The 55,241-nt window shown below is 68.4% G+C and carries 55 protein-coding genes and 4 pseudogenes (1 of these 59 running past the window's edge); 37 read left to right on the top strand and 22 right to left on the bottom strand.

What is annotated here, in order from left to right; genetic code table 11:
• Together A3ES_RS0127575 and A3ES_RS0127570 are read right to left on the bottom strand one after the other, a co-directional pair.
• Positions 1-262, bottom strand: partial view of a cation:proton antiporter gene (locus A3ES_RS0127575; protein WP_237745068.1) — the 5' portion only. 950 nt of this gene lie to the left of the window's left edge; only the first 262 of its 1,212 coding nucleotides appear in the window; it begins with the start codon at positions 260-262; the stop codon falls past the left edge of the window.
• 10 nt (positions 263-272) lie between these two features.
• Positions 273-749, bottom strand: coding sequence for a cation:proton antiporter regulatory subunit (locus tag A3ES_RS0127570; protein WP_020390072.1), 477 nt, complete (start codon positions 747-749; stop codon positions 273-275).
• A gap of 119 nt (positions 750-868) precedes the next feature.
• Between A3ES_RS0127570 and A3ES_RS0127565 the strand changes: the two genes are divergently transcribed.
• Entirely contained in the window at positions 869-1,429 is a 561-nt protein-coding gene (locus A3ES_RS0127565) for a PadR family transcriptional regulator (protein WP_026163252.1), read from the top strand.
• Positions 1,426-3,438, top strand: a complete 2,013-nt coding sequence (locus A3ES_RS0127560; protein ID WP_020390070.1) for an NADPH-dependent 2,4-dienoyl-CoA reductase — start codon at positions 1,426-1,428, stop codon at positions 3,436-3,438. Before A3ES_RS0127565 ends, A3ES_RS0127560 begins: the two co-directional genes overlap by 4 nt.
• A gap of 170 nt (positions 3,439-3,608) precedes the next feature.
• On the opposite strand, the gene A3ES_RS56805 is transcribed toward A3ES_RS0127560, so the two are convergent.
• Entirely contained in the window at positions 3,609-3,743 is a 135-nt protein-coding gene (locus tag A3ES_RS56805) for a hypothetical protein (protein ID WP_020390069.1), read from the bottom strand.
• 228 nt (positions 3,744-3,971) lie between these two features.
• The gene (locus A3ES_RS0127550) at positions 3,972-5,348 is read right to left on the bottom strand and encodes an HNH endonuclease signature motif containing protein (RefSeq protein ID WP_237745067.1); all 1,377 of its coding nucleotides are present in this window, start codon (positions 5,346-5,348) and stop codon (positions 3,972-3,974) included.
• Between the two features lie 231 nt (positions 5,349-5,579).
• Between A3ES_RS0127550 and A3ES_RS0127545 the strand changes: the two genes are divergently transcribed.
• The 6 genes from A3ES_RS0127545 to A3ES_RS0127520 all read left to right on the top strand — a co-directional run bounded on the left by A3ES_RS0127545 (position 5,580) and on the right by A3ES_RS0127520 (position 13,095).
• Positions 5,580-6,401 carry an ABC transporter ATP-binding protein gene (locus tag A3ES_RS0127545; RefSeq protein ID WP_026163251.1) on the top strand — a complete coding sequence of 274 codons (822 nt, stop codon included), beginning with the start codon at positions 5,580-5,582 and terminating at the stop codon, positions 6,399-6,401.
• A 7-nt stretch (positions 6,402-6,408) separates the two neighbouring features.
• Positions 6,409-7,383 carry an ABC transporter substrate-binding protein gene (locus tag A3ES_RS0127540; protein ID WP_020390066.1) on the top strand — a complete coding sequence of 325 codons (975 nt, stop codon included), beginning with the start codon at positions 6,409-6,411 and terminating at the stop codon, positions 7,381-7,383.
• Entirely contained in the window at positions 7,380-9,476 is a 2,097-nt protein-coding gene (locus A3ES_RS0127535) for an iron ABC transporter permease (protein ID WP_020390065.1), read from the top strand. Before A3ES_RS0127540 ends, A3ES_RS0127535 begins: the two co-directional genes overlap by 4 nt.
• 153 nt (positions 9,477-9,629) lie before the next feature.
• The gene (locus tag A3ES_RS51605) at positions 9,630-10,913 is read left to right on the top strand and encodes a metallophosphoesterase family protein (protein ID WP_020390064.1); all 1,284 of its coding nucleotides are present in this window, start codon (positions 9,630-9,632) and stop codon (positions 10,911-10,913) included.
• The gene (locus A3ES_RS0127525) at positions 10,913-12,157 is read left to right on the top strand and encodes an MFS transporter (protein ID WP_020390063.1); all 1,245 of its coding nucleotides are present in this window, start codon (positions 10,913-10,915) and stop codon (positions 12,155-12,157) included. Before A3ES_RS51605 ends, A3ES_RS0127525 begins: the two co-directional genes overlap by 1 nt.
• A complete protein-coding gene (locus A3ES_RS0127520) occupies positions 12,154-13,095 on the top strand; it encodes a PD40 domain-containing protein (protein WP_040455737.1) in 942 nt (313 codons plus the stop codon). Before A3ES_RS0127525 ends, A3ES_RS0127520 begins: the two co-directional genes overlap by 4 nt.
• Positions 13,096-13,110: 15 nt before the next feature.
• Here A3ES_RS0127520 and A3ES_RS56290 read toward each other — a convergent pair whose 3' ends face one another.
• On the bottom strand, positions 13,111-13,440 hold the full coding sequence (locus A3ES_RS56290) for a hypothetical protein (protein ID WP_237745074.1): 330 nt from the start codon (positions 13,438-13,440) through the stop codon (positions 13,111-13,113).
• On the opposite strand from A3ES_RS56290, the pseudogene A3ES_RS56285 reads away from it, so the two are divergent.
• A pseudogene (locus tag A3ES_RS56285) lies at positions 13,433-13,513 on the top strand (hypothetical protein); the annotation flags it as partial. The gene A3ES_RS56290 and the pseudogene A3ES_RS56285 overlap by 8 nt on opposite strands.
• A gap of 72 nt (positions 13,514-13,585) precedes the next feature.
• On the opposite strand, the gene A3ES_RS56280 reads toward A3ES_RS56285, so the two are convergent.
• Together A3ES_RS56280 and A3ES_RS0127505 are read right to left on the bottom strand one after the other, a co-directional pair.
• Positions 13,586-14,503: a hypothetical protein gene (locus tag A3ES_RS56280; protein WP_237745065.1), complete on the bottom strand. Its 918-nt coding sequence runs from the start codon at positions 14,501-14,503 to the stop codon at positions 13,586-13,588.
• A 39-nt stretch (positions 14,504-14,542) separates the two neighbouring features.
• The gene (locus A3ES_RS0127505; RefSeq protein WP_020390059.1) at positions 14,543-15,118 is read right to left on the bottom strand and encodes an HhH-GPD-type base excision DNA repair protein; all 576 of its coding nucleotides are present in this window, start codon (positions 15,116-15,118) and stop codon (positions 14,543-14,545) included.
• Positions 15,119-15,191: 73 nt separating this feature from the next.
• Between A3ES_RS0127505 and A3ES_RS0127500 the strand changes: the two genes are divergently transcribed.
• From A3ES_RS0127500 to A3ES_RS0127490, 3 genes are all read left to right on the top strand, one after another.
• Positions 15,192-15,782 (top strand): TIGR03086 family metal-binding protein, encoded by a 591-nt coding sequence (locus A3ES_RS0127500; protein WP_020390058.1) that lies wholly within the window; start codon positions 15,192-15,194, stop codon positions 15,780-15,782.
• 68 nt (positions 15,783-15,850) lie between these two features.
• Entirely contained in the window at positions 15,851-17,455 is a 1,605-nt protein-coding gene (locus A3ES_RS0127495) for an FAD-binding oxidoreductase (protein ID WP_020390057.1), read from the top strand.
• The gene (locus tag A3ES_RS0127490; protein WP_020390056.1) at positions 17,452-18,042 is read left to right on the top strand and encodes a TetR/AcrR family transcriptional regulator; all 591 of its coding nucleotides are present in this window, start codon (positions 17,452-17,454) and stop codon (positions 18,040-18,042) included. The genes A3ES_RS0127495 and A3ES_RS0127490 overlap by 4 nt, the downstream gene beginning before the upstream one ends.
• Here A3ES_RS0127490 and A3ES_RS0127485 read toward each other — a convergent pair.
• Positions 18,017-19,207 carry an FAD-dependent monooxygenase gene (locus A3ES_RS0127485; protein WP_020390055.1) on the bottom strand — a complete coding sequence of 397 codons (1,191 nt, stop codon included), beginning with the start codon at positions 19,205-19,207 and terminating at the stop codon, positions 18,017-18,019. The genes A3ES_RS0127490 and A3ES_RS0127485 overlap by 26 nt on opposite strands.
• Before the next feature lie 99 nt (positions 19,208-19,306).
• Between A3ES_RS0127485 and A3ES_RS0127480 the strand changes: the two genes are divergently transcribed.
• From A3ES_RS0127480 to A3ES_RS0127440, 9 genes are all read left to right on the top strand, one after another.
• Positions 19,307-20,227, top strand: a complete 921-nt coding sequence (locus A3ES_RS0127480; RefSeq protein ID WP_020390054.1) for a GntR family transcriptional regulator — start codon at positions 19,307-19,309, stop codon at positions 20,225-20,227.
• Positions 20,228-20,258: 31 nt separating this feature from the next.
• Positions 20,259-21,140 carry a hypothetical protein gene (locus A3ES_RS0127475; protein ID WP_020390053.1) on the top strand — a complete coding sequence of 294 codons (882 nt, stop codon included), beginning with the start codon at positions 20,259-20,261 and terminating at the stop codon, positions 21,138-21,140.
• A 9-nt stretch (positions 21,141-21,149) separates the two neighbouring features.
• Positions 21,150-21,824 (top strand): SDR family NAD(P)-dependent oxidoreductase, encoded by a 675-nt coding sequence (locus A3ES_RS0127470; protein WP_026163248.1) that lies wholly within the window; start codon positions 21,150-21,152, stop codon positions 21,822-21,824.
• 38 nt (positions 21,825-21,862) lie between these two features.
• Positions 21,863-22,129 (top strand): hypothetical protein, encoded by a 267-nt coding sequence (locus A3ES_RS0127465; RefSeq protein ID WP_020390051.1) that lies wholly within the window; start codon positions 21,863-21,865, stop codon positions 22,127-22,129.
• An 83-nt stretch (positions 22,130-22,212) separates the two neighbouring features.
• Complete coding sequence (locus tag A3ES_RS0127460) at positions 22,213-23,748, top strand: LCP family protein (protein ID WP_157630775.1); 1,536 nt, start codon at positions 22,213-22,215, stop codon at positions 23,746-23,748.
• Positions 23,749-23,835: 87 nt separating this feature from the next.
• Positions 23,836-24,213: a YciI family protein gene (locus A3ES_RS0127455; protein WP_020390049.1), complete on the top strand. Its 378-nt coding sequence runs from the start codon at positions 23,836-23,838 to the stop codon at positions 24,211-24,213.
• Between the two features lie 43 nt (positions 24,214-24,256).
• A complete protein-coding gene (locus A3ES_RS0127450; RefSeq protein WP_020390048.1) occupies positions 24,257-25,528 on the top strand; it encodes an RNA polymerase sigma factor in 1,272 nt (423 codons plus the stop codon).
• Between the two features lie 108 nt (positions 25,529-25,636).
• Positions 25,637-26,425 carry an alpha/beta fold hydrolase gene (locus A3ES_RS0127445; RefSeq protein ID WP_020390047.1) on the top strand — a complete coding sequence of 263 codons (789 nt, stop codon included), beginning with the start codon at positions 25,637-25,639 and terminating at the stop codon, positions 26,423-26,425.
• Positions 26,422-26,868: a YdeI/OmpD-associated family protein gene (locus A3ES_RS0127440; protein ID WP_020390046.1), complete on the top strand. Its 447-nt coding sequence runs from the start codon at positions 26,422-26,424 to the stop codon at positions 26,866-26,868. The genes A3ES_RS0127445 and A3ES_RS0127440 overlap by 4 nt, the downstream gene beginning before the upstream one ends.
• A 66-nt stretch (positions 26,869-26,934) precedes the next feature.
• Here A3ES_RS0127440 and A3ES_RS0127435 read toward each other — a convergent pair whose 3' ends face one another.
• From A3ES_RS0127435 to A3ES_RS48675, 3 genes are all read right to left on the bottom strand, one after another.
• Complete coding sequence (locus A3ES_RS0127435) at positions 26,935-27,564, bottom strand: superoxide dismutase (RefSeq protein ID WP_020390045.1); 630 nt, start codon at positions 27,562-27,564, stop codon at positions 26,935-26,937.
• Positions 27,565-28,045: 481 nt separating this feature from the next.
• Positions 28,046-28,900 carry an alpha/beta fold hydrolase gene (locus tag A3ES_RS0127430; protein ID WP_020390044.1) on the bottom strand — a complete coding sequence of 285 codons (855 nt, stop codon included), beginning with the start codon at positions 28,898-28,900 and terminating at the stop codon, positions 28,046-28,048.
• On the bottom strand, positions 28,900-30,078 hold the full coding sequence (locus tag A3ES_RS48675; RefSeq protein WP_020390043.1) for an MFS transporter: 1,179 nt from the start codon (positions 30,076-30,078) through the stop codon (positions 28,900-28,902). The genes A3ES_RS0127430 and A3ES_RS48675 overlap by 1 nt, the downstream gene beginning before the upstream one ends.
• Before the next feature lie 84 nt (positions 30,079-30,162).
• On the opposite strand from A3ES_RS48675, the gene A3ES_RS0127405 reads away from it, so the two are divergent.
• Positions 30,163-31,104, top strand: coding sequence for a LysR family transcriptional regulator (locus A3ES_RS0127405; RefSeq protein ID WP_020390042.1), 942 nt, complete (start codon positions 30,163-30,165; stop codon positions 31,102-31,104).
• Between the two features lie 56 nt (positions 31,105-31,160).
• Here A3ES_RS0127405 and A3ES_RS57200 read toward each other — a convergent pair.
• A pseudogene (locus A3ES_RS57200) lies at positions 31,161-31,460 on the bottom strand (methyltransferase); the annotation flags it as partial.
• An 83-nt stretch (positions 31,461-31,543) separates the two neighbouring features.
• Positions 31,544-32,443, bottom strand: coding sequence for a TIGR03564 family F420-dependent LLM class oxidoreductase (locus A3ES_RS0127400; RefSeq protein WP_020390041.1), 900 nt, complete (start codon positions 32,441-32,443; stop codon positions 31,544-31,546).
• A gap of 94 nt (positions 32,444-32,537) precedes the next feature.
• Between A3ES_RS0127400 and A3ES_RS0127395 the strand changes: the two genes are divergently transcribed.
• Both A3ES_RS0127395 and A3ES_RS0127390 read left to right on the top strand, forming a co-directional pair.
• Positions 32,538-33,074 carry a TetR/AcrR family transcriptional regulator gene (locus tag A3ES_RS0127395; RefSeq protein WP_020390040.1) on the top strand — a complete coding sequence of 179 codons (537 nt, stop codon included), beginning with the start codon at positions 32,538-32,540 and terminating at the stop codon, positions 33,072-33,074.
• Positions 33,075-33,131: 57 nt separating this feature from the next.
• Entirely contained in the window at positions 33,132-36,119 is a 2,988-nt protein-coding gene (locus tag A3ES_RS0127390) for a glycine--tRNA ligase (protein ID WP_040455745.1), read from the top strand.
• Between the two features lie 118 nt (positions 36,120-36,237).
• Here A3ES_RS0127390 and A3ES_RS0127385 read toward each other — a convergent pair whose 3' ends face one another.
• From A3ES_RS0127385 to A3ES_RS55580, 4 genes are all read right to left on the bottom strand, one after another.
• A complete protein-coding gene (locus tag A3ES_RS0127385; RefSeq protein ID WP_020390038.1) occupies positions 36,238-36,651 on the bottom strand; it encodes a nuclear transport factor 2 family protein in 414 nt (137 codons plus the stop codon).
• 304 nt (positions 36,652-36,955) lie between these two features.
• Entirely contained in the window at positions 36,956-37,957 is a 1,002-nt protein-coding gene (locus tag A3ES_RS0127380; protein WP_237745064.1) for a GDSL-type esterase/lipase family protein, read from the bottom strand.
• Positions 37,958-37,999: 42 nt separating this feature from the next.
• Entirely contained in the window at positions 38,000-38,179 is a 180-nt protein-coding gene (locus A3ES_RS55585; RefSeq protein WP_026163245.1) for a hypothetical protein, read from the bottom strand.
• Positions 38,180-38,238: 59 nt separating this feature from the next.
• On the bottom strand, positions 38,239-38,520 hold the full coding sequence (locus tag A3ES_RS55580; RefSeq protein ID WP_026163244.1) for an LLM class flavin-dependent oxidoreductase: 282 nt from the start codon (positions 38,518-38,520) through the stop codon (positions 38,239-38,241).
• 368 nt (positions 38,521-38,888) lie between these two features.
• On the opposite strand from A3ES_RS55580, the gene A3ES_RS0127365 reads away from it, so the two are divergent.
• Entirely contained in the window at positions 38,889-39,869 is a 981-nt protein-coding gene (locus A3ES_RS0127365) for a threonine/serine dehydratase (protein ID WP_020390036.1), read from the top strand.
• A gap of 4 nt (positions 39,870-39,873) precedes the next feature.
• Positions 39,874-40,140: pseudogene (locus A3ES_RS56940) on the top strand (MBL fold metallo-hydrolase); the annotation flags it as partial.
• Here A3ES_RS56940 and A3ES_RS56270 read toward each other — a convergent pair.
• Complete coding sequence (locus tag A3ES_RS56270) at positions 40,105-40,386, bottom strand: hypothetical protein (RefSeq protein ID WP_020390035.1); 282 nt, start codon at positions 40,384-40,386, stop codon at positions 40,105-40,107. The pseudogene A3ES_RS56940 and the gene A3ES_RS56270 sit on opposite strands and share 36 nt — an antisense overlap.
• A gap of 61 nt (positions 40,387-40,447) precedes the next feature.
• Between A3ES_RS56270 and A3ES_RS56265 the strand changes: the two genes are divergently transcribed.
• Entirely contained in the window at positions 40,448-40,783 is a 336-nt protein-coding gene (locus A3ES_RS56265) for an MBL fold metallo-hydrolase (protein WP_020390034.1), read from the top strand.
• Between the two features lie 201 nt (positions 40,784-40,984).
• On the opposite strand, the gene A3ES_RS0127355 is transcribed toward A3ES_RS56265, so the two are convergent.
• Positions 40,985-42,121: an epoxide hydrolase family protein gene (locus A3ES_RS0127355; RefSeq protein WP_020390033.1), complete on the bottom strand. Its 1,137-nt coding sequence runs from the start codon at positions 42,119-42,121 to the stop codon at positions 40,985-40,987.
• 63 nt (positions 42,122-42,184) lie between these two features.
• Between A3ES_RS0127355 and A3ES_RS0127350 the strand changes: the two genes are divergently transcribed.
• Positions 42,185-43,132: a helix-turn-helix transcriptional regulator gene (locus A3ES_RS0127350; protein WP_020390032.1), complete on the top strand. Its 948-nt coding sequence runs from the start codon at positions 42,185-42,187 to the stop codon at positions 43,130-43,132.
• Here the strand turns inward: A3ES_RS0127350 and A3ES_RS0127345 are convergent.
• Positions 43,092-44,402, bottom strand: coding sequence for an FAD-binding oxidoreductase (locus A3ES_RS0127345; protein ID WP_020390031.1), 1,311 nt, complete (start codon positions 44,400-44,402; stop codon positions 43,092-43,094). The genes A3ES_RS0127350 and A3ES_RS0127345 overlap by 41 nt on opposite strands.
• A gap of 77 nt (positions 44,403-44,479) precedes the next feature.
• Here A3ES_RS0127345 and pdxR point away from each other — a divergent pair, with 77 nt between their 5' ends.
• From pdxR to A3ES_RS0127315, 5 genes are all read left to right on the top strand, one after another.
• On the top strand, positions 44,480-45,892 hold the full coding sequence (gene pdxR, locus A3ES_RS0127335) for a MocR-like pyridoxine biosynthesis transcription factor PdxR (protein ID WP_020390029.1): 1,413 nt from the start codon (positions 44,480-44,482) through the stop codon (positions 45,890-45,892).
• 268 nt (positions 45,893-46,160) lie between these two features.
• Complete coding sequence (locus A3ES_RS56260) at positions 46,161-46,565, top strand: trypsin-like peptidase domain-containing protein (protein ID WP_020390028.1); 405 nt, start codon at positions 46,161-46,163, stop codon at positions 46,563-46,565.
• 250 nt (positions 46,566-46,815) lie between these two features.
• Complete coding sequence (locus tag A3ES_RS0127325; RefSeq protein WP_020390027.1) at positions 46,816-47,271, top strand: RpiB/LacA/LacB family sugar-phosphate isomerase; 456 nt, start codon at positions 46,816-46,818, stop codon at positions 47,269-47,271.
• A 140-nt stretch (positions 47,272-47,411) separates the two neighbouring features.
• Positions 47,412-51,023 carry a methionine synthase gene (gene metH / locus A3ES_RS0127320; protein ID WP_020390026.1) on the top strand — a complete coding sequence of 1,204 codons (3,612 nt, stop codon included), beginning with the start codon at positions 47,412-47,414 and terminating at the stop codon, positions 51,021-51,023.
• Positions 51,024-51,036: 13 nt separating this feature from the next.
• Entirely contained in the window at positions 51,037-51,513 is a 477-nt protein-coding gene (locus A3ES_RS0127315) for a GNAT family N-acetyltransferase (protein ID WP_020390025.1), read from the top strand.
• Between the two features lie 5 nt (positions 51,514-51,518).
• Here A3ES_RS0127315 and A3ES_RS0127310 read toward each other — a convergent pair whose 3' ends face one another.
• Positions 51,519-52,181 (bottom strand): TetR/AcrR family transcriptional regulator, encoded by a 663-nt coding sequence (locus A3ES_RS0127310; RefSeq protein ID WP_020390024.1) that lies wholly within the window; start codon positions 52,179-52,181, stop codon positions 51,519-51,521.
• Positions 52,182-52,276: 95 nt separating this feature from the next.
• Here A3ES_RS0127310 and A3ES_RS0127305 point away from each other — a divergent pair, with 95 nt between their 5' ends.
• Positions 52,277-53,206, top strand: coding sequence for an SDR family oxidoreductase (locus A3ES_RS0127305; protein WP_020390023.1), 930 nt, complete (start codon positions 52,277-52,279; stop codon positions 53,204-53,206).
• Between the two features lie 20 nt (positions 53,207-53,226).
• On the top strand, positions 53,227-53,994 hold the full coding sequence (locus tag A3ES_RS0127300) for a class I SAM-dependent methyltransferase (RefSeq protein ID WP_020390022.1): 768 nt from the start codon (positions 53,227-53,229) through the stop codon (positions 53,992-53,994).
• On the opposite strand, the gene A3ES_RS0127295 is transcribed toward A3ES_RS0127300, so the two are convergent.
• Complete coding sequence (locus A3ES_RS0127295) at positions 53,974-54,513, bottom strand: GNAT family N-acetyltransferase (protein ID WP_020390021.1); 540 nt, start codon at positions 54,511-54,513, stop codon at positions 53,974-53,976. The genes A3ES_RS0127300 and A3ES_RS0127295 overlap by 21 nt on opposite strands.
• Before the next feature lie 87 nt (positions 54,514-54,600).
• On the opposite strand from A3ES_RS0127295, the gene A3ES_RS0127290 reads away from it, so the two are divergent.
• Positions 54,601-54,957: a YciI family protein gene (locus A3ES_RS0127290; protein WP_020390020.1), complete on the top strand. Its 357-nt coding sequence runs from the start codon at positions 54,601-54,603 to the stop codon at positions 54,955-54,957.
• A 64-nt stretch (positions 54,958-55,021) separates the two neighbouring features.
• Positions 55,022-55,241: pseudogene (locus A3ES_RS48665) on the top strand (IS5/IS1182 family transposase); the annotation flags it as partial.

Genomic DNA, 55,241 nt, shown 5'->3' with positions numbered 1-55,241 from the left:
GGTACTGCGTTTTCAGCGTGCCGACCAGATCGGCTGCCGTGTACTCGAGCCCGAGCAGCAACAGCAGCAGGATCACACCGATTTCGGCGCCGGTGGCAACGAACTCCTCGGACGCGTCCAGCGGCAGCAACCCGCCGTGCCCGAAGGCCAGACCGGCCAGCAGATAAAGGGGAATCGGCGAGAACCCGACCCGGCCGGCGATCCGGCCGAGGATGCCGAGGGCAAGCAGTACCGCGCCCAGCTCGATCAGCAGGGCGGTCATATCGTGCATCTCAGCCACCGGTGATCAGTTCGGCGACGGCGTCGACGCCCTCGCGGGTGCCGACCACGACGATCGTGTCCCCGGTCGCGAACCGGAAGTCGGGGGCCGGCGACGGGATCGCGCCGGTGCGGCGCAGGATGGCCACGATCGACGCGCCGGTCCGGCTACGCGCCTGGGTGTCGCCGAGCGTGCGGCCGGAGTACGGGGAGCGGCTGGTGATCGGGATCTGTTCGGTGACCAGGTCGATCTCGATGTCGCCGCGCAGCGGTTCGATCGGCGCGGGGATCAGCAACTGGCCGAGCGCGCTCGCCTCGGCCGGGTCGAGCGGCACGCTGCCGAGGCAACTGTCGTCGTCCTCCGGATCATGGAACCCCAGGAACCGCCGGCCGTCCGTGTGCACTACCACCGAGACGTGCTTGCCGCCGTCGGTGATGAGGTCGTACCGGGTGCCGATCCCGGGCAACGTCGTCCTGGTCGGGTGGTCCATGTCCGCTCCCCGCAATAGCTGGCGTCTGCAACCATTCTCCCGCATCGGCCAACTGGCTGGATGTGAGTTGGCTTGCAATCAGGTGCAGTGCAACTCGTTGCATAGATATGGTCGGCTCCATGGCCCTCGAACACGCGATTCTCGTCTCGCTGACCGAGCGCGCCGGGTCCGGTTACGAGCTGGCCCGGCGGTTCGACCGGTCGATCGGGTACTTCTGGCCGGCGACCCACCAGCAGATCTACCGGGTGCTGCGCCGGATGGACGACGCCGGCTGGGTCACTCACACCGATGTCGCCCAGGACGGCCGCCCGGACAAGAAGGTCTACGAGGTGTCGCCGGCCGGCCGCGACGAGCTGACCCGCTGGCTCGCCGAGCCCGTCGACCCGGCCATCCTGCGCGACGGTCTGGGCGTGAAGTTGCGCGGAGCCTCGCTGGGCGACACGGCCGCAGTACTGCGGGAAGTCGAGCGGCACCGGGCCGAGCACTCGACCCGGCTGGAGATCTATCGCGGCATCCAGCGCCGCGACTTCCCACAGAGCGATTCGTCGGGGGCGGACAAGCTCAACGGCCGCGAACTGCATCAGTACCTCGTACTGCGTGGCGGCGTCCGCGCGGAGGAGTCCTTCGTGGCCTGGTGCGACGAAGTCATTCAGGCGATGCGATCGGAAGGCACCCGATGAGCGAGTACCCGAACCTGCTGGCCCCGCTGGACCTCGGCCACGTCACATGTAAGAACCGCGTGATCATGGGCTCGATGCACACCGGCCTCGAGGACCGGGCCAAAGACCTGCCGAAGCTCGCCGCGTACTTCGCCGAGCGGGCCCGCGGCGGGGTCGGCCTGATCGTCACCGGTGGCTACGCGCCGAACCGGACCGGCTGGCTGACTCCCTTCGGCTCGAAGCTCAGCACTCGCCGGGAGGCTCGCGGGCATCGGATCGTCACCGATGCCGTGCATGCCGAGGGCGGGCTGATCGCCTTGCAGATCCTGCATGCTGGGCGCTACTCCTATCACCCGTTCAGCGTCTCGGCTTCGGCTCTGAAGGCGCCGATCAACCCGTTCAAGCCGCGGGCTCTGTCGGATCGCGGGGTGCGGCGGCAGATCGCGGCGTACGTCGACTGTGCGGCGCTGGCTCGTGAGGGCGGCTACGACGGCGTCGAGATCATGGGGTCCGAGGGCTACTTCATCAACCAGTTCCTGGCCGAGCGGACCAACAAGCGCAAGGACCGCTGGGGCGGCAGCGCGGAGAACCGGCGCCGGCTCGCGATCGAGATCGTCCGGGGCATCAGGCAACGAGTCGGGCCGGACATCCTGATCATCTACCGGCTCTCGATGGCCGACCTGGTCGAAGGCGGTCAGGACTGGGAAGAGGTCGTTGCGCTGGGCAAGGAGATCGAGGCGGCCGGCGCGTCGATCATCAACACCGGCATCGGCTGGCACGAGGCGCGGGTGCCGACCATCGTCACGTCGGTGCCGCGCGCGGCGTTCACCTCCATCACTGCGTCGTTCCGGCCGCACGTGAAGATCCCGGTGGTCACCTCGAACCGGATCAACCTGCCCCAGGTCGGCGAGGAGGTCCTGGCCCGCGGCGACGCCGACCTGATCAGCATGGCCCGCCCGTTCCTGGCCGACCCGGAATGGGTGCTCAAGGCAACTACCGATCGAGCCGACGAGATCAACGTCTGCATCGCCTGCAACCAGGCCTGCCTGGATCATGTCTTCGCCAAACGCAAGGCGAGCTGCATGGTGAATCCTCGTGCCGGTCGCGAGACCGAACTGGTGCTGCTGCCAACACGTCGTACCCGCCGGATCGCTGTGGTCGGTGCCGGGCCCGCGGGGTTGTCGGCGGCGGTGACGGCGGCTGAGCGCGGGCATGACGTCGAGCTGTTCGAGGCGGATGACGAGATCGGCGGGCAGTTCGGGATCGCGCGACGGATCCCCGGCAAGGAGGAGTTCGCCGAGACCATCCGGTACTACGAACGCCGCCTCGAGTTGACCGGTGTCAAGGTCCACCTCGGCCACCGGGCCATCGCGGCGGATCTCGAGGGCTTCGACGAGGTCATCCTCGCCACCGGCGTCGTCCCGCGGATCCCGTCCATCCCCGGCATCGACCACGAAAAGGTCCTCTCGTACGTCGACGTCGTCCGCCACGGCCGCCCGGTCGGGAAGTCCGTCGCGGTGATCGGCGCCGGCGGGATCGGCGTGGACGTCAGCGAGTTCCTCACCACCATCGACTCGCCGACCCTGGACCTCGCCGCCTGGAAGGCCGAATGGGGTGTCACCGATCCGCTCTCAGCACCTGGTGCCCTCGCCAAACCGCGCCCCGAACCATCACCCCGCCAGGTCTTCCTGCTCCAGCGCAAACCCGGCAAGATCGGCGCCGGACTCGGCAAGACCACCGGCTGGGTGCATCGCGCAGCCCTGAAAAACAAGGGCGTCGAGCAACTCCGGGGCGTCAACTACGAACGCATCGACGACGAAGGCCTCCACCTCACCTTCGGCCCCAAACACGAGAAGCCCCGCGTCCTGGCCGTCGACACCATCGTCATCTGCGCCGGCCAGGAATCAGTCCGCGACCTGGCCGCCAGCCTGACCGCCCCCGTCCACCTGATCGGCGGCGCCGACGTAGCCACCGAACTAGACGCCAAACGAGCCATCGCCCAAGGCACCCAACTCGCCGCCACCCTCTAAGAACAAGAACACGAACAAGAACGAGTACAAGAGCGAAGTGCAAGAGCAAGAGCGAAGTACAAGAGCAAGAGATAGATAGAGAGCTGAGGAGGCGCTGAGGCTGACCGTTGGCCTTGGGCTGAGAAGTAGGCGATGAGGCTGGCGGCATTCGGGCTGAGACTGCCTAAGGTTCAGGTCTCGGTGGCTCGGGTGGTGAAGACGGCGTCCGGGAGCATGAGTACGACGGTTGGGTTCGCGGACTCTTCGGCGAGCTGCTGGAGAGCGAGTTCTCGGTGTGGGGTGTCCAGGGCGAGTATGTAGCGCACAAGCGCTTCTCTGGCTTGTGCCTCCGTTGGGTAGGTCTCTCCAAGCCACACGGGAGGCCCAAGCGGCTTGTCGGCGCTGTAGTGCGCCCAGGTCCATCCAGTCTCAGCACTCACGCCCTACAACGTAGCCGCAGACAGTGGCGCGGAGCGCTCTCCGCATCGCCGCGGGCCGAGACCGGGTGCATCTGGCGGCAACTGGGCCCGGGGTGCTGCCGATCGCGTCGGTTGTCAGGCGTTGTCGGCCCAGGGGTCGAATGCGGCTGCCTCTTGGGGAGTGATCCAATTGGCGTCGCTGCTGAAGGGCCAGACCCGGTTGAGTGTGGGTGGTGCGTCGGCGTCGGCGTCGGCGGCGGTGGTGCAGGTGCCAGCGTCCGGCGGTGCGAGTGGTGCATCGACGGGTGGGCTGGGCGGTGTGGGTTTTCGGTGCCGACCTGGTGGTCGGTCGGCCCAGGTGGGGTGGGTGACCTGGACCTGGTTGTCGATGATCTGGATGGTCCAGTGGCCCTTGTGCAGGGCGGTGTGATGCACCCGGCACAACAAGACTAGGTTCGCGACGCTGGTGATGCCACCGTCGAGCCAGCTCGCCAGGTGATGCGCGTCGCAGTAGATCGGCGGGGCGCCGCATACGACACAGCCGCGGTCACGCTGGTTGAGGACGTTACGCAGGGCAGGGGTGACGAACCGGACCTCCCGCCCGACATCCAACGGCTGACTGTCCGAGCCCAGCACCACCGGGATGACGCCGGCGTCGCAGGCCAGGCGGCGCACCGCGCTCGCGGACAGGCCGTCACCGAAGACGAGGTCGCCGGTTGCGTTCTTCCCGGCGTTGATGAGGTCGTCCAGGTTGATGATGACGGTGATGTGCGGCTTGATGGCGCCCCGGCCAGGCAACTCACCCGAACCGGCAGCGATGTTCAGTACGTCGACCAGGGCATCGGCATGGCGTTTGCCACGCGACCGGGGATCAGGCTCACCGTCGGCGGCTTTGTGGGGTTTGGCGCCGGCTTGGATCAGGGTCTGGAACAGTTCGGCGTTCTCGGCGGCCAGATTGCCACCGAACCGGACACCGTCCTCAGTCTTCTTCAACCACAGGTCTTCCTTCTGGCGGGCGGCGTCTTCGCGGGGTTCGGGGCCGTCGGTGTCGAGGATGTTGCGGACCTGGACACCCATCGACCGCAGCTCGCTGGGACACATGCGCTGGGCTGCCTGAACCATCCGCTGCTCGGCCTCGATCAGGTCGTCGACCGGGACGTTCGCCGCCGCCGGGATCTGTTCGAGCGCGGACATGATCGCCTCGGCCTGCGCCGGGTGCAGCAGCATGCCCTCACCGCAACCGCCCGGCAACGCTGCCGCGACCGCGGAGTACTTCGGAAGCGCCTTGCCGAACCTGACCAGGCGAGCGGCCTCGGCCGGGTCCAGACGATACCGGTCGGCGATCAGCCGGGCGGTGTCGTGAGCACCGATCTCCTTGGCGTACCCGATCTCGTCCAGGCGAGCGATCACCTCCCGGCGGCGGGTCTCCCGCTCGGCGATCTCATCGTGCAGCTCGTCGAGAGTGGACAGCAGTTCGCTGCCACTCATCAACACCGCCGCACGAGCATCCATACAGCCAAGGCTAGACGGCGCCGCCGACAGTTTCTGGCCGCAAAGCCCTTGTCCACAAGGGGAAACAACACATCGCAGAATGACAGAAACGCAGTAAGATTACTGGGCTTGGCCAGCCGCAGACGGGGCTGCGCTCGCCTCGGGCCGGAATGGTCGCGCCGCCTTCTGTAGTCGGACTGTTGCTGATCGTGAGGCTGACACGGTTGGTTAGGTTAGGCTAGCCTTCGGGCCATGCGGGAATCTGTGGGGCTGGCCGGGGTAGGGCTCTGTCTCGGGTATCACGGCAAACAGGTGGTGGACGGCGCGTCGCTCGAGATCCCGGCGGCCGGCGTCACTGCTCTGGTTGGGCCGAACGGCAGCGGGAAGTCGACGCTGCTGCGTGCCCTCGCCCGGTTGCACAAGCCGGACGCGGGGGAGATCAGCTTCCCCGACGGCGAGTCCGCGCTCGCGTTGTCCTCGAAGGACTTCGCGCGCCGGGTGACCTTGCTCTCACAGTCCCGACCGACCCCGAACGGCGTCAGTGTCCGCGACGTCGTCGGCTACGGCCGGCACCCGTACCGCGGGCGCTGGCGGCACGACGACCCGGACGGCAACCGGGCCATCACCCACGCGATGGACGTCACCGGCGTCACCTCGATGGCTGAGCGGGCCGTGGACGAACTGTCCGGCGGTGAGCTCCAGCGCGTCTGGCTCGCCACCTGCCTGGCCCAGGACACCGGCGTCCTGCTGCTCGACGAGCCGACCACCTTTCTCGACCTGCGCTACCAGATCGAGATCCTCGACCTGATGCGCGATCTCGCCGACGACCACGGGGTTGCCGTCGGTGTTGTCCTGCACGACCTGAACCAGGCCGCCGCCGTGGCCGACCGGATCGCCCTGCTGGACAAGGGCAGGATCCGTGCAACCGGTACGCCGGCCGAAGTCCTGCAGGCGGATGCACTGTCCGAGACCTACGGGATCCGGATCGAGGTCAGTACCGACTCGAGCACCGGGCTGGTCAGCACCCAGCCCGTCGGCAAGCACCTGCAACGACCCACCCTCCAAACCAACTGAGGTCCTGATGAAACGAGTCACCGCCCTAGCAGCCGCCGCACTGGCCCTGGTGCTTACCGCCTGTGGCAGCAGCGAGAACGTCACCCCGGAGGCGAACAGGTCGGCTGCGGCCCAGCCGGTCTCCGTCACTGATGCGCGGAACAAGAAGATCGACCTCAAGGCGCCTGCAGCCAAGGTGGTCGGCCTGGAGTGGGGTGTCGTCGAGAGCCTGATCTCCCTCGGCGTGATGCCGGTCGGCGTCGCCGACACCAAGGGCTACAAGGCCTGGGTGACCGCGGAGAAGCTCGACGCGTCGGTCAAGGACGTCGGTACCCGCGGTGAGTCGAGTGTGGACGCGATCGTCGCGCTCAACCCCGACCTGATCATCACCACCACCGACGAGTCCGCCGCCACCATCGCGCAGATGGAGAAGGCCGCGCCGGTACTCGTCGTCCGGGGCGCGGACGCGAAGAACGCGATCCCGCAGATGCGGAAGAACTTCGAGCTGATCGGCCAGGCCGTCGGCAAGACCGAGCAGGCCAAGACCGCCCTCGCGGACTTCGACAAGAAGCTTGCCGACGGCAAGCAGAAGATCGCCGACGCGGGCAAGGGTGGTGCGGCGTACACGATGGCCGACGGGTACAAGGAAGGCAGCACGATCTCGATCCGGATGTACACCTCCGGCTCGCTGCTCGGCGCGGTCACGAACGAGCTGGGCATGAAGAACGCCTGGACCGGCGCCGGCGACCCGGACTACGGCCTGGCCTCGACCGACATCGAGGGCCTGACCAAGCTGAAGGACGGCGAGTTCCTCTACATCGCCAACACCGCCGACGGTGGTGACGTGTTCGGTGGCGACCTGGCCAAGAACGCGATCTGGAAGAACCTGCCGTTCGTGAAGAGCGGCAACGTGCACCGGCTCGCCGACGGCATCTGGATGTTCGGCGGCCCGAAGTCGACCGAGCAGTTCATCGACGCGACGGTGCAGGCAGTCACCTCTTGACCCAGCTGACCGCGGCGCGGCCCGACATCACCACCGCGCCGCTGGAGCCCGTACGCCGGGTGCGGGTGGCCGGCGTGTTCGTCATCGCGGTCGTCGCGGTGGTCGTGCTGGCCGCGGTCCACCTGACCCAGGGCACGTCCTCGGTGAACGCCGGGGACCTGCTCAGGCTGGCGATCGGCCAGGGCACGGACAACTCCGCGAACGTGCTCATCGCGTCGCGGCTGCCCCGGCTGCTGGCCGGAGTACTGGTCGGCCTGGCGCTGGGAGTTGCCGGCGCCGGGCTCCAGTCGCTGGCCAGGAACCCGCTTGCTTCGCCGGACACGCTCGGCGTGAACGCGGGTGCGTACCTGGCGGTCGTCGTGGTCGCGGCGTTCGGGATTTCGCTTCCGGTGCTGTCGTCGGGCGGTGTCGCGTTCCTGGGGGGCCTGGCGGCCGCAGTACTGGTACTGGGGTTGTCGGCTGGTGGCACTGCCGGCCCGACGCGGTTGATCCTGGCCGGGTCGGCGGTCGCGATGGCGTTGGCCGGGCTGACCACCTTGTTGCTGTTGCTGTATCGCGAAGAGACCATCGGCACCTTCGCGTGGGGGAGCGGGACGCTCGTCCAGACCGATCTTGAAGCCGTCAAGCAGATGGCGCCGGTCGTTGCCGTCGGCATCATCGGTGCGATGATGCTGGCGTCCAAGCTCGACATCCTTGCCCTGGGCGACGACACGGCCTCCGTGCTCGGCGTCCCGGTACGCCGGACGCGCATCTGGATCACCCTGGTGACCGTCCTGCTCTCGGCCGCGGCGGTCACCGTCGCCGGCCCGGTCGGCTTCGTCGGCCTCGTCGCGCCGGTACTCGTCCGGCTGATCGCGCCGCTGGTGCCCGGGCTGATGCGACACCGTGTGCTCCTGCCGCTGTCAGGGCTGGCAGGCATCCTGGTGGTGCTCTGCTCGGACGTCGTACTGCGGGCGATCCTGGGCGGCCAGGCCGGCGTGGAGATCCCGACCGGCATCATGACCATGCTCGTCGGCGCGATCGTGCTCGTCTGGCTGGCCCGCCGGTTCCGCGACTCGGGCCCGAGCCGTCAGGCAGCGGGCGGCACTGGCTCAGGACTGCGGAGCCTGCGCACGTTCTGGATCGTGACCGGCACGCTGGTCGTCCTGGCCGTTGGCGCACTCGTGTTCGGGATGCTCGCGGGGGACGCCTTCCTGCGTACCGGCGACATCACCAACTGGATCAGCGGCCGCTCCGGTCGCGCGATCACCTTCGTCCTCGACCAGCGCTTCCCGCGCGTGCTGTCGGCCATCCTCTGCGGCGCCGCGCTCGCGATCGCGGGCGCCACCGTGCAGGCCGTCTGCCGCAATCCGCTCGCCGAGCCGGGCATCCTCGGTATCACCGGCGGTGCCGGAGTTGGCGCCGTGATCGTCCTGATGGCCGTCCCGACGGCCGGGATCTGGCTCCTGTCCGGCGTCGCCGCAGCGGCCGCACTGGCCACCTTTGCGCTGGTCTACCTGGTCTCCTGGAGGGGTGGGCTCAGCTCGGACCGGCTGGTGCTGATCGGGGTCGGCGTCTCCTCGGCGACGACCGCGGTCATCACCTTCGTCATCGTCTACACCGACCCGTGGAACATCAGCCTGGCGATGACGTGGCTGTCCGGCAGCACGTACGGACGGACGTTGCCTCAGGTGATCCCGGTCGCGGTCGCGTTGCTGGTCCTCACACCGATCATCGTTCTCGCCCGCCGCGAGCTCGACCTGCTTTCGCTGGATGACGATGTACCGCGGATCCTCGGCGTGCGGCTGGAGCGCATGCGGCTGATCGCGCTAGCCTGCGCTGCCCTGATGACGGCCGCCGCGGTCTCGGCGATCGGGGTGGTCGGCTTCGTCGGCCTGGTCGCTCCCCATGCAGCCCGTGCGCTGGTGGGTGGACGCCATGCCCGGCTGCTCCCGGTCGCGGCGCTGCTGGGCGCAGTACTGGTCAGTGTCGCGGACAGCCTCGGCCGTACGCTGCTGGCTCCCGCGCAGATCCCGGCGGGGCTGCTGACCGCCATGATCGGTGCCCCGTACTTCGTCTATCTGCTCTGGCGGACGCGCGCGGTAAAACTCTGAACGATCCGGGAAAACAGGTCGCGAGCGGCGGCTTCACGCGGTGTTCATTCAGTGAACATCGGCTGGTGGATTCTCCGGTGGTTGCTGATTGTGCTCGGGCGGTTACTTTGCTCTCACTAGAGCCTGGTCCTCCTACCGCCCCGAGGTGGAATCATGAGCGTGCTGAAAAGACCGTCCCGGCGTACTGCGATCGCTGTCCTCGTCACCGGCGGTCTGCTGACCACCGTCGCCACTGTCTCGTACGGCGATGACGCGCGGCCGGCCGCCGCGTCGATGCAACTCCAGCAGCAGGACACGATCGTCGCGGGTGAGCAACTGCAGCTCGCTGAGAGCGGCGCCAAGACGGTCGTGGTCGCTGCGGTCGCTGCCAAGGCCGGCGCGAGCCAGCAGGTCTGTGCGGCCGCGGACTCTCGGTGGGTTCGAGTTCGCTTCAAGGAACTGGCTCTGAGCGGCAAGGACACGGTCACCGTCACGGGTTCCCGCGGTGGCAGTTACACGCTCAAGGCAACGAACTGGCAAGGAAAGGCCTTCTACACCAGGGCTTTCCAGGGCAACTGTGTGACGGTGAAGCCGAGCTTCGCTTCGCCCGCCAGCAACTACCGGATCGACGCCTACCAGGCAGGAGTCGCGGCGACCGTCACAGTCGCGGCTGCTGGTGACATCTGCGGCTCGGCCTGCAACCAGACTCGGCCGGTCGTGGAGAACATGAACCCGGTCGCCGTGATCACCGCCGGCGACAACGCGTACGACAGTGGCACGCTGTCGGAGTTCAACACCAAGTACAACCCGCAGTGGGGTGTCTTCAAGAGCAAGACCTACCCGTCGGCGGGCAACCACGAGTACTACACCTCCGGTGCCAAGGGATACTTCGACTACTTCAACGGCGTCGGCCAGAACACCGGACGGGCTGGGGAACGGGGTAAGGGCTACTACAGCTATGACGTCGGCGACTGGCACTTCATCGCGCTGAACTCGAACATCTCCAAAACCTCCACGAGCACTCAGGTCCAGTGGCTGCGCGCCGACCTGGCCGCGAGCACGAAGCCTTGTACCGCGGCCTACTGGCACCACTCGCGCTTTGCCGCGGGCAACTACAGCGACAACACCTCGGTGCAGCCGTTCTTCCAGGCGCTCTACGACTACAAGGCGGACCTGGTGGTCAGCGGGCACGACCACAACTACATCCGGTTCGCGCCGTCGAAGCCGGATGGCACCAAGGACACGGTGAACGGAGTACGGCAGCTGCTGATCGGTACCGGCGGCAAGTCCCTGTACGGCTCCGGTGGCACCACCCGCGCGACGATCGAGAAGAAGGAGTACAACACCTTCGGCGTCGGCAAACTCACCCTGACGGCCACCGGCTACACGGCCGACTTCGTACCCGTAGCGGGCCGGACCTTCACGGACACGGTCCAAGGCACCTGCCACCCCAAGTGATGTACCTCTCCAGCACGCGGGCGGCAGACACCGCCCGCACCGCTGATCTGAAGACACCTACCATCGGGCGGAGTGTGTCCGGGACGGTTGTCGCCCTCGGCTTGGTGAGCTTGGTGACCGACGCCTCGGCTGAGATGGTCACGGCGATCCTGCCGCTCTATCTGATGTACGGGCTCGGGCTCGGCTTCCTGCAACTGGGTGCGCTTGATGCGCTCTACACGGGCGCGACAGCGCTCCTCCGCCTAGCCGGCGGCCACGTGGCCGACCGGCTGGGCCGACCCAAGGCAGTCGCTATCGCCGGATACAGCCTGTCCGCAGTGACGAAGCTCGGACTCCCCGCCGTCGGTGGATCGCTGTCCGGCCTAAGCTCAGTGATCGCAGTCGACCGTGCCGGCAAGGGCATCCGTACTGCGCCCCGCGACGCACTCATCTCGCTCTCCACACCAGTCGAGGATCTCGGCCGAGCATTCGGCGTCCACCGAGCCCTCGACACAGCGGGCGCGCTACTCGGCCCGCTGCTCGGATTCGCGATCATCGCCGCGATCCCGGGCGGCTACGACGTCGTCTTCAGTACGAGCTTCTGCCTAGCCGCGATCGGCGTACTGATCCTCGTCTTCTTCGTCAGGCAGCCTCCAACCCGCGTCAGCCGGGCGGCGGTCAGCGTCCGGGCCGCACTCAAGGCTGCCACCGCGCCAGAGCTCCGTCGTTTGATGATGGCAGCGGGCCTGCTCGGCCTGGTCACCGTCGGCGACATGTTCCTGTACTTCTCGGTGCAACGCACGGCCGGCCTACCACCGGCCGTGCTTCCACTGTTGCCACTCGGTACCGCGCTGACGTTCATGCTGGCCGCCATCCCGTTCGGACGACTCGCCGACCGGATCGGCCGGTGGAAGCTGTTCCTCCTCGGGCATGGGTTGTTGCTAGCTGCGTATCTACTGATTGCCTCCGACATCGAAGGCCGACTAGTTGCCGCTGCGGTCTTGCTACTCCACGGACTCTTCTACGCAGCAAGCGACGGCGTACTAATGGCGTACGCCGGCCCGCTGATCCCGGCGCCCTTGCGTGCAACGGGAATGGCCGTGGTCCAGACCGCGCAGGCTGTGACTCGCGCCATCGGCGCCTTGGCCTTCGGAGCGATGGCAGCCCTGGTCCAACCGACTCTGACCTTCGCGCTGTTCGCGATCGCCCTCGCTGCAGCAATCGCCACCGGCGCTTGGCTCTGCCGTCCAGGGGCAGCCCGATGAGCCGCAGCAGAATTGTTGCCGGTATCACCTTGATTGCGGTGTTTGTTGCTGCGGGCATCGGCTACCTCGGCTGGCGAGTGGCGACCACGCAGTCGGCGGCGGCGCAGACCGGAGTACAGCTCGATCGGCCGGACACGATGCTGTACGTCGAACCTGGAACGAATCGGGTCCGGCAAGTCCGTGGCGATGCCGTCGTGGGCACGGGGCCAGCGTGTCAGCGGGTCTACGCGAGCGGTGGAACAATGGCGTGCCTACGCGCTACCGCAGTACCGATGGCATCGGAAGTCGATCTCATCGACACGACTGGGAAGGTGCTCAAAACCCTGCAATTGTGGGGGAATCCGAGTCGAGTCAGGGTCTCTCCGTCGGGCAAGCTGGCCGCCTGGACGGTGTTCCGATCGGGCGACAGCTACCTGGCGGCCGGTGCGTTCTCGACAACCGCCGGCATCTACGACCTGCGGAGTGGAACGCACTATGGCTCGCTCGAGGATTTCACGGCGTACGTCGACGGGCGGCCGTATCGGTCGGTGGATGTGAACTACTGGGGCGTGACGTTCGCGGCCGACGACGCCAGGTTCTACGCGACGATGGCGTCGAAGGGGAAGACCTGGCTGGTACGCGGCGACCTGGCCAACCGGAGTCTCACGGCGCTGCGCGAGAACGTCGAGTGCCCGTCGCTGTCGCCGGATGGGTCTCGGATCGCCTACAAGTTCAGAACAGGCAAGACCTGGCGGCTGCACGTGCTCACGGTGGCCACCGGTGCTGACATCGCGCTGGCCGAGACGAGTCACATCGATGACCAGCCTGCGTGGCTAGCCGACGACACGGTTGCTTATGGCAAGCAAGATGACGGGCAGCCGGGCGTTTTCGCAGTACCGGCTGATGGGAGTGGGCAGCCGCGCAAGCTGGTAGCTGGTTCGTCACCGGCGGCCTGGTAGCGCGATGGGGCATCATCACGGGCCCGTCGGGCAGGTGGCGCGGCGGACCCGGTTGCTGGTGCTCGGATTGCTGTTACCGTTGCTGGGCTTGACGGTTGTGCTTCTGGTGGTGCTGCGACCTGACGGTGAGATCAAGGTCGACGCGTTGCAGAGCGCGAAGGCCAGGGGAGTGGTGACTGCGCTTGTGCCGTGTCCGCTGGCGCCCGACGAGTGCGACCGGGCGACCGTCCGGCTGACCGACGGCGTCGGCGCCGGGACAGTCGTGACTGCACGGGCGGTCAAGCATCCCCTGGTGCCGCGAGTGCAGGTGCTCGCGTACGCCGGGGCTGCGTTGCCGATGCTCATGCTGTTCAGCATCAGCGGAGTACCGGAGACCTATGTGCTGTCGACCGAGCGAGTGGCGGTGGAGGTCGTACGTGCTCTGGTGGGTGGGTTGGGAATCATCGCGGCCGTCCCGATCACCACAGCACTGGCAACAGCGCTGGCAAAACTAGAACCAGTCCCAGGCGAGAGTGTGGATGCCGGGAGAGGGGTCGAGGACGGCGTACGCGGCGGTGTGGCTGGCGCCGACGGAGAGGTCGGTGACGGTGCCGCTGTCGCTGACCGAGGAACGGTAGCGGCGGCAGACCCGAGCCGGTAGTACCGATGGCGCGAACGACACCTGCATCGAGAAGTCGCGCATCGACTGCTGCACCCGCTGGCTGTGCAGGGTGTCCGGCAGGCTGGTGCGGACCTTGTAGTGCAGTACTGCGAGCTCGCCGACGCGCAGGGGGCGATCCAGGAGCAGCTCGAAGGTGGTGAAGCCGGTTGGCTCGTCCTGCCGCTGGCGGCCGACTCGGCAGCCGCGGGTGCTGGTGATCTCGAGCGGCTCCGTAGTACCGGCGTCGCTGCGGACGGCGACGATCTTGCGGTCGATGCCGTCGACGTCGGCGCGCGCGACCAGGTGGTGCGAGATCGACTCGAGCCGTTGCTCGGCGTCGACGGTCAGGTGCAGGTGCAGCCCGAGCTGAGCGAACTGGTGGAACGCGTCGAGGCTGCTCCCCATCCGCTGCAGCGCCCGCGCCAAGCCGTCGGGACGGGCCCAGGCCTGGTCCGGTCGCAGCGCCCCGGGCTTCTGGACCAGCCAGCGTCCGCGGGGACGTGGCGGGCCGAGCAGCGCGGCCAGGGCGCCTGCGTCGAGGCCGAGGATCTCCTCGATCGCGGCCAGCGCGCGCAGCGACTCCGGTCGCTCCGGCTGGTTCCGCCCGTGCTGCCAGTAGCTGAGCGCCGTCTTGCTCACCGGCGCACCGCGCTCCCGCAGCTTGAACTGCAGCCGGTCAAGGCTCAACCCGCTCTCCCGCACAGCCAACCGCAACGCGAGACAGAACGGTCCACGGCTGAGCGCCTCCGCCAGCCGTGCGCCACTCACCTGAGCGGACTCGTGGGCGGCGGGCATGGGAGTGGTGGCTCAGCCGGCGAGGTTGGCGTCCTTGGCGGCTTTCTTCTTCTGCTGTTTGAACTCGCGGACCTTGAGCAGCGAGTCCGCGTCTACGACATCGGCCACCGACCGATAGCCGTCCAGCGCGTAGTCCCCGGCCACCGCCTCCCAGCCAGGCGGCCGGACGCCGAGCTGCTTGGCCAGCAGGGCGACGAAGATCTGCGCCTTCTGCTTGCCGAAGCCGGGCAGCTCCTGCACCCGCTTGAACAGCTCCTGCCCGGTGGTCGCCTCGGTCCACAGGCGAGTCACGTCACCGTCGTACCGGGTCTCGACCAGCGCGGCGAGTTCCTGCAGCCGCGCCGACATCGAGCCCGGGAACCGGTGAATGGCCGGCGGCTGGCTGCACAGTTCCTTGAACGCCTCGGGTTCGGCGGCGGCGATGGCGGCCGGCTCGAGATTCCCGAACCGGCTCAGCACCTTCCAGCCGCCGCGGAAAGCATGCTCCATGCCGTACTGCTGATCGAGCATCATGCCGACCAGGACGGCGAACGGATACTGGTCGAGAACCTGGTCGGCGGCCGGCTCGTTAGCGATCTGGAAGCCCATGCCGCCGATTCTCGCACCACCGGGAGTCCTGGGCCTATGCTCGGCGAGGGCAGGACGACGTGGAGGAGCGCGGATGGACATCCGGGATCTGGATCGGCGGGCCGGCGCAGTACTCGGCGAGGTGGTCATGCAGGTGCGCGCCGAGCACCTGTGGTTCCCGACCCCCTGCCCCGACTGGACGGTTCGTGGCCTGTTGCGGCACATCGTCAGCGAGAACGAAGGCTTCGCCGCGGCGGCGATCGACGGCTCGGCCCCAGTGCAGACCTGGACCGGCGGGCGGCTCGGCGACAACCCCGCGGGCGCCTACCGACGGTCGAACGTGCGGGTCGCCGACGCCTTCGCCGACGGTGGCGCGCTGGACCGGCCGATGGAGGTCCGCGAGTTCGGCACCTTCCCCCGCCGGGTCGCGCTCACCTTCCGGCAACTGGACTGCGTGGTGCACGCGTGGGACCTGGCCAAGGCGATCGACGCGCCGTACGACCCACCGCAGGACATGGTCGAGATGGCACTCACGCTGGCCCGCCGGATCCCCGACACCGAGTCCAGCCGCGGCCCCGGCGCCGCCTTCGAACGCAGCGTCAAGACTCCCGGCGAAGCCTCCGGCCTGGCCACCCTGCTGAGCCTCCTCGGCCGCAACCCCGACTGGATCTCCCCGCTCGACTGAACAGATTGACTCGGCGGTAATTTACCGTAGAGTCAATTCTCCGATCCGGCTTTCGGAGGAGTAGGTCTGTGACGAGATCGTGGTGGGGCTGGGGAAACGTCGAGGACGCGGTGGCCGGCGCCGAGCGAGCCGTGCTCACCGAACGGGTGGCGGCGCTGCTGCCCGACGCGGACCTGACGGTGCACGAGCCGCCCTCGGTGGCCTCGTTGGAGGTCCCTGCACCCCGCGTGCAGGCGCCGGCTCCGCTGGCCGCGCTGGCGTCGCAGGATCTCGCCGATCGGGTCGCGCACGGCCGCGGGCAGGCATTCCGGGATGTGGTGCGCAACCTGCTCGGCCGGGTCGGCGACGTACCGGATCTCGTACTGCGGCCGGACACCGAGCAGACCGTGCTCGACATCATCGACTGGTGCGGTGCGGCGGGCATCGCCTTGATCCCGTACGGCGGGGGCACCTCGGTGGTGGGTGGCGTGGAACCACGCAACTCGGCCGGCTACGCGGGCACCGTGTCGTTGGACATGGGACGGCTGGACCGGATCATCGAGATCGACCGGACCAGCCGGGCGGCGCGAATCCAGGCAGGCATCTTCGGGCCGGCGCTGGAGGCCGGGTTGCGACCCGCCGGTCTGACCTTGCGCCACTTCCCGCAGTCGTTCGAGTTCTCGACGCTCGGTGGCTGGCTGGCCACTCGGGCCGGCGGGCACTACGCCACTGTCTACACCCACATCGATGACCTGGTCGAGTCGATGCGGGTGGCGACCCCGGCCGGGGTCAGCGAGTCGCTCCGGCTGCCGGGTTCCGGTGCCGGTCCGTCGCCGGATCGGCTGTTCCTGGGGTCCGAGGGCATCCTCGGCGTGATCACCGAAGCCTGGATGCGGCTCCAGGACCGGCCGCGCTGGCGAGCCGGCGCATCGGTGGTGTTCGACGACTACGGCCAGGCGGTCGCGGCCACCCGCACGATCGCCCAGTCGGGTCTGTTCCCCACGAACTGCCGGTTGCTGGACCCGGTGGAGGCCTTCCTCAACGCCGGCAGCCAAAGCGCCGGCGGCGTGCTGGTGCTGGGGTTCGAGTCCGCGGATCATCCGGTCGAAGAGTCGATGCGACGGGCCGAGGCCATCTGCCGCGACTTTGGTGGACGAGCGCCCGACGGGATCAGCGTCACCGACTCGGCCGAGGAGGCCGCCCGGCCGGGCGCGGCCGACACGTGGCGATCGTCCTTCCTGCGGATGCCCTATCAACGCGACGCGCTCGCCGCCCAGTCGATGATCGTGGAAACCTTCGAAACCGCTTGCACCTGGGACCGTTTCGACGACTTGCGCGCTGCCGTCCTCGCTGCGGCGACCGCTGCGTTCGCCGCCACCGGGACGATCGGTGTGGTCAGCTGCCGCTTCTCGCACGTCTACCCCGATGGACCGGCGCCGTACTTCGGCGTGTACGCCGCCGGACGGTGGGGACAGACCGTCGAGCAGTGGGACGAGATCAAGCTCGCTGTCTCCGAAGCCCTGGCCGACAACGGAGCCACGATCACACACCATCACGCGGTCGGCCGTGATCACCGCCCGTGGTACGACCGCCAGCGACCCGAACCGTTCGCCGTCGCCCTCCGCGCGGCGAAGTCGGCCCTCGACCCGGCAGGCATCCTGAACCCCGGCGTCCTGATCGACCCCACCCGATGAGCAGACCGGGCACCAAAGGTGTCCCGCGCGAGCAACGCGAACAGCAGATCCTCGAAATCGCCACCACCGAGTTCGGCGGCCGCGGCTACGCCTACACCTCGCTCACCGACATCGCCACCGCCGCCGGAGTCTCCAAGCCGCTCATCTATACCTACTTCGGCTCCCGGGACGGCTTGCACGCAGCATGCGTCCAGCGCGCGGGCAAGAGCCTCGTCGACGCCGTCGCCTCCGCCCAGACCGTCTCGGGTGCCGACAAGGCGCTCGCGACGCTGACCGCGATCTTTCGCGCCCTCGACGGGCAGACCGAGAACTGGAAGCTCATCTACGACACCACCCTTCCCCGCCCGAGTGAGGCCTACGCCCTCGCCCGCGAGTACCAGGACGCACTCAACACCATGGGCGCAGAAGGCGTGGCCGAGGTCCTGGCCGGCAGCGACGACGCCGACGACCACTCGCTGCTGCTCGCTCTTTGGTTCAGCATCGTGTCCACCACGATCGCCTGGTGGAGCGAGAACCCCACCCAAACGCCCCAGCAGATGACCGAGCGATGCCTGCGATTGTTCACCGCCGTCCGGCAACCTGCTTGAGCGTGATGGCGTCCGGTTGGGCGGCGGCCAGCTTGGCGAGCAGGCGGCGGAACGGGCGCGAAGTCATCAGCCGGGTCGAGGCGTCCCGCAACCGGATGCCGGCCGCCGTCATCGGCATCGCCATCTTGATCCCGCCCGGCGGCAGCTCCATCCGCTGCTCGACATACGCCTGCATCTCCCGCTGGTACGCCGGGAACGCGCGACCGTGGTCGCCCTCGTACGCCGCCAGTTCACCGGCCAGCACGTAGGCGCCGACCAGCGACAGCGCAGTACCGTGCCCGGCGAGTGGCGAACCGCAGTACCCGGCGTCTCCCAGCAGCACGACGCGTCCACGGGACCACTCCGGTACGACGACGCGGCTGGTGGTGTCGAAGTAGAAGTCGTCGGCCTCGCGCATCGCGTCGAGGAGGCGGCTCGCATGCCAGCCGACGCCCGCGAACGTCTTGGTCAGCAGTTCCTTCTGCTCAGCTTGGTTGAGCCGGGGGAGAAGCGGAGACCTGAAGCTCAGCAGGGCCTTCGCGTACTGCGGGTCGTGGTCCGGCCGTAGTCCGACCCAGCGTCCGCCGGGCGCGGAGTGGATCTTCATCCAGCCGTCGAGTGGTTCGGGCGTCTCGACGGTGAAGAACGAGGTGTAGCCACCGAGGTGCTCGACGTACTGCGCCTCCGGGCCGAACGCGAGCGACCGCACCCGCGAGTGCACGCCATCGGCGCCGACCACCAGGTCGAAGCGTCGCTGGGTGCCGCTCTGGAAGGTGACCAGCACGCCGTTGTCGTCCTGCTCGAGTTGGGTGATCGAGTCGCCGTAGATGTACTCGACATCGTCCGAGGTGGCGTCGAGCAGGACCTGCGACAGGTCGCCGCGGAGGATCTCGATCTCAGCGACCGGGCCGGCGCCGTCGAGGAACTCGGCCGGAAGCGCGGCGCTCTGGCGGCCGTTGGCGCGGACGTAGGCGAGACCGCGTTCGTGCATCCGGCGGTCGAGGATGGCCGGGAGGAGGCCCATCCGCTCGACCACCTCGCGGGCGATGCCGCGGATGTCGACGGTCTGGCCGCCCGGGCGGGGTGCGGGGGCGAGCTCGACGATCGTGGGGCGGAAGCCGGCCCGGTGCAGCCAGAAGGCGAGCGCGGGGCCGGCGATTCCGGCGCCGGAGATGAGAACGTTCATGGGGGTTCCTCCGTTGTAGGTAGTGCACGTACGGTGTACGCGTACAGAGTCACAGGTCTGCGCGTGCACTGTCTCGAGTGCACTAGTTCGGAGGGGTTCATGGCAGCGCCGTACCAGGAGATCGCAGCGGAGATCAGGCGTCTGATCGCGGTCGGGGAGCTTCGGCCGGGCGGCCGGGTGCCATCGACACGTGCACTAGTGCGCGACTACGGAATCGCAATGGCGACAGCCACCAAGGTCCTCACCACTCTCCAACAGGAAGGCGTCGTCCACGCCCGCCCCGGCGTCGGCACGGTCGTGGGCCCCGCGCCCCGCCCGGCCGGCTCTCCTGTCGTCTCGGGGGTGCTCAGTAAGGAGCAGGTGGTGAGGAGTGCCATCCGGATCGCGGATGAGGAGGGGCTTGCGGCGTTGTCGATGCGGCGGGTGGCTACTGAGCTCGGGGTTTCGACGATGGCCCTCTATCGGTATGTCGGTGGCAAGGACGCGCTGGTGTTGCAGATGGTCGACACCGCGATCGGTGACTTCCCGCCGCCGGCTCAGCGGCCGGGGAGTTGGCGGGCCGGGATCGAGGCGGCCGCGCGGCAGCAGTGGTCGGCGTACCGGGCTCATCTCTGGCTCGCGAGTGCGGTCAGTATCGGGCGGCCGCAGGTGTTGCCCAATCTCCTGCCGCACACTGACGCCGTACTGCGTGCTGTGGCCGGCTTCGGCGCAGGCGCCGACACTGCCATGTATGCCGCGGTCACCGTGTTCGGCTACGTGCGGGGTGTCGCGCTCAACCTGGAGACCGAGGCGCAGGCCGAGCAGGACACCGGGATGACGGCTGACGAGTGGGCCGACCACCAGGCCGGGCGGCTGGCGACGCTGGTCGTCGACCAGGATCTCGCCGGCTTCCGTGCTCTGGGGATGCCTGGTGGGTTCGAGTTCGACTTCGACCTGGACCAGTTGTTCGAGTTCGGGCTCGGAATCGTGCTCGACGGACTGGCCGTGAAGCTCCAACGGCTGCGCGCGCCGCTACGCTGAGTATCGGCAGGTTTGTGATCAGGGAGGTGCGATGGGCCCCGAACCGGTGTTCGCGCCGGATGTGCCGGCGGAGGTACGCCGGCTGTTCGAGCGGAAACCCGAGCTGTTCGTGCCTGCCAGCCGGCCGAAACCGAAACGGCAGACCTCCTGGTCGACCGAGCCGGGCGCGACCTTCGGCTCGTTGCTCGTCTGGCTCGCGGTCTGCGTCGGCGGCTGGATCCTCGCGCTGATCATCTTCGCGATCACCCTGCCGACGGCCGTCGCCGCGTGGTCGTCGCTCGTGCTCGCGGCGGTCGCCGTCGTCACCACCGGTGTGGTCGGGGTCAGTTCAGCGGTCGAGAATCGCAGCCAGCGGGCGGTCCGGCTGCAGCACGGCAAGTACCTGCTGGCTGAGGATTTCGACGACGACTCCGCCCGGCTGCTGACCCGCGCCCAGCGCGCCGTCAAAACGGTGCTTGAGGCAACAGTCACCCGGCGCGGCCTGCTCGACGACGTGAAGAACGAACTCGTCCTGCCCGAGCAACTCTGGGACATCGGCCAGGTCCTGCACGAACAGTCCGTCCTCCGCGCCCGCCAGCGCGAGGTAGCTCGCGGCATGGCCACCGCCGAACTGGAAGCCGTCCTCGGCCCGCAACGGCGCGCCCTGACCCGCTCGGTCGACGCGATCAAACGCAAGGTCGAACTCCTGGAGCGCTACGCCGACCGAGTCCGCTCAGCCGACGCAGCCCTCCGAGCCGAAGCCGCCCTGGAAGACGGCGACCGCTACATCGAACTCCTGGCCCGCACCGAACCCGTCGGCGACACTTCCGTAGTACAAGGCTTCGCCGACGAAGCGGGTGCCCTCAAAGACACCCTCTCGCGCAGCATCGCGGCTGCCCGAGACGCAGGCCGAACGCTAGCTCTGCCCGAGTAGTCTGCGCGGATGACTGGAACCGTAGTGATTGCCGGGGGTACCGGTGGGCTTGGGTCGGCAGTTACAGCGGAGTTCTTGGGGGCGGGGTGGCGGGTTGTCGTGCCGGGGCGGTCGGAGGGGGCGTTGGCTGCGTTGGGAGTGGCTGACGGGCTGGAGACGCTTGTTGTGGATTTGGGGGATCCGGCGGGGGCGGCTGAGGTTGCGCGGGTGGCCGGTGCGGATGCTGGGGCGCCGGTGCGGGCGTTGGTGAATCTGGTGGGGGGTTTCGCCTCGGGGGCGCGGGTGCATGAGACGCCGATCGAGGAGTTCGAGGCGCAGCTCACGCTCAACCTGCGGCCGACGTACCTGGTCACTCAGGCTGTGCTGCCGCACCTGATCGCTGCGGGTGGCGGATCGATCACCTGTACGTCGAGCGGGTCGGCCGTCAAGCCGTTCTCCGGGGCAGCCGGGTACATCACCGCCAAGGCCGGGGTGCTCGCGTTCGTCGACGCGCTCGCGGTCGAGTACGCGAAGGACCACATCCGGGTGAACGCCATCCTGCCCGGCACGATCGACACCGCCGCGAACCGGCGCGCGAGGCCGAACGCAGACACCTCCACATGGAGTCCGCCCGCCCAGATCGCGACCGTACTCCGTCTGCTCGCCGAGACTCCAGGCGTCACGGGAGCACACCTCCCAGTCTGATTTGCCTTGTATTCGAACCTATGTGCGATGCTAAGAACATGGGGAGCAACAGGCGCTATCCGCGCGAACCGCCGCCCGACAATCGGCGCCGGCACTGCTGGGTGCTCGGTACGGCGTACGAGCGCGGCCCCTGGCCGGGACTGATCCTGGAGTGGCGCCGGAACAACTCCGACGACTGGATGGCACGGGTGGTCTACGTGCCGAACCCGAAGGAGGCGAAGTCGGTCGAGGCCTGGTTCGCGGCGGGGCTGTTGCGACCGCTGGACCCATCACGCGTACCGCAAGGGCAGGTGGACTTTCGCTGAAAGTAAACCTTTTGCGTGTTTCCGGCGTCTAAGAGGGTGTGCGGCATGGGTACCGGCTGCGTACCAACGGGTCAGGGGAGGCCATGGGGCGTCGTGGAGAATCGCCGGCGGCTGCGCGGATCGCGCGGCGTGCCCGGACGGTACCGCGGTCGTTGGGCCTGACGCTAGTCAGCGCGCTGTTGCCCGGACTCGGCTTGATCCTCGGCGGGCGCAAGCGGCTGGGTGCGTTCGTGCTCACGCTGACGGTCGGGCTGGTCGGACTCGGCGTGTACGTCGGGCTGACTCGGCGTGACGAGGTGCTCGCTGCCGCCGTCGTACCGAGCCGGCTGCTGATCACCAGTGTGGCGATCGGTGCTCTCGCGCTGTGCTGGATCGTGGTGATCGTCGGTTCGCACCGATTGTTGCGTCCGGCAACGGCTGCTCCGGGTGGACGGGCCCTCGGCGCCGTGCTCGTCGGGACGCTCTGCTTCGCGGTCGCCGCACCCGCCGCGGTCGCCGTGCAGAGCGTGCTCGCCCAGCGGGACCTGGTCCAGAACGTGTTCGTCGCGCAGGGTGAGAGCAAGAGCGCGACCCGGCCGAAGACGGTCAACGTGAAGGACCCGTGGGAGAACCGCCCGCGGCTCAACCTGCTGCTGCTCGGCGGCGACGACGCCAAGGACCGGGTCGGCGTCCGGACCGACACCGTGATCGTCGCCAGCATCGACACCGTGACCGGTGACACCGCGCTGATCTCGATGCCGCGCCAGCTCACCTTCATGCCGTTCCCGAAGGACTCGCCGCTGCGCAAGTTCTACCCGAACGGCTTCGGCAAGGAGGGGCTCAGCCTCGAGGGCCGGCTGGAGTGGATGCTGACCGCGATGTACCAGAACATCCCCGAGGCGCATCCCGGCATCCTCGGCCCGTCCGACAACGAGGGCGCCGACGTCCTGAAGCAGTCGGTCGGCGAGGCGGTCGGCCTCAAGCTCGACTACTACCTCCAGGTCAACCTGCAGGGCTTCGACCAGATCGTCGACGCGCTCGGCGGCATCAGGGTCAACGTCAACGAGCGGGTCGCGATGGGTGGCGTCAGCAGCGCGGGCATTCCGCCGGACGAGTGGATCGAGCCCGGTCCGAACCAGCATCTGGATGGTCGCCACGCCCTCTGGTTCGCCCGCGGCCGGTACGGTGCCGACGACGACCAGCGTCAGGTCCGGCAGCGGTGCGCGATCAAGGGCATCGTCGACGCGGCCGACCCGCGCACGCTCGCCACGAAGTACCAGGCGATCGCGAGGGCAGGCAAGAACCTGCTCCGCACCGACATCCCGCAGGAACTCCTGCCGGCCCTGATCCAGCTCGGCCTGTTGGTGAAGTCGGGCACCGTCTCGAACGTCTCGCTGGATGTCTCGAAGCTCAAGCTCAAGTACCTCCACCCCGACTACGAGGGGCTGCGGGAAACCGTGGCCGCTGCCCTCGCACCGAAGCCGGAGACGCCCGTCACGTCGACCCCGCCGAGCACGCCGGCCACCAAGGACCCCAAGACCCTCGGCCGTCCTGGCACCGGCAAGACGACACCGCCGCCTCCCACCGAAGACCTGGTCGACGCCTGCGCCTACCACCCGAACGGCGACGAGCCCCGCTGAAATATCCTTCCGACCGGGTGTCGATCTTGGCGTGAGCCGGTCGACGTGAGATCAAAGACCGACATCACGGACGAGGGAGTTGCAGCGATGCGTTACATGATCATCAACAAGGCCGACGGCGAGAGCGAAGCCGGCGTGATGGCGAGCCAGCAGGTCGTCGTGGGCGTCGGCAAGGTCATCGACGACCTGTCGAAGGCAGGGGTCCTGCTGTTCGCCGAGGGTGTGCACCGCAGTTCGCTCGGTGCCCGGGTGAAGGTGGCCGGGGGCAAGCGCACCGTCACCGACGGGCCCTTCGCCGAGACCAAGGAGCTGATCGGCGGCGTGATCGTCGTCGAGGTCCGCTCCAGGGACGAGGCGATCGAGTGGGCCGCGCGGCTGGCCGAGGCGCTCGGCGACGAGGTCGAGGTCCGCCGGGTGGTCGAGGAAGCCGACTTCGCCCCGGACGCGGACGTCTTCCAGAGTTAGTGCCTGCTTGCCGTTGGACCCGGGGTGCTGTTCTATCGGTCGGGTGACGGTTACGGACACCCACGGGGCGATTGACGCGGTCTGGCGGATCGAGTCGGCCAGGATCATCGCCGGCGTCGCGCGCATCGTGCGCGACGTCGGCCTGGCCGAGGAACTCGCGCAGGACGCGCTGGTCGCCGCGCTCGAGCAGTGGCCCGACTCCGGCGTACCGAACAATCCGGGCGCCTGGCTGATGGCGATCGCCAAGCGCCGCGCGATCGACCTGATCCGGCGCAAGGAGACCTATCAGCGCAAGCTCGCCGAGATGGGTCACGAACTCGAGATTGGAAGCAACGGAGTCGAGGACAGTGTTGAAGACAGGGTCGAGGCGATCCTCGAGGACACGATCGAGGACGATCTGCTCCGGCTCGTGTTCACCGCGTGCCATCCTGTGCTCACCACCGACGCCCGGGTCTCGCTCACGCTGCGGCTGCTCGGTGGCCTGAAGACCGACGAGATCGCGCGCGCGTTCCTCGCTCCCGAGGCGACCATCGCGCAGCGGATCGTGCGCGCCAAGCGCAATCTGGCCAAGGCCGAGGTGGAGTTCGAAGTACCGGCCGGTGATGACCTGATCGCCCGGCTGTCGTCGGTACTGGAAGTCATCTACCTGATCTACAACGAGGGGTACTCCGCGACGGCCGGTGACGACTGGATGCGCCCCGCGCTGTGCAACGAGGCGCTCCGGCTCGGCCGGCTGCTCGCCGAGTTGATGCCGTCTGAGCCCGAAGTGCACGGTCTGCTGGCGTTGATGGAGATCCAGGCATCGCGCGCCAACGCTCGCGTCGGTCCGAACGGCGAGCCCGTTCTGCTGCTCGACCAGGACCGCCGCCGCTGGGATCGCCTGCTGATCCGTCGCGGGCTGGAGAGCATCGACCGAGCCTGGGGGATGGAGGGCACCAGCCCCGGCCCGTACCTGCTGCAGGCAGCCATCGCCGCCTGCCACGCGCGAGCGGCCGAGGCCGAGGACACCGATTGGGCGCGCATCGCCGGCCTGTACGCCGTACTGGCGCAGGTGACGCCGTCGCCGGTGGTCGAGCTCAATCGGGCGGTCGCGATCTCGATGGCGTTCGGCCCGGAGCGTGGGCTCGTCGCGGTGGATGCGCTGGCCGCTGAACCGTCGCTGAAGGACTACCACCTGCTGCCGAGTGTGCGGGGTGACCTGCTGTTCAAGCTTGGGCGGCTCGACGAGGCGCGGGCTGAGTTCGAGAAGGCGTCCGGGTTGACCCGGAACGAGCGTGAGCGAGCGCTACTTCTCGATCGGGCCGCGGCCTGTTAGAGATTTTTGGGCTGCTAGATATTTTGGAGCCTGTCGATCTGGGCCGTGCTCGTTCGACGCAGCGGTAAGGCCAGATGACAGGCATCGGCCGTTGTGAAGGAGCACACCATGGAAAAGGTCATCTCGGCCGACGGCACCTCGATCGCGTACGACCAGCTCGGCGAGGGCCCCGCGGTCGTCCTGGTCTGCGGCGGATCGGTGGACCGGATGTCGAACGCCCCGCTGGCCGCGCTGCTGGCGCAGAACCACACGGTCTACAACTACGACCGCCGGGGCCGCGGCGACAGCGGTGACGCCAAGGTTTACGCGATTGAGCGCGAGTTCGAGGACCTGGACGCGATCCTCGCCGTCGCGGGCGGCTCGGCCCAGCTTTACGGTACGTCGTCCGGCGCCGCGCTGGCGCTGCTGGCGACCGCGGCCGGGCGGCCGGTGAACCGGCTGGCGCTCTGGGAGCCGCCGTACTTCCTCGAAGGCGCCGAAGGTCGTCCGCGACCCGACACGGCGTCCATCTACCGCGGCTTTGTGGCGGAGGGGCGTCGCGACAAGGCGGCGGAGTACTTCATGGCTGAGGTCGTTCGCCTGCCTGCCGAGTTCGTCGCCCAGGCGAAGGCGTCACCGTGGTGGCCGGCGCAGGAGGCGATCGCGCACACGCTCGCGTACGACGCGACGGTGATGGGCGACTACTCCGTACCGGTTGAGGAGCTCAAGGCGATCCATCAGCCGACGCAGGTGCTGACCGGGAGCGTCGCCTGGCCGTGGATGGCGGACAGCAATCGGTTCGTGGCGGAGCAGTTGGAGGACGGCCGCCACGTCGTACTGGCCGATCAGCAGCACAACGTCGACCCGGCGGTGCTGGCTCCGGCGCTGGAGAAGTTCTTCGGAGGGGACGGGCGATGAAGTTCACGACGACGTTGATCGGTACGACGACCACCGGCATCGAGGTGCCCGAGGAGGTGGTCGAGGCGCTGGGCAAGGGGAAGAAGCCACCGGTGGTGGTGACGGTGAACGGCTTCACCTATCGCAGCTCGATAGCGGTGATGGGCGGGCGCTACATGGTCGGGCTGAGCGCTGAGCGCCGCGCGGCGGCTGGAGTTGCCGGGGGTGATGAGGTGCAGGTCGAGATCGAGCTCGACGAGAAGCCGCGGGTGGTCGACGTACCGGAGGATTTTGCGGCGGCGCTGGCTGCGGAGCCTAAGGCGCTGGAGTTCTTCGAGGGGTTGTCGTACAGCCAGCGGAGTTGGTTTGTGCTGGGGATCGAGGGAGCGAAGAAGGCGGAGACGCGGGCTGGCCGGATCGTCAAGGCAGTCGAGCGGCTGGCGTCTGGGCGGGGGCAACGGTAGGGACGTCGTAACCTGAAGAACCCCCGACCCAAGCAGGCCGGGGGTTCTCCGAACAAGAGCGGTAAATCAGGCAACCGTGATGAGCCCGCCCGCGTTGGCGCGCGCCGCGTCGAACCGCGCCTGGGCGTCGGCCCAGTTGACGACGTTCCACCACGCCTTGACGTAGTCCGGCTTCACGTTCTTGTACTGCAGGTAGAACGCGTGCTCCCACATGTCCAGCATGACGATCGGGATCTGGCCGGCCGGCAGGTTGCCCTGCTGGTCGTACAGCTGGTGGATCAGCAGCTGACCCTGCAGCGCGTCCCAGCCGAGGATGGCCCAGCCCGAACCCTGGATGGTGGTCGCGGCCGCGGTGAAGTGGGCCTGGAAGGCGTCGAACGAGCCGAAGGACTCGTCCAGCGCGGCGGCCAGTTCGCCGTCGGGCTTGTCGCCGCCGTCCGGGGAGAGGTTCTTCCAGAAGATCGAGTGGTTGACGTGGCCGCCGAGGTTGAAGGCCAGCGTCTTCTCCAGGCCGACGATCGAGCCGAAGTCACCCTTCTCGCGGGCCGCGGCCAGCTTCTCCAGGGTGTCGTTCAGGCCGTTCACGTACGTCTGGTGGTGCTTGGAGTGGTGCAGCTCCATGATCTCGCCCGCGATGTGCGGCGCCAGCGCGCCGTAGTCGTAGCCGAGGTCCGGAAGCGTGTACGACGTGGTCAACTCTGCTCCTTCGTCAGGGCCCGTCAGGGCCGTCTTCTGCGAGATCCAGGGCGGTGTGCCGACCTTGTGCCCGTTGTGGCGCCGGTCAACCCCACCTCCAGGGGTCTACCTTGAAACTTCAACCAGTGTTGAGGTCAAGAGGACACGCCTGTGCCGCCTCGACCCCGGTCCGACGCCACTAGTGGTGTGTCGCATCAAAACCTCGGCACTGGCGGCGCCCAGGCGGGCACCTCGCCGCGTTGGAGGAAAGGGCACGATGGAAAAACATCGAGCCCTTCCCTCCGCCTTGCGAGGCACCCACCTGGACACCGCCAGCACTCGAGTTTTTGATGCGACACACCACTAGTCTGCCCCGTCCGTCCACCGGTCCGTAGGCCGCCTCGCAACAGTTCACCCTGTGGTCGCCCGAGGAGCCGGACGTGCACCACTCACAAACCGGCACGGCAGGCCGATCAGTGAGCGGTGCTACGCCTGGCGGCGGTCAGGCGATGGAGCTTTGTGAGTGGCGCACGTCCGGCCGATCAGCCAGTACTGCGCGCAGAACCGGCGCGAACGTGTCGGCATCCTCGGCGAAACCCGTGTGGTCGCCCGGGAAGCGGGTCGGGTCGACGCCCAACCCGGCGGCGAGCGCGGTCGAGGTCCGCTCGCAGAGCTGGCCGGTCGAGTCCTCGCCGATGCCGACCACGATGTGGACCGGCCCGTCCCGCAAGGCGGCGACGTCGGGCTGCCAGCCGACGCTCTCACCCAGCTCGTGCGCGAACCAGAACCGCTCGTCCGCGACCGACTGCGGATCCCGGTCGCCACCGAACATGCCTTCGAGCACGCCCTCGGGCACAAAGATGTTCGCCTGCGCGAAGAACTTCTGCCAGCCACCGATCACGTCACCCGACAGATAGGTCGCGCGCATGTCCGCCGACAGCGCGTGCTGCTCGGCCCGGTCGTCGAGCAGGTTCAGCAGCGGCGGTTCGTGCGCGATCACGGTGCTGACCACCTCGGGGTGGTGCTGCGCCAGCGCGAGCGCGCTGACGGCGCCACCGCTCGACCCGAAGACGATCGCCGGTCCGGCGCCGACGTGGGCGATCAGGCCGGCGAGGTCGGCGGCCCGCTGCTCCGGTGTCGAGTTCTGGTCGGGATTGTCGAGCGGGCTGCGGTTGATCCCGCGCGGGTCGGTCGTCAGCACGGCGTACTCCGTCGCGAGCAGTTCGGCCAGTGGCGCGAACGACTTGGCGTCCATGGGTGCCCCGACCAGGACGACGAGCGGCCCGGTACCGCGCACTTCGTAGTACAGGCGGGCGTCGTCGACATCGAGGGTCAGGGCGGTCAGGGTCTCGTTCATCAGGTGCTCCTCATCGTGAGTTCGGCCTCGCTGGTCGCGAGGTAGTGGTTCAGGACGGCAGGTGCCGCGGCGGCTACCACCACCGCGAGTGCTGCCGGGATCAAGAGGGCGGTCGACAGGCCGGCGTGCCCGGCGACGGAGCCGATCAGAGCGGGGCCGACGAGGCCGCCGCCGTAGCTGATGGTGGTGACGGTCGACAGCCGAGGGGCGGAGGCGCCGGACGTGCCCAGAGCGCTGACCACGACCGGCCAGACCACCGCCATCCCGGCGCCGGCGAGCACCCAGCCGACGATGGCCGTGCCGACCCTGGGCGTCTGGATGGCACCTGCCAGCAGGACCAGCCCGTACCCCGCGGTGGCGGTGCCGCCGGCGATCCGGATCGTCAACGCGGGGCCGAGCCGGGCGCGGATCGGGTCGCCGGCGAACCGGACGACGGTCATCGCGACAAAGAAGGCGGTGTAGACGAGCGACCCGACAGCGGGGGTGGCTCCCAGCACCCGCGTTGCGTGCAGACCGGCCCAATCCGTCGCCGCCCCCTCGGTCAGAAAGGCCGCCGCTCCCACCACGCCCAGCGCAACCACCAGGCCATGCCGCCCAGGCCCACCAGCCACATCCCGGCCAGCTCTAGCCGGTCGGCCGTCCGAGTCGAAGCGCCTGGTGAGCGCGAGGGTGCTTGCTAAAAGGACAGCAGCACCGCCAGCCATCAGTGCCTGTACGCCGACGCCGAGGTGCAGCCCCGCGGTGACCAAGCCGCCCCCGAAAACAGCGCCGAGCGTCCAGGTGCCATGCATCGTCGCCATCACCGGCCGCTCGGTCGCCCGCTCGACAGCCACAGCCTGCAGACTCAGCGCGACATTGAGCGCGCCCGACACCACCCCGAGCACGACGACCGCGACAGTGAGCACTGCGGCCGACGGCGCCAAGGCGGTGAGAGCCAGCGCGATCGATGCCATCGGCATCGTCCAGCGCAGCAAGCGCTGGCCGCTCCACCGATCGGCCAGCCGTCCCGCGATCGGCATCGCCACCAACGCGCCGACGGCCAAAGCCATCAGCAGCCCGCCGATTCGCGCAGCCCCGAGGTCGAGCCGCGCGTCGGTGGCCGGCAAGGTCGCGCCCCACAGGGCGTTCAGTACGCCGGTCAGCCCGTAGCTGATCGCGGTCCATCCTCGTGCTCCCATGCCTCGACCATCGGGCCGGAGAGGGCTCGAACTCCAACACCTGTTGGGCGCCTATTCACGCAGCTGGTGTGTTAATAAGGAGTCGTGCCCGACGACCTAGAGATCCGGCTCCTGCGGTACTTCGTCGTCGTGGCGGAGGAACTGCACTTCAGCCGGGCCGCCCAGCGCCTCTTCATCGCCCAGCAGGCCCTGAGCCGCGACATCCGCCGGCTGGAGGACCGCCTCGGTGTCCGGCTGCTCGACCGGACCACCCGCCGCGTCGAGCTGACGCCCTCGGGACGCAAGCTCCAGAGTCGCGCCCGAGAGTTGCTCGCGTTGCACGACCTGACCGTCCGCGAACTCCGCGGCGACGCTCCGTCGCTGACCGTCGACGTGGTCGGCCCCGGACTCACTCCCGCCCTCGTGCTCGCTGCAGCGCGGCGGAACGCGCCCGAGCTCGAGTTTTTCGCCCGCTTCCACACCGGCACCGAGCTGGCCGTGCCGCTACTCCTCTCCGAGCGCCTGGATGTGAGTTTCGGTCGCAATCTCAGCCAGGCCGACGGACTGCGCGAGCGCGTAGTACGGCATGAGCCGCTGGCGGTCCTGATCCCTGAACGGCATCCGCTCGCCGAGCTTGCCGCCGTACCGCTGGACGTACTGCGGGGGAGTGGTGTCTGCTTCCGGGCCGGCAATCACGCGACCCCGGCGTGGGACCACGCAGTACTCCAGTTGCTCGCGCCCTTCGGTGTCGACAGCGGTGGTGCTCACCCTCACGTCCAAGGCGCCGACGAACTCGCACAACACGTGCGCGACCGTGACGCGCCGATCCTGACGATGAGCACCCAGCCCGCGGTTCCAGGCGCCGTACTGCGTCCGCTCGTCGACCCGGTAGTCCTCTACCCGTGGTCGATGATGTGGCGGGCCGACCTGGCCCACCCCGCGCTGGACGCCCTCAACGAGGCGATCGACGAACTCGCAACCGACGACTGGCTGTCGATCCCCGCCAACGCCTGGCTCCCCGAACCCGAGGCCTCCGCCCGCCGGTAGCCGAGATCGCCTGCGTGCATCCGGCTGTTCTCGTCGTACACGGCGTGATCCAGCAATGAGATCGGCCGCGCCGGGATCCACGGCGGATTGCACACGATCAGGTCTGCTCGGCCGTCCGGGAACAGGTCGCCCTGCCTCACCTCCACCCGATCGTCCAGACCGAGTCGCCGGAGGTTCTCCCGTGCGCAGGCGACCGCCCGGCTGCTGTTGTCGGTGGCAACAACTCGATCGGCCCGCTGGGCGATGAGTGCAGCGAGCACGCCTGTTCCCGTTCCGATGTCGAAGGCAACAGTTGCCCGAGGCAAGGTTGCCGGGCCACCAGTTCGACGTACTCCGACCGCGTCGGCGCGACTCATCCGGTGGCCGAGAGGTGCCGGAGAGCAGGAACGGTCAACTAGAAGACGATTGCTGCATGCAGAGGTGAGGTCACCCCGTCATTCTAGGCTCGAGTGAGGGCGGCAATGGTTCTGCGCTGTTCGGCCGGGGTGCCGGTCGGGGCCAGGAAGAGGTCGGTGGCGCCCGTCGCGGCGATGCGTTCGATGGCGCGTGAGACGACGGACTCGGTGCCGGCCAGCAGGACATCGGCAGGAGTGCGGGCGCCTTCGCGATCGAGCATGGCGCGGTACTCCGGAACCTGCCCGGCCAAGGCGAACTGTTCGGCGAATCGCGCCCGCACCCCTTGCTCGTCGTCGGTCACGCAGACCGCCAAGCCGGCAACCACTCGCGGCGCCGGACGACCTGCGTCGGCGGCGGACTTGGTGACGGACGGGACGATGTGATCCGCCAGGGTGCGTGGTCCGGTCATCCACGTCACCACGCCGTCGGCGAACTCGCCTGCCACCCGCAACATCGCCGGCCCCAGGGCTGCGAGCAAGACCTGCGGTGCTTGTGCCTCCGGGAGTTGCACGGAACCGACTGCCTTCAAAGTCTCGCCGTCGAAGTCGACGGCTTCTCCGCGCAGCAGCGGGCGTAGTACTTGCAGATACTCGCGCATGCGCTGAACGGGACGGTCCGTCGGCAGCCCGTACATGCCGCCGACCATGAGCGAGATGCCCGCGCCGATGCCGAGCGTCAACCGGTTCGCCGTCGCCGCTTGCACGGTCAGCGCCTGGCTTGCGAGCACCAACGGATGGCGCTGCGCCACCGGTACCACTGCGGTGCCCAGCTCGATTCCGTCGACCTCGCGTCCCGCGACGGCGAGAGCGGTCAGGGCGTCCGAGCCCAGTGCCTGCGAGATCCACGCGGTCGCGAACCCGTCGGCGGCCTCCCGCGTCTGCTGGACGACATCGTCGAGTGAAGCAGGGCCGCGAACGTCGCCGACTGCCAGACCAAGGCGCACAAGAGTCTCCTGAAGGTAAGTGGGGTAGGCCCCCGCTTAGGTACGCCGTACGATATGGGGGACCACCCCGTTTAGCAACCTGGAGGGCCCGACGATGCGAGCTGACGCCCTGCGGAACTACGAGCGCCTCGTCGCGGTCGCCGCCGAGGTGGTCGCCGAGCAAGGTGCCGACGCCTCGATGGAGGAGATCGCGCGGCGGGCCGGGGTCGGCTCCGCGACCCTGCACCGGCATTTCGGCGGCCGGACCGCGATGCTCGAGGCCGTCTTCGAAACCAGCATCGACGCCGTCTGCAAACGAGCTGCCGACCTGCTCGGCCACAGCGACCCCGGCGAAGCGCTGCGCGTCTGGCTGCAGGCGGTGATCGCCCACGCGGTCAAGAACCGCGGCCTCGGCGCCGCCCTGCTGCTGAGCGCGGAGCGTGGTTCCGAGTTCCACGCGCGCATCACCCGGGCAGGCCGGCAACTCCTGAAACGCGCTCAGCAGCACCGCGCCGCCGACGCCGGCGCGACGATCGCCGACGTGCTCGGACTGGTCAACGCCATCTCGCTGACCGCCGAACGGGACGCCGCCCAGGCCGACCGGTTGCTCGCCCTGGCAATCCGTGGTGTGAGTCCCGCGGCGGTCTCATAGACTGCGGCTCTCGATCCCCGCATTTCGACCGAACCTGAGGTTGTTGTCGTGCTCACCATGCAGGACGCGCTGCTCGCGCTGACGAAGTACTGGACCGACCGCGGCTGCATGGTGGTGCAGCCGTTCAACACCGAGGTGGGAGCCGGCACGCTGAACCCGGCCACCATCTTGCGCGTGCTCGGTCCCGAGCCGTGGCGGGTCGCGTACGTCGAGCCCTCCGTGCGCCCCGACGACGCCCGGTACGGCGAGAACCCGAACCGGCTGCAGACGCACACGCAGTTCCAGGTCGTGCTCAAGCCGGACCCGGGCAACCCGCAGGAGCTGTTCCTGGCCAGCCTCGAGGCGCTCGGCATCGACATCGACGCGCACGACGTCCGGTTCGTCGAGGACAACTGGGCCAACCCCGCGACCGGCTCCTGGGGACTGGGCTGGGAGGTCTGGCTGGACGGTCTGGAGATCACCCAGTTCACCTACTTCCAGCAGGCCGGCGGGATGACGCTGGACCCGGTGTCGGTGGAGATCACCTACGGCATCGAGCGGATCATGATGGCGCTGCAGGGCGTCTCGCACTTCAAGGACATCGCCTACGCGCCGGGCATCTCGTACGGCGAGGCGTTCGGCCAGGCGGAGTACGAGATGAGCCGGTACTACCTCGACGACGCCGATGTCGAGAGCCAGAAGCGGCTGTTCGAGGAGTACGCGAGCGAGGCCCGGCGGATGCTCGACGCGCGCCTCCCGGTGCCGGCCCACGTGTACGTACTGCGCTGCTCGCACACCTTCAACGTGCTCGACGCTCGCGGTGCCGTCAGTACTACGGAACGCGCGAAGGCGTTCGGCCGGATGCGCACGCTGGCCCGCGAGGTCGCCCAGCTGTGGGCCGAGCGGCGTACTGAGCTCGAGCACCCGCTGGGCGTCGCCGAGCTGCCCGCAGCGGCCCCGGCGCCGACCGAGTTCCCGACGATGAGCGGCACCCGGCAGTTGCTGTTCGAGATCGGCACCGAGGAGATGCCTCCGTCGGAGGTGACGAAGACGGCCGAGGCGGTCAAGGCCGCGCTGACCGAGAAGCTTGCGGCGACTCGGCTCGGCCATGGCGACGTGACGACGTACGCGACACCGCGCCGGGTGGTCGCGTTCGTGGCCGCCGTACAGGCCGGCGAGCCGGACGCCGAGCGGGTCGTTCGTGGTCCGCGCAAGGCCGCGGCGTTTGATGCCGAGGGCAACCTTACGAAGGCGGCTGCCGGCTTCGCCCGCGGTCAGAAGGTCGAAGCCAGTGAGCTGCACGACCTCGAGGTGGACGGCGTCGAGTACGTCGCCGTGACCAAGCCCGACCCGGGCCGCGGCGCCGCCGAGGTGCTGAGCGGCGTCTTGGCCGAGATCGTCAGCGGTCTGCGCTCGGACAAGAACATGCGCTGGAACGACGCCAAGCTGTCCTTCACCCGGCCGGTCCGCTGGCTGGTGGCGCTGCTCGGCGACCAGGTCGTCCCGGTCTCGGTGTCGTCGCTCGCTGCCGGCCGGACGACGCGCGTACTCCGTACCGCCGCCCAGCCGACCGTCGAGATCGCCGCCGCCGAGGGGTACCTCGACCTGCTCCGGATCCACGGCATCGAGGCCGACCCGGCCAAGCGCCGCGCGACCATCGTCGAGGCCGCGCAGCAGCTCGCGGGCGAGGTCGACGGCAGCATCGACGTCGAGGGCGAGGCCGCGCTGATCGACCAGATCGTCAACCTGGTCGAGGAACCGACCGCGATCCTCGGCAACTTCTCGGCCGACTACCTGGACCTGCCGGCCGAGATCCTGACCACGGTGATGCGCAAGCACCAGCGCTACCTGCCGGTCCGTGCCGCCGACGGCAAGCTGCTCGCGCATTTTGTTGCCGTCGCCAACGGTTCGGTGAAGGAGGCGACCGTGCGCAACGGCAACGAAGGCGTACTGCGGGCCCGCTACGAGGACGCCGCCTTCTTCTGGCGCGCCGATCTGCAGAGCACCCCCGAGGCGATGAAGGAGGGCCTGGACAAGCTCGCGTTCGAAGAGCGGCTGGGCTCGATGGCGCAGCGGGCCGACCGGATCGCCAAGATCGCCAGGTCGCTCGCGCAGACCGTCGAGCTCGAAGGCGACGACCTGACCGCGTTGCACCGGGCGGCGGAGCTGGCCAAGTTCGACCTTGGCTCACAGATGGTGGTCGAGCTGACCAGCCTGGCCGGCACGATGGCCCGCGAGTATGCGCGTCGCGGTGGCGAGACCGAGGCTGTTGCCCAAGCGCTCTTCGACATGGAGCTGCCGCGTTCCGCGGGTGACCCGGTGCCGTCGACCACGCCTGGTGCGTTGCTGGCACTGGCTGACAGGTTCGACTTGCTGGCCGGCCTGTTCGCGATCGGCGCCAAGCCGACCGGCAGCTCGGACCCGTTCGCGTTGCGTCGCGCCGCTGCCGGTGTCGTCGCCATCCTGCGCGAGCACCCGGAGCTGCGGGCGATCACGTTGTCGACCGGCCTGGCCGCGGCGGCGGAGCAGATCGGTGCCCAGGGCATCGAGGTGTCCGAGGCCGCGCTGGCCGATGTCGCCGAGTTCACCATCCGGCGGTACGAGCAGCAGTTGATCGATCGCGGGGACGACCACCTGCAGGTTGCCGCCGTGCTCCCGCTAGCCGAGGCGCCCGCGACGGCTGACGAGACCCTGGCTGAGCTCCAGCGCCAGGTTGCGGATGAAGCCTTCGCCAGCCTGGTCGCAGTACTGCAGCGGGTCCGCCGGATCGTGCCCGCCGACGTCGTCGCGGTGTACGACGCGGGCAAGCTCAGCGAGCCGTCCGAACTCGTGCTGCACGAGGCGGTCCAGAAGGTCGGCACCGCGCCGACCGGGCTGGGGGAGTTCGTCTCCGCGACCGAAGTACTGGTGGAGCCGATCACCAACTTCTTCGAGGAGACCCTGGTGATGGCCGAGGACCCGGAGGTCCGCTCCGCCCGGCTCGGCCTGCTCGCCACCATCCGCGACCTGGCCGCACCAGTCATCGACTGGCAAGCCCTCGGCACCAGCCTCACCAAGGAAAGCTGACCCCGCGCGAGACGCCTGCGGCGCGGGCATCCACCCTTGCGTCCGAAGAACTGGCGGAACGTGTTGCCCAGGCGGGACGTGTTGCCCACTTCTTCGGACGTAAGGGAATCTGTGCGGGTCAGTACTCGCGAGTCCAGGCGGGCGTGATCCGCTGTTCGCGGAATCGCCAGCCCGCCGGCGTCCGTGCCACGGTTCCGGTCATTCGCAGGCCGCCTGTGAAGTGAGGTGCTTGGCCGTCGCGGTAGTAGTACACCACCGAGTAGGCCGAAGCGGCCGCCTGGTCGCCGTCGATGTCTACCAACAGGTCAGTGGTCGTGTGCAGCGCCTGCTGCCCCTCGACCTCGCCCTGTCGCATGAAGTCGACGACCTTGTCGATGCCGTGGAGTTCGCCTCCGCGTGGCGAGTGCACCGCCACATCGTCGGTGAAGACGGTGCCGGCGTCGTCCCACCGCTTCTCGTCGAGCAGGCGCACGAAGCGGGCGAACAGGTCGGCGATCTCGAGACGGTCCGCGATCAGCGTATCTGTGGACATGGGGCATCCTCTTTCGTTCTGGAGTGCGGATGGTCTCGGGGAGGAAGGGTTCCCCGACTCTAATCTGTTTCTGGAAATAACGTTTATATGACTAACGTTTCTGGCGTAGGCAAACTTATATCGTTAGTCCCACTAACGCAACCGGCTAGGATCGGCGTCATGACCAGCAGAGCCGAAACCAGGCATCTACCGCAGCGAGCTGCTCGCCCCGCTGCTCCCCGCCGAACGACCAGTTCGTGCAACTGCTTACCCGGCTACTGGACCACCACACGCGGCAGGCGCCCGGGTCCCCTGGGGATGGTGGTTAGAGGGAGAGGGTGAGGAGAGGGGCGAGGCGGTCGGCGATCAGGCGGTAGCCGTCGGCGTTGGGGTGGACGTCGTCGGCGTACAGGGTCTGGGCTTCTTCGTGGCTGAGGATCGTGCGGCCGTCGATCAGCTGGAGGTCCGGGTCGCCGAGGGTGCGGGCGCCGAGCTCGACGCAGGCGCGGATGTCGTCGAGGGTCAGGCCGAGGGCGTTCGGCTTGCCTTCCTGGTTCGGTACGGTCAGCGGGGTGATCACGACGATCGGTGTGTGCGGATGGCCGTCGCGCACAGTCGAGATGAACGCCTCGACCTGACCGGGAAGCGTCCGGCCGCCGAACGTCTCGCCGCCGTAGATGTTGATGCCGAGGCACAGCGAGATCATCCGCGCGGGCGTATCGCGGATGGTCTGTGCCGCGATCGGGTCGAGGTGACACTCACCGGCGAGCCCGAGCGCGACCAGCTCCCAGCCGTGCCGGCGCGCGACCAGTGCCGGCCACGTCTCGGAAGGGCCGTACGCGCCCGTGCACTGGGTGATCGAGCTGCCGTAGGTGATCCACCGCGGACCGGTCGGCGGCTGCGCCTCGGCCTCGCCGTCGAACGACACCTCCCGTACGCCGATCGCGCCACCTTGCGGCAGCCAGATCTCCAGCACGACCGGCCCGGGTGGCAGCTCGACCGTGATCCGCTGCTCCCCGACCTCGACCGGACGCCGCGCATGGAGCTCGCCGTTCACCAGGAAGTCGACGGGCGCGATCTCCGCGTAGATGTCCAGAGCCGCCCGGATCTCCAGGCTGACCGACGACGCCGAAGTACGCCATCCAGCCCGTACTCCGGCCGGGGTTGCCGCGCGTGACCACAACCGGTGCCCCGGCCGCTCCGGTCGCCCCAGCCAGTCATGCAGCTCGAACGGCTGCTCACGCGGATCCAGTCGCCAGAAGGTCATCCAGCCGTCTGCATCCACGGCCCGATGCCGATAGCCGGTCCAGAGCGGATCCACTCCCACTACGCACCACTCCTTCTGACTACGCGGCAGCGAGGCTATAACTTACCTCTGCAGCAACGGTCTGACCTCCTCGCCGAGGAAGCGGGCGAAGGCCTCGAGATCCGATTCGTCGGAGCAGGGCTGGACGGAGATGCCAGTCACCCCGGCAGCGGCCAGGTCGAGCATCCGATCGGCGATGGCGCGAGCGTCGCCGACCGCACCGACCTCCGGCCCGCCGGGCATGCCGTAGGTGCCCAGCTCCGCGTCGACCCGTGCGCGGGCATCCGGCCCGGCAGCGCCGATCAGATGGTCGCGAGCTCCATGGCGGCCTGGGCGACGGATCGCAGTGGCACCGGCAGCAGCGCGATCCCCACCCGCACCCGCTCGGTGGCAGCCAAAGCGGCCACCGCACTCGCGACAGCGCTCTCCTTGAAACAGTCCTCCGACAGCCAGAAGTCATCCAGGCCGGCGGCGTCGGCCGAGATGGCCGCCGATCTGATCGACTTCGCCCCCTTTGACCACCCCGCCACCTTGTGCACCGGCCAGGCACCCAATCCGCCGAACGACGCCCAGCCTGTGCCCAAGGTCGATCCCGCCTCGCCGGCTGGGGAGGAAAATGTCCCGGACCGGGCGCAAAACCCTCCGCGAGTCCAGCGAAAATCCTCCCCAACCGCTGACTCGGGCGAAATGGGGCGAATGATCGCAGGGGCTGGTGCGGGATTGCGGGCGGGGTGAAGATCAGCGGTCAACGCCGCGCTGCCTCGGACCGGCCCGGTCGTGGACGCGGAAGGGGCCGCCGACCGTCGGTGACAGGAATGGCGGGAGCCGTGGCCGGTGGCGAGCACGCGGACCGGTTGGCGGGTACTGCGAGAGATCGCTGTGTGTCGGGACCGCCGGATAGCCTCGGCGGGGAGGCTCGACGGTCGACCTGCGTACCGGATAGGAGATCTGGATGACCGAAGGACCAAGCCCGGCACAGGTTGCGGTGAGGGCGGAGCAGGTTGCGGTGGGCTTGCGGCGGTATTTGCCGGCTACGCCGTTGCAGCGGTTTGGGGCGTTCAGTGAGGAACTGGACGCGGAGGTGCTGGTGAAATGTGAGCATTTGCAGCGGACCGGCTCGTTCAAGGCGCGCGGGTCGATGGCGAAGATCCTGACGTTGACCGATGAGCAGCGCGAGCGAGGCGTGGTGACGGCATCGACGGGTAACCACGCCCTCGGCGTCGGCAACGCGCTCGCCACCCTCGGCGGCCGCGGCATCGTGTACCTGCCGGAGAACGCCTCGCCCAGCAAGGTCGCCGCGCTGCGCCGGTTCGGCCTGGAGCTCCGCGCGGAGGGAACCGACTCCGGCGTACTGGAGCCGTTGGCGCGGGAGTATGCCGCCGACCACGGGCTGACCTACGTCTCGCCGTACAACGACCCGGACATCATCGCCGGGCAGGGCACGGTCGGCGTGGAGATCCTCGAGCAACTGGCGGGCGAGAAGCTCGACGCGGTGGTCGTCGCCGTCGGTGGCGGCGGACTGGTCAGCGGAGTCGCCGCGGTCCTCAAGAAGCATCGGCCGAACCTCAAGGTGTACGGCGCGTCGCCTGCGCGGGACGCGGCGATGGCGGCGTCGGTCGAGGCCGGCAAGATCATCCAGATCGAGGGTGGCGAAACCCTGTCCGACGGTACTGCGGGCAGCGTCGAGCCCGGCAGCATCACGTTCGACCTGTGCCGGCGTCTTGTCGACGACTGGGTTCTGGTCAGCGAGGACGCGATCAAGGACGCCTTGCGGATGGTCATCGACACCGAGCACCAGTTGATCGAAGGGTCGGCCGCGATGGCGGTCGCGGCGGCGCGAGTACGCAGTACCGAGCTGGCCGGGCAGCGGGTCGCCATCGTGTCCTGCGGCGGCAACATCTCCTCCAGCACCTTGGTGGCTGCACTAGCCTGAGGCGGTGCGAGAACTGGTTGTGCTGGGCACCAGTAGTCAGGTGGCGTCGCGGGAGCGGAACCAGAACGGCTACTTCCTGCGCTGGGACTCGGAAGGCTTCCTCTTCGATCCGGGCGAAGGTACCCAGCGGCAGATGCTGTACGCCGGGGTCCCGGCGACCGCGATCACCCGGTTGTGCGTCACGCATTTCCACGGCGACCACTGCCTCGGCGTACCGGGTGTGGTTCAGCGGCTGTCACTCGACAACGTGCAGCATCCGGTGCATGCGCACTACCCGTTGTCGGGCCAGGAGTACTTCACCAGACTTCGGTACGCCGCTTCGTTCTTCGAGCGGGCCGAGTTGCGGGAGGAGCCGATCGAGGAGGAAGGGCTGCTCTCGGTCGGGTCGTTCGGCCAGTTGTGGGCCAGACGCCTGGAGCACCCGGTCGAGTCCTTCGGCTACCAGCTGATCGAGCCCGACGGCCGGCGGATGCTCCCCGAGTTGCTGAACCGGTACGGCGTCAGCGGGGCCGGCCATCGGTCGCCTGCAACAGGCAGGGTGGCTGGTCGTCGACGGGCGTACGGTCACCATCGAGCAGGTGAGCGAGCCACGGCCGGGGCAACGGTTCGCGTTCGTCATGGACACCCGGTTGTGCGAAGGCGTCTTCCGGCTCGCCGATCAGGCCGACCTGCTGTTGATCGAGTCGACGTACCTGTCCTCGGAGGCGCAGCTGGCCAGGAACTTCGGCCACCTGACCGCGCGCCAGGCGGCCCGGGTCGCCCAGGAGTGCGGGGTCCGCAAGCTGGTGCTGACCCACTTCTCCCAGCGCTACACCGACCTGACGCCTTTCTACGAAGAGGCCGCCAAGGAGTTCAGCGGCGAGATCGTCGTGGCGACGGATCTGGCCCGCCTTCCGGTGCCGTCCCGGCGCTGAACGTGACGCGGTGTCCGTCCTCGGGAACAACGGGTACAGAATAGTGGTTACGAATTCTGTTACCCGCGTAAGCAAGGAGATCTGGATGCTGTACGGAGCAGAACAAGAAGACGGACCGCCAGATCCCGATCGTGATCCTCGAACGCCAGTAGCCACAGGTTGCCTAGGGCACGCATCTCGCATGCCCTAGGCAACTGTCCGCTAGCGCAGCTCGCGGAAGAACTCGCGGATGTCGGTGGTGAGGATTTCCGGCTCTTCCAGGGCGGCGAAGTGGCCGCCACGGTCGACGTCGGTCCAGCGGGTGATGGTGTTCGCCTCTTCGGAGTACTTGCGGATGCAGACGTCGTGGGCGAACGCGATCACGCCGGTCGGGACGCCCGAGTTCTCCGGCTGCGCTCCCCACTCGGTCATCGCGTAGCCGACGTACGCCGCCGAGCTCGCCGTACCGGTCAGCCAGTAGAGCATCACGTTGGTGAGCAGCCGGTCCCGGTCGATGATCGCGTCCGGCAGGGTCGTCCGCGGGTGGGTCCACTCGCGGAACTTGTCCATGATCCAGGCCAGCTGTCCGACCGGTGAGTCGACCAGCCCGTAGCCGATCGTCTGCGGCCGGGTCGACTGGATCGCGATGTAGCCGAACTCCTCCTGCATGAACGCCTTCACCCGCGCCATCCGGTCCTGCTCCAGCGGAGTCAGGGCGGCGAGCTCCTCGTCCGACATCTGCAGCGGCGGCAGGTTGGGGCCACCGTTCACGTGGACGCCGACGACGTGCTCGCGAGCCGCCCGGGCGACCTCCGGCGAGACGGATCCGCCGATGTCGCCGCCCTGTACGCCGTACCGGTCGTAGCCGAGCTGCTCCATCAACTTGGCCCAGGTCTGGCCGATCCGCGCTCTGGTCCAGCCGCTCTCGCTGACCGGCCCGGAGAACCCGAACCCGGGCAGTGACGGGATCACCAGGTGGAAGGCGTCCGCCGCGTCCCCGCCGTACGCCGCGGGGTCGGTCAGCGGGCCGATGATGTCCAGGAACTCCACGACGGACCCCGGCCAGCCGTGCGTGAGGACCAACGGGAGCGCATCCGGGTTGGCCGACTTCACGTGCAGGAAGTGGATCAGCTGGCCGTCGATCTCGGTCGTGAACTGCGGGAAGTCGTTGAGCTGCTTCTCCGCCGCCCGCCAGTCGTAGCCGGTCCGCCAGTACTCGACCAGCTCGCTCAGCCAAGCGACCGGTACGCCGGTGTCCCAGTCGTCGCCGGGCAGTGCTGCGGGAAGCCGGCTCTGGTCGAGCCGGTTCTTGAGGTCGTCGAGCTGACTCTGCGGGATGTCGATGCTGAAAGGCTTCATGTCTCCGACTCTCTCATCCAGCTAGGACACTTTCTGTCCTAACTGGATGGCAGACTTCAAACCATGTTGGAAACCTCGGCGCGACTCCTCAAACTGCTCTCCTTGCTGCAGTCACCGCGCGACTGGAGCGGTACTGCGCTGGCCGAGGAGCTGGGCGTCGGCGTACGGACCGTGCGGCGCGACGTCGACAAGCTCCGCAACCTCGGGTACCCGGTCGACGCCGTGCCAGGAGTGGCCGGCTATCGGCTGGGCGCGGGAGCGTCACTGCCACCGCTGCTGCTCGATGACGAGGAGGCGGTCGCCGTCGCGATCGGGTTGCGGGCGGCCGCGACCGGGAGTGTGGCCGGGATCGAAGAGTCGTCGGTCCGGGCCCTGACCAAGCTCGAGCAGGTGCTGCCATCGCGGCTGCGCCACCGGGTGCGGCTGCTGCAGTCGGTCGCGGTGACTCCGACAGTCGGTGCCTCGGTGTCACCCGAGGTCGTGATGGCGGTGGCCACGGCCTCCCGGGATCACCAACGACTGCGCTTCGACTACCGCAGCCACGACGGCACCTCCACAATCCGTACTACGGAACCGCATCGCCTCGTCCACACCGGCCGACGGTGGTACCTGGTCGCCTGGGACCTGGATCGCGACGACTGGCGCACCTTTCGTCTCGACCGCCTGGAACCGCGCATCCCGACCGGCCCTCGCTTCACTCCGCGGGAAGCGCCCGATCTCGCCGACACGGCCCGAGGCGTTGCTTCGGGCGGCTATCGCTACCAGGCCCGTTTCATCCTGCAAGCCCCGGCCGCGCAGGTCACCGACCGCATCGCCAACACCGTCGGTACCGTCGAATCCCTCGACGACTCGACCTGCACCTTGTCGACCGGCGCGAACTCTCTCGATGAGCTCGCCCTCTACATCGGCATGCTGGGCATCGACTTCCAGGTCGAGTCCCCACCCGAACTCATCGACCACGTCCGCGACCTCACCACCCGGCTTGCGGCAAGCACGACTCGGCAGGCTTGATGTTCTGGTTCAGGTGGAAGGCGTTGGCCGGGTCCCAGGTGGTCTTCAGGGCGGTCAGACGGCTCAGCTTGGCGGGCGGGAAGGCGCGGTTGACGTTCTCCCCGTTCAGCGTGTTCAGGTAGGCGCCGCCGGCGTACTGGTCGAGGGTCGCGGCGTACGCGCGGAGGGTGGTGATCCGCTCCTGGTCGTCGGCCGGGTCCTCCCAGCGGGTCGCGGTGACGAACTCGAACAGGGTGTCCCGGTGGCTGAACGCGGCATCCTCATCCGGTACGTCGCAGATCGCGCCGCCGTACGCCTGCAGGCTCGCGCCGATGCCGGGGTTGCGGAGCAGGGCCCGGATCGCGTCGTCGGGCAGGGACTTGAAGTAGTGGCCCTTCCAGTAGCGGCGGAAGCGGTGGCCCTGGACGTTGTCGTCCCGGCTCTGCAGGGTCAGGTAGGACATCTTTTCGACGGTTTCGCTGGTCGCGTTGCCCAGTTCCCTGAAGGCTTTGAGGAGTGCGTCCGAGTCGCCGGGGCCGCCGACCCACACGAAGCCGACGGTGAGCTGGTCGCCCGACACGTTGGCGGTGAAGGTCGCTTGCCGCGGGGCGGTGGAGTTCAGGTCGCGCCAGCCTCGCAGTACGGCGAAGGCCTCGTCGGTGGGGTAGGTGAACTCGGCGACGATCGCGCGGGTGCCGATCTGGTGCAGGCGGAACTCGAACTCGGTCACGATGCCGAAGTTGCCGCCGCCACCGCGCAGCCCCCAGAAGAGTTCGGGGTTTTCGGTCTTGCTGGCGCGGACCACGTCGCCCTCGGCGGTGACCAGCTCGTACGAGTTGACGTTGTCGCAGGCGAGGCCGAACTGCCGGGCCAGCCACCCCATGCCGCCGCCGAGAGTGAGGCCGCCGACGCCGGTGTGCGAGACGTTGCCGGCCGTCGTGGCCAGGCCGTACTTCTGCGCCTCCCGGTCGAGCTCGCCCAAGAGGGCGCCGCCCTGGACCCGGGCGAGCTTGGCGTCGGGGTCGACCTCGACCGCGCCCATCGGGGTGAGGTCGATCATCAGGCCGCCCTCGGGGACGGCGAGCCCGGCGATGTTGTGCCCACCGCAGCGCACGGCGATCTCCAGGTCGTTGGCCCGGGCGTACCGGACCGCGGCGGCGACGTCCGCCGTACTGCGGCAGCGGGCGATCGCGGCCGGGTACCGGTCGACCATCGCGTTCCAGACGGTGCGCGCCTCGTCGTATCCGGCGTCGCCGGTGTGCAGCAAGGTGAGGGTGTCGGTGGCGGTCATCGTGCTGCTCCTCTGCTGGATGTTGCTTGGTGTCACTACCCTGACAGCGAACCGGTATCCGGATAAGGTCCAGTTCTATGAGCCGATCCAGGACCAATTCGGGCGCCGGTGAGCTGCTGATCGAGCTTCGCCGGGACAGTGGGTTGCCGTTGCACCAGCAGTTGGAGGGCGGGATCCGGGAGCGGATCCAGCAGGGGTTACTGCGCGCGGACACCGTGCTGCCCGCGACCCGCGCGCTGGCGAGCGACCTCGGGCTGTCCCGGGGTGTGGTGGTCGAGGCCTATCAGCAGTTGGTTGCCGAGGGCTACCTTGTCAGCCGGATCGGCGGCTATACCCAGGTCGCGCCGGCCGCGGCCCGGATCGTCCAGCAGGACAAGCCGAAGTCGTCGGCCGGTGGTCCGCCGCGGATCGACTTCAAGTACAGCCGCCCTGACGTCACGCAGTTCCCGCGGGCTGCCTGGTTGCGGTCGATCCGGAAGGTGCTGAACGAGGCGCCGCACAGCAAGCTGGCCTATCTCGAAGGCCAAGGGGCCTCCGAGTTGCGCGAGGCGCTGGCGGACTACCTCAACCGGGTGCGCGGTACGTCGGCGCAGGCGGAGAACATGCTTATCTGCAACGGTTTCGCGCAGGGGTCACGGTTGCTGCTTCAGGTGCTGGCCGCTTCCGGCTATCGGCGGCTGGCGGTCGAGGATCCGTCCGACGATGAGCTCCGCGCCGTTGCGGCCGCGGCGGGTCTGGAGTCGGTCGGCGTACCGGTGCTGGAGACCGGGCTGGATGTGGAGGCGCTCGAGCGGTCCGGTGCGGACGTCGTACTGGTGACTGCGGCGCATCAGTTCCCGACCGGGGCGGTGACCTCGGCGCAGACGCGGACGGCGCTGGTGGAGTGGGCGACTCGGCGGGAGGCGTTGATCATCGAGGACGACTACGACGCGGAGTACCGGTATGACCGTGAGCCGGTCGGTGCGATGCAGGGGCTTGCGCCGGATCGGGTGGCCTATGCGGGGACGGCGAGCAAGACGCTGGCGCCGGGGTTGCGGCTGGGCTGGCTGATCCTGCCGGACCGGCTGGTGGAGCCGATGGCGGAGGCGAAGGTCGTGGACGATCGCGGGTCGTCGGTGTTCGACCAGTTGACCTTTGCGGACTTCGTCGCGCGGGGTGAGTTCGATCGGCACTTGCGCCGGATGCGGCCGCGGTACCGGCAGTTGCGCGATGCCCTGATCGGGCGACTGGCCGAGAAGATTCCCGACTTGCGGCCGGTCGGGATTTCAGCCGGGCTGCACGTGATGACCTGGCTACCACCGGACCTGACCGAGGAGGCCTTGATGCCGGCCGCCCTCGAGCGCGGGATCGGGGTCTATGGACTCGGCCCCTACTGGGTGCAGAAGCCCGGCCCCCAGGGCTTGGTCTTCGGCTATGGCAGCCTGACCGAACCAGCCATTGTCGAAGGCATCGACCTGCTCGCGAACGCCATCGCCGCCGTCCGGAGGTAGGCCGTCGCCGGTGGTACAGGTCATGGTGGATTCTCAGGCGATTCATCGGTTCAGCCGATGGAGTTCTCAGACTGCCGAGGTCTACTCGATCTCAGGCAGGAAGGGCTGAGGAGGCAACGGGACATGAGCAACACCGAAGGACCGCAGCAGGGCTGGGTGCCGCAGTGGGGCCGGGGTTTCAGCAGCCGCCGCCGCGGCGGCGGAAGCGGTTGCCTCTGGTGATCGGGGCTTTGGGGATGGCGGCGGTTCTTACAGCCGGGTCTGTTGCTTGGGGTATCGATCAGCAGTCGACTGCGAACAGTTCCACGGTGTCGCAGGTGATGGATCCGGCGGCGGTGGCGGCGGCGTGGGCGGTACGCCGAGCTATGCGCCGGGCAAGGTGACCGGCCTCAACCAGGCGATCACCGCGACCGACGAGTCCGGCGCCGATCCCGAGAACCTCACCGGGCTGATCCAGACCGATGCGAACATCCAGGCCGGCGACTCCGGCGGACCGCTGGCCAACGCGTCCGGCGAGGTGATCGGCGTCGACACGGCGGGCGGTACGAACAACCCCGGTCGCGTCAACCCCGGGCAGACGGCGTACCAGCCGAACGTCACCAACAGCAGGAACCCCAGCAGCGCAATAGCCGCCCTCACCGCCACCACTGGCACTGGCGATGGGTCGGGCTAAGACAGTCGATTCCCCCGAAGCCCTCTCGAACCTCCTCGACCAGCACCACCCAGGCGACAAGATCCCCGTCACCTGGACAGACCAGGCCAGCAACACACCAAAACGATCGAACTAACCACCGGCCCGGTTCGCTGACGTCTCCCCCCACGCAGCGAACCGCCCGAGCGGGCCCGGCGCACTCTCACCCCCCGGAGCGCCCGGGCCCGCTCACTGTGCCCGGCGCTGGTTGAATGGTTTCGGGAGGTAGCTGATGAAGATCGCGTTTGCTGCGGATGATGACAACGAGTGTGTGCAGGCAGTCGTGGCCTACCTGAGGGCGGAGCACGAGGTCATCTCGGCGACCGTGTCGGCCGTCTGGCCGAGTATGTCGAAAGAGGTGGCCGAGGTGGTCGTCTCGGGGGAGTGCGACTACGGGGTGTTGATGTGCTGGACGGGCACCGGTACGGCGATGGCTGCCAACAAGGTGCGGGGTGCCCGGGCGGCGACGGTCAGCGATGCGTGGACCGCCCGGGGCGCGCGGCTGTGGAACGACGCGAACATTCTCGCGCTCAGCCTCAAGCGTCTCGCGCCGGATGTCGCGGTCGAATGCGTGACCGCCTTCCTGAGCGAGACCGCGCCGGATCCCCGAGGCAGGCACCATCGACGCGCTGCGCGACCTCTGAGCCGTCTCGAATACCGGCGGGTAGTCTCAATAGTCGGGCAATGATTCTTTCTTCGCCCGTCTCGGTCACTAAGATGGCGGTCCAGGTCGAGAGGCGCTGCGACGGGCCCGGAGGGTTCCGCCACGCTCGGTCTGGTTCGACCGAGTAAGGGCGCCTCCGGAAACTCTTCTGGAGGTGGCCGAAGGTGACGGATCGTCGGACCGAGTTGAGCGCCCTGCTGGACCAGCGGATCGCGGTGCTGGACGGTGCCTGGGGCACCATGCTGCAGGACGCGAAGCTGACCCCGGAGGACTTCCGCGGCGACCGCTTCACCGACCACACCCACGACGTGAGCGGCGACCCCGACCTGCTCAACCTGATGCGGCCGGACCTGATCCTGGACGTCCACCGGCAGTACCTGAAAGCCGGCGCCGACATCACCACCACCAACACGTTCACCGCGACCAGCATCGGCCAGGCCGACTACGGCTTGCAGTCGCTCGTGCGTGACATGAACGTCGAGGGCGCCCGGCTGGCCCGGCAGGCGGCCGACGAGGCCGGCGGCAAATTCGTGGCCGGTTCGATCGGCCCGCTGAACGTCACCTTGTCGCTGTCGCCGCGGGTGGAGGACCCGGCGTACCGGGCGGTGTCGTTCGAGCAGGTGCGGGACACCTACGCCGAGCAGATCTCCGCGCTCGCCGAGGGTGGCGTCGACCTGCTGCTGATCGAGACGATCTTCGACACCCTGAACTGCAAGGCCGCGATCGCCGCCGCCCGCGAGGTGGCCCCCGAGTTGCCGCTGTGGATCTCGGTGACGATCGTAGATCTGTCGGGTCGCACGCTGTCCGGGCAGACCGTCGAGGCGTTCTGGAGTTCGGTCGAGCACGCGAAGCCGCTGGTGGTCGGAGTGAACTGCGCGCTGGGCGCCGCCGAGGCGCGCCCACACGTGGCCGATCTGGCCAAGTTCGCCGACACCTATGTCGCCTCGCACCCGAACGCGGGCCTGCCGAACGCCTTCGGCGGGTACGACGAGACGCCGGACGAGACAGCCGCGATGCTCAGCGAGTTCGCGGAGTCCGGCCTGGTCAACATCGTCGGCGGCTGCTGCGGTACGACGCCCGCCCACATCGCCGAGATCGCCAAGTCGGTCGAGGGAGTCGCGCCGAGGACGGTCGTCCCGCCGTACGAGCAGACAAGGTTCAGCGGGCTGGAGCCGTTCTCGATCGGACCGGACACCGGGTTCGTGATGATCGGCGAGCGGACCAACGTCACCGGGTCGGCGCGGTTCCGCCGGCTGATCGAGTCCGACAACCACCAGGCCGCGGTCGACGTCGCGCTGGAGCAGGTGCGCGGCGGCGCCAACCTGCTGGACGTGAACATGGACGCCGACCTGCTCGACAGCGAGCAGGCGATGACCACCTTCCTCAACCTGGTCGCGACCGAGCCCGAGGTGGCCCGGATCCCGATCATGATCGACAGCTCGAAGTGGTCCGTGCTCGAGGCCGGGCTGAAATGCGTGCAGGGCAAGGGCGTGGTCAACTCGATCAGCCTGAAGGAGGGCGAGGAGGAGTTCCTCGAGCGGGCCCAGCGGATCCGCGACTACGGCGCCGGTGCGGTGGTGATGGCCTTCGACGAGCAGGGCCAGGCCGACACGGTCGAGCGCAAGGTGGAGATCTGCGGCCGGGCCTACGACCTGCTCACGCAGAAGATCGGCTTCCCGGCCGAGGACATCATCTTCGACCCGAACGTGCTCGCCGTCGCCACCGGCATGTCCGAGCACAACGGCTACGCGAAGAACTTCATCGAGGCACTGCCACTGATCAAACAACGCTGTCCGGGCGTCCACATCAGCGGCGGCATCTCGAACCTGTCGTTCTCGTTCCGCGGCAACGACATCGTCCGCGAGGCGATGCACTCGGCCTTCCTGTACCACGCGGGCCAGGTCGGCCTGGACATGGGAATCGTCAACGCCGGCCAGCTCGCGGTCTACCAGGACATCCCGGCCGACCTGCTGGAACTCGTCGAGGACGTGATCTTCGACCGGCGCGACGACGCCACCGACCGGCTGGTCAGCTTCGCCGAGAACGTGAAGGGCAAGGGCACCAAGCGGGAGATCGACCTGACCTGGCGCGAAGGCTCGGTCGAGGAGCGGCTCTCGCACGCGCTCGTGCACGGCATCGTGGACTTCATCGAGGACGACACCGAGGAGGCCCGGCTGACCCGGAAGCGGCCGCTCGAGGTGATCGAGGGTCCGCTGATGGACGGGATGAAGATCGTCGGCGACCTGTTCGGCGCGGGCAAGATGTTCCTGCCCCAGGTGGTGAAGAGCGCGCGGGTGATGAAGCGCTCGGTGGCCTACCTCGAGCCGTTCATGGAGGCCGAGAAGGAACTGGCCCGGCAGGAAGGCCGCGAGGAAGCGATCCGCGGCCAGGGCAAGGTTGTGCTGGCTACGGTCAAGGGCGACGTGCACGACATCGGCAAGAACATCGTCGGCGTGGTGCTCGGCTGCAACAACTACGAGGTGATCGACCTCGGCGTGATGGTGCCGGCGGCCCGCATCCTCGACACCGCGATCGCCGAGGGTGCCGATGTCGTCGGACTGTCCGGCCTGATCACGCCGTCGCTGGACGAGATGGTCGCCGTCGCCGCCGAGATGGACCGGCGCGGGCTCAAACTTCCTTTGCTGGTTGGCGGTGCGACCACCTCGAAGCAGCACACCGCGGTCCGGATCGCACCGGCGTACGAGAACACGACGGTGCACGTGCTGGACGCGTCCCGGGTGGTCGGGGTGGTCTCCGACCTGCTCGACGACGACCGCGCCGAACAGCTTGCCGTCAGCAACCGTGCCGCCCAGGACGTACTCCGTGAGCAGCACGCGAACAAGCAGCGCAAGCCGCTGCTGACGGTCGAGGCCGCGCGGGCGAACCGCGAGACGGTCGCCTACGGGGAGATCCCGGTGCCCGCGTTCACCGGGCTGCGCCGGGTGTCGCCTGATCTCGAGACGCTGCGCGCGATGGTCGACTGGCAGTTCTTGTTCCTGGCCTGGGAGCTGAAGGGCAAGTATCCGGCGATCCTGGAGCAGCCGGTCGCGCGTGAGCTGTTCGACGACGCGAACACGATGCTCGACCAGATCATCGCGGACAAGTCCTTCACCGCTGAGGGCGCGTATGCCTTCTGGAAGGCGCACAGCGAGGGCGACGACATCATCCTCGACGAGCTGGATGCGTCGTTCCCGATGCTTCGGCAGCAGACCGAGAAGCCCGCGGGTCGCGAGAACCGCTGCCTGGCCGACTACATCGCACCGGCGGGTGACCACCTGGGTGGCTTCGCCGTGGCGATCCACGGTGCCGAGGAGTTGGCAGCGCAGTACGAGGGGCAGAACGACGACTACAAGGCGATCATGGTGAAGGCCTTGGCCGATCGGCTCGCTGAGGCCTTTGCGGAATGGATCCACCTGGAGGCACGCAAGGCCTGGTTCGAGCCGGACGCGGAGCCAGTACTGGAGGATCTGCACGCGGAGCGTTTCCGTGGCATCCGGCCGGCCCTCGGCTATCCCGCGAGCCCGGATCACAGCGAGAAGAAGCTGCTGTTCGACCTGCTCGAAGCGGATCAGCTCGGCCTCGGTCTGACCGAGTCTTACGCGATGACCCCGGCCGCGGCGGTCAGCGGCCTGATCTTCGCCAGCCCGGCGGCGAAGTACTTCAGCGTCGGTCGCGTCGGCAAGGACCAGATCGCCGACTACGCCGTACGCCGTGGCATGCCGCTGGACGAGATCGAGCGCTGGCTCCGGCCCAACCTGGCCTACGATCCCGACTGACTAAAATGGCGGGATGACGATCACCCTGCGCGCCGCGGTCGCGGCTGATGCCCATGCCGTCGCCTCGATCTGGTACGGCGGATGGGGTGACGGCCACTTCGGCAACGTACCGGACGAGCTGGTCGAAATCCGCACCAAGGAGTCGTTCTGGGACCGCGTACCGGCGAAGATCCCGGACACCACCGTCGCGCTGGTCGGCGACGAGGTGGCCGGGTTCGTGATGGTGGTGGCCGACGAGGTCGAGCAGGTCTACGTCTCCGGTGAACACCGCGGCTCGGGCGTGGCCGATGCCCTGCTCGCCGACGCGGCGCGGCAGGTCAAGGAGAACGGTCACGACCAGGCCTGGCTAGCAGTTGCCGCCGGCAACGCCCGCGCCCGCCGCTTCTACGAACGCGCCGGCTGGACCGAGAACGGCGCCTTCGACTACCCCGCAGTGACAGACGACGGCCCCATCCCGGTCGCCTGCCACCGGTACGTGAGGAAGGTCTAGCCCGACTACCGGGGAAGGACGCCGGTGAGCAGGGTTTGCAGGGTTTCGCGGAGGGCCGGGGCGAAGGTGATCCGGAAGGTGGCGACAGTGGGGTCGGCCTCGTAGGCGGCCGTGATGGCGGCTGCCGGGTGGGCGTGAGTCCAGATCACGCCGATCAGCATGGCCGCGCCGGTGATGAACCGGGCGGCGCCTTCCTCGCCGAGCTCGGGGACGCTTCGTAGTACCAGCTCGAGGATGGAGCTGAGGTTGGCCACCGAGCTGCGCTTGAAGGTGAGTGCGACCTCGACCGAGATGTTGTGTTCGAGCACCGACGACTGGGCGGCGAGGAGCGTGCACAGCATCGGCCGGGCGGCCAGCGTCGTGACGATCGCGTCCGCGAGCCGGCCGGCCCGCTCGTCGGCCGTTGCCTTCGGGTCAACCGTCAGCTCCTGGTCGAGCTGGCCGATCCAGGCCTGCGTCTCGGTGTCGAGCAGTTCCAGCAGGATTGCCTCACGGGACTCGAAGTAGTTCAGCACGTTGGACTTCGCCAGCCCGACGCGGCGGCTCAGCTCGTTCAGGCTGAGCTGGGCGACCGGCAGCTCGGTGAGCATCTCGGCGGCGGTGGCGAGGATCGCCCGCCGCCGCTCGGCCCGCTGCTCGTCGCTGCGGGCGCGCTGGAAAGTCGTCATGGTCACATCCTACAGACCGGCGGTCTGTTGCCATCAGACCACCGGTCTGATAGTTTCGAGTAACAGACCACCAGTCTTTTACGAAGGAGCGTGCCATGTACGACGTCCCGGACCAGACCGGCAAGTACGCAGTGGTGACCGGCGCCAACAGCGGCACCGGCAAGGAGACGGTCAGGCGGTTGGCGGGCGCCGGTGCCCGCGTGGTGATGGCGGTCCGTACGCCGTCGAAGGGCGATCAGGCTCGCGCGGAGATCCTGGCGCAGTACCCGGAGGCGCAGCTCGAAGTACGGCGGATCGACCTGGCCGACCTCGGCTCGGTGCGGGAGTTCGCCGACGGGCTGATCGCGGACGGCAAGGCTATCGACCTGCTCGTCAACAACGCCGGCGTGATGGCGCCGCCCAACCGGATGACCACCTCGGACGGCTTCGAACTCCAGTTCGGCAGCAACTTCCTCGGCCCGTTCGCGCTGACCCTCCGGCTGCTGCCGTTGTTGCTGGCCGCGCCGGCGCCGCGGGTGTCGACGATGAGCAGCGGCGCGGCCAACTTCGGCCGGATCCGGTTCGACGATCTCCACTGGGAGCAGAGCTACCGGTCCACGACGTCGTACGCGCAGTCGAAGCTGGCCGACCTGATGTTCGCGCACCAGCTCGCGGCGATCGCCCGGGAGCGCGGCTGGAACCTGATGAGCAACGCCGCCCACCCCGGCTTCACCCGGACCAACCTGCAGTCCACCGGCCCGAGCCTCGGCCTGGACAAGACGCCCTTGATCGTCCGGTTGTTCGAGAACTACAACCCGCTTCCTTCGCAGGGTGTCGAGCAGGGCGCAGAGCCGTTGCTGTTCGCTGCCACCGACCCGAATGCGGCAGCCGGCGCGTACTACGGTCCGAGCAAGCGCTTCGGGATGGTCGGCCCCACCAAGCTCGTCAAGGCTCCGCGGCGTTCGCTCGACGAGCAGACCAACGCCCGGCTCTGGCTCGCCGCCGAGCGCCTCACCGGTGTGTCGCTCCCGAGCCGCGTCGCCTGACCTTGTGCGACAGTGCAGGAATGAGTGAGTGGTCGCAGGGGGAGATCTACGAGTCGTACGTCGGGCGCTGGAGCCGGCTGGTCGCGGCGGAGTTCGTGAGCTGGCTCGATCAGCCGCCGGGGTTGAAGTGGCTCGACGTCGGTTGTGGGACAGGCGCTTTGACCAGCACGATCCTCGCCTCCGCGGCGCCGGGCGAAGTGGTCGGTGTGGATCCGTCGGAGGGGTTCGTCGGCTACGCCCGCGGCGCGGTGCAGGACGATCGGGCGCGGTTCGAGGTGCGGTCGGCGGCGGAGTTGTCCGACGAAGCCTTCGACGTGGTGGTCTCCGGGCTGGTGCTCAACTTCATCCCCGAGCGGGTTGAGGCACTGCGCAAGATGCGCTCGATCGGTACGACGGTCGCCGTCTACGTCTGGGACTACGCCGAGGGCATGCAGTTGATGAAGTACTTCTGGGACGCGGCCGGCGACATCCGGCCGCAGGACCGCGAGCTCGACGAGGGCCGGACGTTCCCGTTCTGCAATCCGGCCGGCCTCGAAGGGCTCTTCGCCGAAGCCGGGTTCGCCGACATCGTCACCCGGCCGATCGTCGTACCGACCTTGTTCGAGTCCTTCGACGCATACTGGACGCCGTTCCTCGGCGGTCAAGGCGTTGCGCCTGCCTACCTGCGCAGTCTGGACCCGGCCACCCAGGCGGAGGTCCGGGCCTTGGTCGAATCCCGGTTGCCGACCAACCCCGACGGCTCCATCGAGCTCACCGCACGGGCGTGGTCAGCCCGCGCCACCAACTGAACGCCAGTTGCGCTGCAGTAGTCCGAACAGCAGGTCGTCGGTCCACTCGTTCTTGAACCAGCTGTACTCCGGCCGGAAGCCCTCCTGCTGGAAGCCGACCCGCTCCAGCAATCGGGCTGACGAGACGTTGCGGGCATCGCACTCGGCCGAGACGCGGTGCAGGTCGCGCTCGGTGAAGAGGTGCTCGAGCAACGCGCCGACGGCCTCGGTGGCATAACCCTTGCCCTGGTACGCCGGGGCGAGGGTGAACCCGAGGTCGGCCTGCCGCAAGTTGTCGAAGGTGTTCAGCCCGATGTCGCCGATGAGCTGACCATCCAGGGCGATCGCGTACTGGAACCACCCAGGCTGCAAAGGATCTCCTGCCGCGAAACCGGCCACAGTCGTACGGGCGTCATCCAGACTGAAGGGCGCATCCCAGGACTGGAAGCGGGCCACCTCCGGCACCGATCGGTACGCGGCGAAGGACTCCGCGTCCTCGGGCCGGAAGTGGCGCAGCTCCAGACGTGCGGTCGTGATCATCCACCCAGTATCACGATGTCAAGAATTGCGAGTCGGCTACGTACTTGTAGTGAGGCCGCAAGGAGCGGACCGGGACGGAGGTGGGCGATGAAGTACTTGCTGATCCTGCAGGTGAAGGCCGCGGTGCTGGAGCAGTTGACGACCGAGCAACGCGCAGCGGTGAACGCCGGGCACCGGGAGTTCCAGCGGGTCGCGTCCGACGCGGGCGAGCTGATCAGTACGCAATCGCTCGCCGATCCTTCGACGAGCACGGTGCTCCACAGTCGGGGTGTGTCGTCCGGTCCCTTCCATGCGGTGGGCGAGTACATGGGCGGCTACTACTTGGTCGACGTGGACAGCCGGGAGCGCGCACTCGAACTCGCCAACCTGCTGCCTGACGTACAGATCGACGGGCTGGCAGTGGAGGTCCGCCCGGTGATGTGCGGCAGTGGTGCGGACCTCTAGGAGCCTGCTGAATAACCTGCGTGTTGGCCCGGTCGTGTGGTGACCGTGCTGGGACGATTGTGGGGTGCAGGGTTCAGCTGGGGTTGATCAGGAGTTGATGGACGCTCGGGCGTTGGTCGGGCATCTGGTGCCGGCCGGGAGCGTGTTCGGGTTCTTGGCTGAGCATCGTGGTGAGGTGTTCCCGGCCGGGTTGTTCGAGGATCTGTTCCCGAGCTCGACCGGGCGGCCGAGTCTGCCGGGTGAGGTCGCGGCGTCGGTGCTGGTGTTGCAGACATTGCACGATC

The organism is Kribbella catacumbae DSM 19601 (assembly GCF_000372465.1).
GTDB classification, from domain to species: Bacteria; Actinomycetota; Actinomycetes; order Propionibacteriales; family Kribbellaceae; genus Kribbella; species Kribbella catacumbae.
This window is presented reverse-complemented; position numbering and strand designations above follow the sequence as displayed.

Coding starts and splice junctions, on each gene's coding strand:
- A3ES_RS0127500 (WP_020390058.1), top strand. CDS start 15,192: ATGGACATCCGGGATCTGGATCGGCGGGCCGGCGCAGTACTCGGCGAG.
- A3ES_RS0127385 (WP_020390038.1), bottom strand. CDS start 36,651: ATGTCCACAGATACGCTGATCGCGGACCGTCTCGAGATCGCCGACCTG.
- A3ES_RS0127550 (WP_237745067.1), bottom strand. CDS start 5,348: ATGGATGCTCGTGCGGCGGTGTTGATGAGTGGCAGCGAACTGCTGTCC.
- A3ES_RS0127325 (WP_020390027.1), top strand. CDS start 46,816: ATGAAGATCGCGTTTGCTGCGGATGATGACAACGAGTGTGTGCAGGCA.
- A3ES_RS0127485 (WP_020390055.1), bottom strand. CDS start 19,207: ATGAACGTTCTCATCTCCGGCGCCGGAATCGCCGGCCCCGCGCTCGCC.
- A3ES_RS56270 (WP_020390035.1), bottom strand. CDS start 40,386: ATGGCCGGCCCCGCTGACGCCGTACCGGTTCAGCAACTCGGGGAGCAT.
- A3ES_RS0127365 (WP_020390036.1), top strand. CDS start 38,889: ATGACCGAAGGACCAAGCCCGGCACAGGTTGCGGTGAGGGCGGAGCAG.
- pdxR (WP_020390029.1), top strand. CDS start 44,480: ATGAGCCGATCCAGGACCAATTCGGGCGCCGGTGAGCTGCTGATCGAG.
- A3ES_RS0127455 (WP_020390049.1), top strand. CDS start 23,836: ATGCGTTACATGATCATCAACAAGGCCGACGGCGAGAGCGAAGCCGGC.
- A3ES_RS0127390 (WP_040455745.1), top strand. CDS start 33,132: ATGCAGGACGCGCTGCTCGCGCTGACGAAGTACTGGACCGACCGCGGC.
- A3ES_RS0127395 (WP_020390040.1), top strand. CDS start 32,538: ATGCGAGCTGACGCCCTGCGGAACTACGAGCGCCTCGTCGCGGTCGCC.
- A3ES_RS0127570 (WP_020390072.1), bottom strand. CDS start 749: ATGGACCACCCGACCAGGACGACGTTGCCCGGGATCGGCACCCGGTAC.
- A3ES_RS0127490 (WP_020390056.1), top strand. CDS start 17,452: ATGAGCAGACCGGGCACCAAAGGTGTCCCGCGCGAGCAACGCGAACAG.
- A3ES_RS0127310 (WP_020390024.1), bottom strand. CDS start 52,181: ATGACGACTTTCCAGCGCGCCCGCAGCGACGAGCAGCGGGCCGAGCGG.
- A3ES_RS0127440 (WP_020390046.1), top strand. CDS start 26,422: ATGAAGTTCACGACGACGTTGATCGGTACGACGACCACCGGCATCGAG.
- A3ES_RS0127300 (WP_020390022.1), top strand. CDS start 53,227: ATGAGTGAGTGGTCGCAGGGGGAGATCTACGAGTCGTACGTCGGGCGC.
- A3ES_RS0127520 (WP_040455737.1), top strand. CDS start 12,154: ATGAGCCGCAGCAGAATTGTTGCCGGTATCACCTTGATTGCGGTGTTT.
- A3ES_RS0127290 (WP_020390020.1), top strand. CDS start 54,601: ATGAAGTACTTGCTGATCCTGCAGGTGAAGGCCGCGGTGCTGGAGCAG.
- A3ES_RS0127540 (WP_020390066.1), top strand. CDS start 6,409: ATGAAACGAGTCACCGCCCTAGCAGCCGCCGCACTGGCCCTGGTGCTT.
- A3ES_RS0127480 (WP_020390054.1), top strand. CDS start 19,307: ATGGCAGCGCCGTACCAGGAGATCGCAGCGGAGATCAGGCGTCTGATC.
- A3ES_RS0127295 (WP_020390021.1), bottom strand. CDS start 54,513: ATGATCACGACCGCACGTCTGGAGCTGCGCCACTTCCGGCCCGAGGAC.
- A3ES_RS0127460 (WP_157630775.1), top strand. CDS start 22,213: ATGGGGCGTCGTGGAGAATCGCCGGCGGCTGCGCGGATCGCGCGGCGT.
- A3ES_RS0127560 (WP_020390070.1), top strand. CDS start 1,426: ATGAGCGAGTACCCGAACCTGCTGGCCCCGCTGGACCTCGGCCACGTC.
- A3ES_RS0127545 (WP_026163251.1), top strand. CDS start 5,580: ATGCGGGAATCTGTGGGGCTGGCCGGGGTAGGGCTCTGTCTCGGGTAT.
- A3ES_RS0127470 (WP_026163248.1), top strand. CDS start 21,150: ATGACTGGAACCGTAGTGATTGCCGGGGGTACCGGTGGGCTTGGGTCG.
- A3ES_RS51605 (WP_020390064.1), top strand. CDS start 9,630: ATGAGCGTGCTGAAAAGACCGTCCCGGCGTACTGCGATCGCTGTCCTC.
- A3ES_RS0127350 (WP_020390032.1), top strand. CDS start 42,185: ATGTTGGAAACCTCGGCGCGACTCCTCAAACTGCTCTCCTTGCTGCAG.
- A3ES_RS0127305 (WP_020390023.1), top strand. CDS start 52,277: ATGTACGACGTCCCGGACCAGACCGGCAAGTACGCAGTGGTGACCGGC.
- A3ES_RS48675 (WP_020390043.1), bottom strand. CDS start 30,078: ATGGGAGCACGAGGATGGACCGCGATCAGCTACGGGCTGACCGGCGTA.
- A3ES_RS0127565 (WP_026163252.1), top strand. CDS start 869: ATGGCCCTCGAACACGCGATTCTCGTCTCGCTGACCGAGCGCGCCGGG.
- A3ES_RS0127430 (WP_020390044.1), bottom strand. CDS start 28,900: ATGAACGAGACCCTGACCGCCCTGACCCTCGATGTCGACGACGCCCGC.
- A3ES_RS0127315 (WP_020390025.1), top strand. CDS start 51,037: ATGACGATCACCCTGCGCGCCGCGGTCGCGGCTGATGCCCATGCCGTC.
- A3ES_RS0127355 (WP_020390033.1), bottom strand. CDS start 42,121: ATGAAGCCTTTCAGCATCGACATCCCGCAGAGTCAGCTCGACGACCTC.
- A3ES_RS0127475 (WP_020390053.1), top strand. CDS start 20,259: ATGGGCCCCGAACCGGTGTTCGCGCCGGATGTGCCGGCGGAGGTACGC.
- A3ES_RS0127445 (WP_020390047.1), top strand. CDS start 25,637: ATGGAAAAGGTCATCTCGGCCGACGGCACCTCGATCGCGTACGACCAG.
- A3ES_RS0127505 (WP_020390059.1), bottom strand. CDS start 15,118: ATGGGCTTCCAGATCGCTAACGAGCCGGCCGCCGACCAGGTTCTCGAC.
- A3ES_RS0127525 (WP_020390063.1), top strand. CDS start 10,913: ATGTACCTCTCCAGCACGCGGGCGGCAGACACCGCCCGCACCGCTGAT.
- A3ES_RS55585 (WP_026163245.1), bottom strand. CDS start 38,179: ATGCCCGGCGGGCCGGAGGTCGGTGCGGTCGGCGACGCTCGCGCCATC.
- A3ES_RS0127465 (WP_020390051.1), top strand. CDS start 21,863: ATGGGGAGCAACAGGCGCTATCCGCGCGAACCGCCGCCCGACAATCGG.
- A3ES_RS56290 (WP_237745074.1), bottom strand. CDS start 13,440: ATGAGCATCGGCAACGCAGCCCCGGCGTACGCGAGCACCTGCACTCGC.
- A3ES_RS0127345 (WP_020390031.1), bottom strand. CDS start 44,402: ATGACCGCCACCGACACCCTCACCTTGCTGCACACCGGCGACGCCGGA.